This window comes from Streptomyces sp. NPDC003032, assembly GCF_053591415.1.
This window is the reverse complement of sequence record NZ_JBSFTT010000046.1, coordinates 1-48,514: the sequence shown is the minus strand read 5'-3', so window position 1 is coordinate 48,514 and position 48,514 is coordinate 1. Positions and strand designations below refer to the sequence as shown.

The window sequence follows — 48,514 nt, the reverse complement described above, 5'->3', positions numbered from 1 at the left end:
ATCTCGACCCGGTCGATCTGCACGCCCCAGCCGATGGCCGGGCTGTCGATCATCAGCTCCAGGCCCTGGTTGAGCTTCTCGCGGTTGGAGAGCAGGTCGTCGAGGTCGCTCTTGCCGATGATGGAGCGCAGGGACGTCTGCGCCATCTGCGAGACGGCGAAGCGGTAGTCCTCCACCTGCACGACGGCCTCGGCGGCGTCGACGACCTTGAAGTAGATGACCGCGTCGACCCGGACCGTGACGTTGTCGCGCGTGATGCCGTCCTGCGCGGGCACCGGCATCGTCACGATCTGCATGTTGACCTTACGGAGCCGGTCCACGAAGGGCACGATCATGGTGAACCCCGGGCCGCGCACCGCGCGCTGCAGCTTCCCGAGCCGCAGCACCACACCCCGCTCGTACTGCTTGACGACGCGCGCCGCCGCCAGCACATAGACCGCTCCGGCAGACCCCGCGGTCACTCCCGCCGCCACCAGCTCCTCGACCATGCCGGCCCCCCAGGATCCGAAGTGGGCGTGTTGGGCGTCCACTTCGAAGGTAGCTCGCCCCCTGGAAGAGGGCGAGCCCCCGCCCGGAAGCCGGGCGGGGGCTCATCCTGCTGTGACTTATGTACGCGGTCCTCAGTAGACGCTGACGCTGTACGCGCGCAGCGCCTCGGTGACCGGCTGGAAGAAGGTCGTGCCGCCGGACGAGCAGTTGCCGCTGCCGCCGGAGGTCAGACCGAGCGCCGTGGTGCCGGAGTACAGCGGGCCGCCGCTGTCGCCGGGCTCGGCGCAGACCGTGGTCCTGATCATGCCGTAGACGACGTCGCCGCCGCCGTAGTTGACGGTCTGGTTCAGCGCGGTGACCCGGCCGCTGTGCGTGCCGGTGGTGGAGCCGCGCCGGGTGACGTTCTGCCCGACCGTGGGATCGGCGGCGCGCGTGATGTCCTGGCTGCCCACGGTGCCGGACTTGGTGATCGAGTCGTTGGTGTAACGGACGATGCCGTAGTCGTTCGTCGGGAAGCTGGATCCCGACGTGGTGCCGAGCACGGTGGTCCTCGCCGCGTTGGCCCACCACGTCGTCGCGCCGTCGGTGCAGTGACCGGCGGTCAGGAAGAAGTAGGTGCCCGCGCTGTTGCGCACGTTGAAGCCGAGCGAACAGCGCCAGTTGCTCGCGTAGATGGCGTCGCCGCCGGATATGTACTTCTGGAACTTGCCCGGGGTGCGCTGGATCTTCAGCGCGTCCGCGTTGGACCCGGCGGCCGCCTTTATCTCGGCGATCTCGGCCTTGGAGACCGTGCTGTCGGCGGTGACGACGACCTGCTTGGTCTTCGGGTCGACGCCCCAGGCGGTGCCCGCGACATCGGCGTCGAGCACGGCGTCACTGGCCTGTTCGAGCTGCGAGGCGCTGAAGGCCGCCATGCCGTCCTGCGCGTTGGCCGCGGGCACGGCGAGCGCTCCGGCGGCGACGAGCCCGGTGGCCACGGCGAGCAGACGGGTACGTCTCGCCGTACCGGCGTGGGGGATGGTGCGCTTGATCCTCACGTTGTTCCCTCCCGAGGGAAGTCAGTGGGTCCGCGTGGGTTGAGGACCCGTGAGGCGCAGCCAAAGAGCAGGCCCGGATTCCGGATACGCCGTGCCCCTGACAAGCGCTGCTCGGGAGTATTGGGGGGCGAGGACCGGCCGCACAAGGGCTCCTTTCGGCCGTCGACCGGCCGTCGTTCCGTCTCCCCCTGACGCCGCGTCAGCGGCCGATGAGGTTCCGCTCTCCCGCCGCGATCCCCGTGACCAGGGTGTTGCCGGGCGGCGGGAAGGGGCAGATGAAGTGGTCGGCGAAGGCGCACGGGGGCAGCAGCGCGCGGTTGAAGTCGACCGTGGTGCGCCCTTCGGCGTCGGGCGCGGCGGGCCGCAGGAACCGGAAGCGGTAGCTGGACGTGCCGCTGGTGGCGTCCGCGAAAACGGCCCAGAGCGAGCCATCGGCCTCGACGCTCACCTGGAGGGTGTGCTCGACTCCCCCGAGGCGGAAGGAGAGCGCACCGCCGAGGCCGAGGCCGCGCTCCTTGCCGTCCGCGTTGCCGACCGTGACGGTGCGGTCCTCGCCGTACGGCGTGAAGCGTCCGGGCACGGCCCAGCGCGCGTCGTACGAGGTGGCGTCGATGCCCTTGAAGGCGTGGCGCGTGGCGGCGTCCGGGTCGAAGTCGCGTACCGCCCAGAGCCCTTCGCGCCGGATGACGACGAGCCTGCGCTCGCCGTGCGCGACGCGGGCGGCGGCCGGGCCGCTGTCGGCGCCCAGCCGGGCCTCGCCGGTCAGGGGCTGTCCGTCGACGGTCAGACCGTCCTCGGCGCGGGCGGTCAGGACGACCGCGTCGGGGGTCTCGGCCCACCGTCCCGGGATGTCCGGGATCGAACCATCCGGATGGTCCGCGAGCCAGTGCGTGCCGGTGAGAGCGAGCGGCCCGTAGGGGGCGGCGACCGTCTCGGTGCGCTGTTCGTGCCAGTGCTTCCACTCCCGTACGGCGTCGGCGGCGGCGTTCTCGGAGGCCTCGGCATGCTCGGCGTTCTCGGTGCTCATGGTGATCAACCCTTCCATACGGGCTCGCGCAGCCCGAGGTGGGAGCGCAGCGTCGCGCCCTCGTATTCCGTGCGGTACGCGCCGCGCTCCTGGAGCAGGGGCACCACCTTCTCGACGAAGTCGTCGAGACCGCCGGGCGTGAGGTGCGGGACGAGGATGAAGCCGTCGGCGGCGTCGGTGCGTACGAACTCCGCCAGCTCCTCGGCGACCGACCGGGGCGTGCCGATGAAGGACTGGCGGGCGGTGGTCTCGATGACGGTCTGGCGGATGGAGAGCCCCTTGGCCTCCGACAGGGCCCGCCACTTCGCGGCGACGGCGAGGGGGTCGGCGATCTTCACGCGGCCCTGGGCCAGGTCGGAGGCGGGGTCCGGGTCGATGTCGGGCAGCGGCCCGTCCGGATCGTACGAGGAGAGGTCCACGCCCCACACCTGCTCCAGGGCGAGGATCGCGTTCTGCGGGGAGACCTGCTTGCGGCGGATCTCGGCGGCCTTCTCCTGGGCCTCGGCCGCGGTGTCGCCGAGGACGCAGGTGACCCCGGGCATGATCAACAGGTCGTCGGCGTCCCGCTCGTACTTCGCGAGCCGCCCCTTCACATCGGCGTAGAAGGCGCGGCCCGCCTCCAGTGTGCCGTGCCGGGTGAAGATCACGTCGGCGGCCGACGCGGCGAACTCCCGTCCCTCGGGCGAGTCCCCCGCCTGGATCACGACGGGGTGCCCCTGCGGGGAGCGCGGGGCGGTGAACTCGCCCTCGATGGTGAAGTGCTCCCCGTGGTGTACGAAGGGACGCGGCCGGCCCTGCGGCGTCCAGGAGTCCCACAGCTCACGCGCCGTCGCCAGGAACTCGGCGGCCCGGGTGTACCGGTCGGCCCGGTCGAGGTAGCCGCCGCGCCGGAAGTTCTCGCCCGTGAAGGCGTCCGAGGTGGTGACGATGTTCCAGGCGGCGCGGCCCGCGCTGAGGTGGTCGAGCGAGGCGAATCTGCGGGCCAGTTCGAAGGGCTCGTTGAAGGTCGCGTTGACGGTGCCCGCGAGGCCGAGCCGCTCGGTGACGGCGGCCAGCGCGGCCAGGACGGTGAGCGACTCGGGCCTTCCGACGACGTCCAGGTCGTGGATGCGCCCCTTGTGCTCGCGCAGGCGCAGCCCTTCGGCGAGGAAGAAGAAGTCGAACAGGCCGCGCTCGGCCGTGCGGGCCAGGTGCGCGAAGGAGGAGAAGTCGATGTGGGAGCGGGAGTCCGGGTCGGACCAGACGGTGGTGCTGTTGACGCCCGGGAAGTGGGCGGCGAGATGGATCCGCTTGTGTCGCTGTGTCATGACGGCTCCCCCGCGAGCGCGGCGTAACGGTTGGCCGGGCGGGCGAGCCCCAGGTGTTCCCGGAGCGTGCTGCCCGGATAGAAGGTGCGGAACAGGCCGCGGTGCTGGAGCAGCGCGACGGTTCCGTTGACGAGCCGCTCCAGGTCGCGGCGCGGCTCGACGGGCGTGAGGTGGAAGCCGTCGACGGCGCCCGCGCGGTACCAGTCGGCGATCAGCTCGGCCAGGTCGACGGGCCCGCCGCGGTACGCGGGGCCCTCGGCGGTCGGCAGCGGCCCTCCCCCATGGCCCGGCTCGGCGGCGCACTCACCGCCGCCGAGGTCGACGACGAGGGCGACGAGCACCCGCAGCGTGTCCGGGTCGCGCCCGAACCGGCCGGCGAGGCCCCGAAGTTCGGCCCGCGCGGCGTCGGCCTGGAGAGCGGAGGCGACGCGCACCAGGGCGACGTCCGCATGCCGGGCGGCGGTCTCACGGGCGGGTGGGGCGGTGGCGTCGACGACTCTCACGGGGTGGCCCTGCGGGGGCCGCGGCACGATGGAGGGGCCCCGCACCGAGAAGGCGCTCCCGGCGAAGTCGACGTGGTGCAGCTTGTCCCGGTCGATGAAGCGGCCGCTCGGCACGTCCCGGATCTCCGCGTCGTCCTCCCAGCTGTCCCACAGCCGGGCGGCCACGTCGGCGACCTCGCCGGCCTCGCGCCACAGCTCCTCGCGGGGCGCGGCGTGGCGCCGCCCGAAGAGCCGGGCCTCGGCCTCGGTCGCCGACACGTCGATGGCCCAGCCGGCCCTGCCCCGGCTGACCCAGTCGAGGGTGGCCACGGCGGCCTGCACGTGGAACGGTTCGGTGTGCGTGGTCGTGACGGTCGGCACGAGCCCGACGCGGCCGGTGCCGGGCGCGACCCTTGCGGCCACGGCGAGCGCGTCGGGCCCGGACCGGGCGAAGGAGTCGCCGAGCGTCACGAAGTCCAGGGCCCCGCGCTCGGCCAGCTGCGCCAGCTCGGTGTAGGGGGCGGCTCCGTGGACGCCGGGCAGGTCGATGGCGGCGGCGAGGTGGAGAGAGCGGCGGCCGGTGGGTGCGGTCATCGGGAGCAGGGGCCTTTCTCTGGGAACGGATGCCGGACGGCTTCCAGAGGGCCTGGCGTTCATCGCGCGGCTCCCAGGAGGTCGAGTACGGCACGCGCGGTGGCGTCGTTCTGCCGGAAGGAGGGGCTGTTGGTGCGTGGCCGGGTGAAGGCGCCGGCGCCGCGCGCGTCGGTGTGCGGGCCGAGCGCGAAGCGGCGCGGGTGCGGCACGCCCGCGCGGTCGAGGACGCGCCCGTCGGCGGGGTCGACGGCGAGCAGTCCCGCTCCGGTTTCCGCGGCCCCTTCGGCGTACAGGGCGCGCAGCAGCGGGTCGCGGGTGCGGGCGAGCGTGGGCTGCGGCAGCCGCGCCTCGACGAGGGCGCGGGCCTCGGTGACCTGCCCCGGCAGCGTGGGGCTCTGCGCGCGGAACGCGCCGCCCTCGGCGGCCACTTGCAGCTCCGCGCCGAGGAAGCGCACCACGCCCGCGTGCGAGAGGGCGAGCAGCTGCCGCAGCCGGGGCCCCGGCGGCCCGGACGCGAGGGAGCTGAAGAACCCGTGCCACCACGTCCCCATGTCGCCGAGCCGCGTCAGCTGCCCGTAGACGGAGAGGAGTCCGAGGAAGACCGCGAGGTCGGGGCTGTGCTCCGGACCGTGCCGGCGTGCGAGGTCGGCGGCGATGTGGCCGCGCAGGCCGTCCTGGAGCGCTTCGTACGAGGTGTGGCGCACCCCGGCCAGCGGGTGGTCGAGCGCGGTGAGGTCGAGCCGGTCGGCGGGGTCGGGCACGGCGGAGGCGACGAGGGTGTCCAGCTCCGGGCTGCCGGGCGCGCAGACCTCGTACTTCTCGTCGAAGTCCGTCCAGGCGGTGCCGGTGCGCTCGGGGTGCGCGGTGAAGAGGCGGTGGTAGTGGGCGAAGCCCAGCTCCTTCTCGATGAGCGGCCACACGTCCCGCCGGAAGTCGAATCCGCCGGTCCTGGTGAGGAGTCCGTCGATCTCGCCGGGCCCCAAGTAGCGCGGCAGGGGCGGGCGTACGCCCGTCCAGTCGTAGCCGATCTTGGAGTGGTAGGGGACGCCGCGCCGCGAGCCGACGTACAGCACGGGCTCGCGCCCCGAGGGCAGATACCGCTCCCCGTCGTACCGTCCGCCGCGCCCCTCGGTGAGCAGCACCATCAGGTCGACGAAGGCGAGTCCGAAGCCGCGCACGATGACAGGTTCGCCGGGGGCGAGCCGCGTGAGGTCGATGTCGGCGGTGAAGTCGGGCGGCAGGTGCACGAGCCCGTTCCGTTCGGCGTAAGCCGCCAACGCGGCCTGCTCGTCGTCGAGTTCGGCGTCCTGGTGACCCTGGGCGAGGACGACGGCGTCGGCGGCGAGCGGTGCGTCGACGCCCTCCAGCCACACCTCCTGGCGGCCCGTGCGCTCCCCGGTGACGCGCAGCGCCCTGCGCCGGTGGTGGTGGACGACGGCACCGGGCGGCATCCCGGCCACGGCCTTCTCGTACACCCAGCGCAGATACCGGCTCTGCTCTCGGCGGCTGACGAAGGTGCGTCCGTCGAGCCCGGACCACTCGTCGAGGGAGGGGCCCGGCAGGACGGGCCCCGCGACCTCCACCGTCTCGTCGGTGAACATCGTGACGTCCTTGGCCTGCGAGTTCATCCACAGCAGCGGCGACTGGTCGTGCCGCCAGACGCGGCCGCCGCCCGGCGGATAGGGGTCCACGAGATGTACGTCGATCCCCGGTCCGCCGTAGAGGGACGGCGCGTTGGCGGCGATGCGCTCCAGGATGCCGGTGCCGCGCGGCCCGGCCCCGACGATCACCAGCGAGTGCCTCATCGGGCACGCTCCGAGCCGCGGGCGTAGTGCCGCTCGACGTAGCACTGGCCGACTCCGAGCACCGAGGTGACCACGACGTGCCAGATGGTGGCGACCATGAGCAGCGGGATGACCTGGCAGGTGCGGTGGTGGACGAGCTGCACGGAGTGGAGCAGGTCCTGCAGCCAGAGCGTGAGCCCGAGGCCGCGCAGCACGGACGCCGTGGTCGTCCACTGCCCGGTGCGGGGCCGGGTCACGATGCGTGGCGTGGAGGCGGGGGGCGCCGACGGTTCTTCGGGAGGAGGGGCGGTCGCGACTTTGGCGACGGTGCCGGAAGAGGACATGCGGAAGGCTCCGTGGATGCGGAAGATCGAGCACGGTGGCGCCTTCACACGGAACACGGAACGCGGACCGAGCCCCTCAGCACGATCCGCCTCCGAGATTACGGGGCGGTTCACGCGCGCTGTCAAGGCTGTCCAGGATGTGAGCGTTACGTCTCACGGCAGTTGACGCGGATACGGATGCCTGTTCCACTTGCCCCATGCATCCGCAGCAGTGGCTGGTCACGCGCTCCCACATCGACTTCGGTCGAGTGTGGTCGGCGTCTTGTTGATGTCCTCCTGAGCCGACCCCCTGCGCCCCACGCACCACCCGAGCCCGCTTCGCGTGTGCTGAGCCCACTCCGCACACGCTGAGCCCGCTCGGCGCGCCCGGGTCGGCCCCCGCGCTCTCAGCGCTTCCACCTCAACGCCCGTGCCACCGAGCGCCGTTGACGCCCTCACCTTCACACGCGAACCTCACCGCTCCGCCGCCTGCCGCGAGCGATGACACCCCTCCCCTCGTACGTCCGCTTCACCCTGCCCTGCCGAGCTGGAGACCGTCACGCCATGAGCACGCCCCCGCATCGCCGCCCCGTCACGCGTTCCCACCGCATCCCGGCGGCCTTCGCGGTGCGGCCCCCACGGGAACGAACGCCGAGATCCCCACCACCGACGTGGTCTCCTCGGTCAAGAAGGACTAGGCGGCCGCATCCTGAAGAAGTGGGGCACGCGGGGCTCGGCGATCGACAAGTCCCGGATCCGCCCGCCGGAGATCAAGGACTGACAGACGTCATCTACGGCTGTCTAGGCTCCGCAGTCGCAGCAGGAGCAGCACTCGCAGCAGCCGCAGTCACAGTTGCAGTCACAGTTGTTGCAGCAGCCCTCCCGCTTCTTGCGGGACCAGGGACCTTCGTACTCGTCGGCGCAGCACATCTTGCAGGTGCAGCACAGCCCGATGGCGACGGCGCACCCCGCCCAGAAGCCGCGCTTGCCGGGCTTCGGCGGCTGGGGCTCGAACACGGGTCCACCACCGAAGCCGCCGGGCCCACCCGGACCACCCGCCCCGCCCGGACCACCGGGCGCACCGCCTCCATACGGATTGCCACCTCCGTACGGATTGCCACCTCCGTACGGATTGCCACCTCCGTAGGGATTCTGCGACCCGTACGGCCCACTGCCGGAGTTCCCGTACGGCCCGCCCTGATGATTCGTCACCTCATGTGCCCCATGCCCGCAGGACGCGCTCCCGAAGGCACGGTCGACCGACCGGCGCAGCTCATGCGCGAGCAGCATGTGGGCCAGCTTGCCGTCGGTGAATTCGGCGTCGCGCAGCGCGAGGCGTATGCCGTGCAGCGCGTCGTCGGCGAGGCGGCGCGCCTCTGCCAGTGACGTGCCGGTGGCGGTGAGCGGATTCCACGCACCCGACGCCGCGTCGGCTTCCCTGTCCTCGACCGCGTCGAGCAGGTGCGCGAGGCGTCCGAAGAGCCGTCCCGCCTCGGCGAGCGGCTCCGCGTTGCCCGGCCGGCCGGCGAGCACCGCGGTGTGCGCGAAGGCCGCGGCGGTCGCGGTCTCGGTCGGCTCGGTGACCGCGAGCAGCGAGGTGCCGGGGCCCGCCAAGGCCTCGACACCCGCCTGCCGTTCGACGGCGTCGACCAGGACCGCCGTGTCGAACCCGACCTCGGAGCCGGTCCGCGCGCCCGCCTTGTCCCAGCTCCTGGCCACGCGCCGCGCGGCGAGAGCCACCGGCCTGCGCGCCAGGATCCCGTCACCGTCGACGACATGGTCACGGACCTTGGCCGAGGCGAGCACCAGCGAGACGGCGGCGGCGAGCCGCGCGCCCTCGCCCCGCGCGACGGAGGCCGTCCGCATCCCGCGCAAGGGGCAGGGCCCGGCGGTACGCCGCCCGCCCGCCGACCGCTCGGTCTGAGCCTCCGTCAGAACGGAGATGATGAGCCCGTCGTAGTTGGTGACGACGCGGGCGAACTGCCCGTGGTCACCACGGAGTGCGAGGCAGAGCCCGCACAGGTGCGCCATCCACTGCGCCTTGAGTCCCTCACCGAGGCGATGGCTGCAGGGCCTGACGATTCCGAACAAGACGACTCCCCCGAGCGGCCCGAAGCTGATCAACCCCGGCATCGTAGCCAGGACCGTTCACCCGTACGTACCCGCCGTCACCCATACGCCGTCAACCATCATATTTCACTGTCCGTCAGCCTACGTACACAGTACGAGCCTTGAAGTACCGCGCGCGTCGGCGTGTTGGCTGTGCACCAGTACCGTCACGAAAACCCCGCGCGGCGACTATCCACTTGGCGCACCATCCGCATCATGGACGAGCATAGGGGTGCGGATGCAGGGAAACCGCTGCGAGAGGAGGCGTCCATGGGATCGGTGCGCAAGGCGAGTGCCTGGCTTGGCCTCGTCGACGACAACAACGACGAGCGTTACTACGACGACGGCTACGAAGACGACCGCGACGAGGGGCCCCGGCCGGAGCCCTGGGTCACCGACCCGCGCGCGCGGGTGGCGGCCGAGAGGGCCGAGGACCAGGAGCGCCGGATCGGGACCGTGACTCCGGACAGCTTCCGGGACGCGCGCCACATCGGGGAGCTCTTCCGGGACGGTGTCCCGGTCATCATGAACCTCACGTCCATGGAGCCCACCGACGCCAAGCGCGTGGTCGACTTCGCGGCCGGTCTCACCTTCGGTCTGCGCGGTTCGATCGAGCGCGTGGCGACGCGGGTCTTCCTGCTCACCCCCGCCGACACGCACATCGTCAGCGGCGAGGCCGCCGGCCGCCCGTCGGACGGGTTCTTCAACCAGAGTTAGGGGCAAGGCCGCTCACCGCGGCCCGGCCGGGTCACCGGAAGGCATCGAGACCGGTGAGCGCCTTGCCCAGCACCAGCTGGTGCATCTCGACGGTGCCCTCGTAGGTGAGCACCGACTCCAGGTTCGTCGCGTGCCGCATGACGGGGTACTCCAGCGAGATCCCGTTGGCGCCCAGGATCGTCCTCGACGTGCGGCAGATCTCGATCGCCTCTCGTACGTTGTTGAGCTTGCCGAAACTGACCTGCTCGGGACGGAGCCTGCCCGCGTCCAGACGCCGTCCCAGGTGGTGGGCGAGCAGGATGCCCTTGTGCAGCTCGACCGCCATGTCGGCGAGCTTGGCCTGGGTGAGCTGGAAGCCGCCGATGGGCCGGCCGAACTGCTCGCGGGTCTTCGCGTACTCCACCGCCGCCTCGAAGGACGAGCGGGCGGCGCCCATCGCACCCCAGACGATGCCGTAGCGCGCGTGGGACAGACAGCTGAGCGGGCCCTTCAGGCCGACGACCTCCGGCAGGACGGCGTCGGCGGGCAGCCGCACCTCGTCCATCACCAGCTCACTGGTGACGCTGGCCCGCAGCGACCACTTGTGCCTGATCTCGGGCGCCGAGAAGCCGGGGCTGTCCGTCGGCACGACGAACCCCCTGATCCCCTCGTCGGTCCGGGCCCAGACGACGGCGACCCCGGCCACCGACCCGTTCGTGATCCACATCTTGCGCCCGCTGAGCAGCCAGTCGGCGCCGTCCTTCTTCGCGTACGTCCGCATGGAGGCCGGGTCGGAGCCGTGGTCGGGCTCGGTCAGACCGAAGCAGCCGATGATCTCGCCCGCGGCCATCCCCGGCAGCCACCGCTGCTTGTGCTCCTCGGAGCCGAAGCGGTGGATGGCGTACATGGCGAGGGAGCCCTGCACGGAGACCAGCGAACGGATGCCGGAGTCGGCGGCCTCCAGCTCCAGGCAGGCGAGCCCGTACTGGACGGCGCTCGCGCCCGCGCAGCCGTAGCCCTCCAACGACATGCCGAGCGCTCCCAGGGAGCCGAGCTCCCGGGCCAGCTCGCGGATGCCGGGCAGCTCACCCTTCTCGTACCAGTCGGCGATGTGCGGCAGGACCCGGTCGGCGGCCCAGGAGCGGACGGTGTCGCGGATCGCGAGGTCCTCGGGGGCGAGGAGGTCGTCGATGCCGAGAGGGTCGGCGGGGTCGAAGGGCGGCAGAGGGGTGCGGGCGCTTGCGGACATGCGGGCCTCCGGCGGCACAAAACTAGCGCTGGTAGTTAGCTACGGCTCGCGCTGACGTTACGACGCAGTGTCCCGCACGTCCAGAGAGCGGATCCGCGCCATCCCCACCCCCGCAGCCCACGCCACCCGCCGAGAACACCCCGCCACCCCTCTCACCCGACGGGCCTTCCGCCCTGAAAGGGCGGGCGGGTGGGAATGTCCCCCCGGCCGGAGGCCGTCGCCGAGCTCAGTGAAGAGACTCCACGCCCACCCCGGCGGGGTCCCGAGGCGCCGGAATCGCCTGCTCGGCGCGCGCCACGGACGCCCCGCACTCCATGCCACGGGGCAACCTCAGCGCCGCGACCGCCCCGAGCAGCAGCAGCCCCGCGCTGACCAGCAGGGTCACATGCAGCCCATGCACGAAGGAATCCCGCGCCGCGGCCCGCAGGGCCGCACCCGTGTCCCCGCCGAGCCGCGCAGCGACCTCGTACGCCTCACCCAGCGAGTGACTCGCCGCCGCGCTGTCCGCGGCCGGAACGCCCCGCACGGAGGAGAGCCCCGGCGCGTACGCCGCGTTCATGACCGTGCCGAGCAGCGCGATACCGATGCCCGCGCCCAGCTGGTAGGAGGTCTCGCCGATCGCCGCGGCGCCGCCCGCCTCGGACTGCGGAGCCTCGCTCAGCATCGATTCGTACGCCCCGAAGAGCGTGGTCTCCAGGCCGAAGCCGAGCAGGACGAAGCCGGTGAGCAGCAGGCCGTCGTTGGCGTGGCCGCCCATGCCGGTGAGGACGACCACGGCGGCCGCGGTGAGGCAGAAGCCGGCGCAGACCATCCGCCGCGGCCCGAAGCGGTGCAGCAGCCTCGATCCGGCGAGGCCCGCGGCCATCGCGGCGATGGTGAGCGGCAGCAGCCGCAGCCCGGTCTCCAGCGGGGACAGGCCGAGGACCAGTTGCAGATACTGCGCGGCGATCAGTTCCAGGCCGACGAGGGCGAGCATGGCCAGCACGATGCAGCCGACGGACGTGCTGAACGCGGGCCGCGCGAACATCGACAGATCGACGAGTGGATGCGTGCGCCGCCGCTGCCTGCGGACGAAGCCGGCGAGCAGGGCGCCGCCCACGGCCAGTGAGAGGAGGGTCGTGGCGCCGAGCGGCGACTCGCCACCGCCGAGCCGCTTCACGCCGAGCACGAGACCGAAGAGACCGCCCGCGGCCATCAGCGCGCCGACCACGTCCCACGGACCGTGGCGGTCCCCGGTCGACTCGGGCAGCAGCCAGCGCCCGATCGGCAGGCTGACCAGCATCAGCGGGATGTTTATGAGGAAGACCGAGCCCCACCAGAAGTGTTCCAGGAGGAACCCGCCGAGCAGCGGCCCGACGGCCGCGCCGACGGCGGCCACCGCGCTCCAGACGCCGATGGCGACGGCCCGCTCGCGCCGGTCGGGGAAGACCTGGCGCAGGATCGACAGCGTCGCGGGCATGATCATCGCGCCGCCGACGCCGAGCAGCGCCCGGGCGGCGATCAGGACCTGCGCGCTGTCGGCGAGGGCCGCTATCGCGGAGGCGACGCCGAAGAGGGCGTATCCGAGCAGGAGGACGCGTCTGCGGCCGACGCGGTCGCCGAGCGTGCCGAAGAGGATGAGGAGCGAGGCGCAGACCAGTGGATAGATGTCGACGATCCACAGCAGTTCGATCGCGCCGGGTCTCAGGTCCTCGGTGACCGCGGGCACGGCTACGTGCAGGACGGTGGCGTCGACGGCGACCAGCAGCAGGCTGACGCAGAGGACGACGAGCACGAGCCAGCGATTGGCCCCGGCACCGGCCCCGGATCCCCGACGGCCCTGCGGTGCTGCGGCCGTGGTCGTCCCGGACATGTGCGTACCTCCCAGTGATCCCTCGCATCGGCGGCCTGCGGGATGGGGACTCCCCGCTCCGGCGGCGCGGACTATGGCGAGTGAGCCGTCAGAGTACGCGAGTTCACGCGAGGGGCGCGTGGCGGACCTCTCACGGTTGCACGGACGCGGTGTGGCGTGCGCCACGCCTCCTCTCCCTGGACCACGCCCCGGGCGGGCGCCCGGTTCCCCCCACGGCCGATAATCGAGCCCGTGACCGATCTCGATCAAGGCCCTTCGCCGGCCCCGGCGGGCCATGCGCTGCGCCGTGCCGCGCCCGCTCTCCTCGTGTACGCCGGGGTGCGCGCGCTGGGCCTCGCGGTGCTCGCGGTGTGGGGCGCGGCGGCGGACAGGAGCCCGCACACGCTGCTGACCGCCCGCTGGGACTCGCTCTGGTACACCCGCGTCGCCGAGCACGGCTACGGCTGGGAGGTGACGCTGCCGGACGGCAGCGTGCACTCGAACCTCGCGTTCTTCCCGCTCCTTCCCTGGCTGGAGCGGCTCGTCTCGGCGGTCAGCCCCTTGTCGTACGCCGACGCGGGCCTGGTGGTGAGCTGGCTCGCCTCACTCTTCGCCGCCGCGGGGATCTTCGCGATCGCCGACCGTCTGTACGGGCGCCGGGCCGGGATCTGCGCGGCCGCGCTCTGGGCGGTGCTGCCGGTCGGCGTCGTGCAGTCGATGGCGTACAGCGAGTCCCTGTTCACGGCGCTGGCCGCCTGGTCGCTGTACATGGTGCTGAGGGGGCGCTGGATCTGGGCGGGCGTGCTCGCCTCCTGCGCGGGGCTGACCCGGCCGGTGGGCGCGGCGGTGGTCGCCGCGATCTGGGTGGCGGCGGGCGTCCGGATGTACCGGGAGCGGCGGGCCGACAGGCGCGCGATCCTCGGGATGGTCCTGGCCCCGCTCGGCGCCGCGGGCTATGTGCTGTGGGTCGGCCACCGCACCGGAGGGGGCCTCTTCGGCTATCTCGACGTCCAGGCGGGCTGGGGCAACGGCTTCGACTTCGGCTACGCCTTCGCACGTTTCATCGGTGAGAAGTTCACTTCTGTCCCCGGCGCCCTCGCGGGCATCGGGCTCCTCGTCGGCGTCGCGCTGGTGGTCTGGCTGTATGTCATCGGCGTACGGCGCGGGCAGCCGCTGCCGCTGCTCGTCTACTGCGGCGTCGTCGTCGCGCTCGCGCTCTGCGCGGCGGGCTACTTCGGCTCGAAGCCGCGCCTCCTGCTGCCCGCCTTCCCGCTTCTGCTGCCCATCGCGGTGGCGCTGGCCCGGCTGCGTACGTCCAGGTCGGCGCTGGTTCTGGGGGGTGTGGCGGTGGCGAGCGCGGTGTACGGGGCGTTCTGGCTGCACGGCTCGGGCCCGCCGTGATCCCGTCATGATCATTTCCGGACCCCGCGCTGATCGGGCGCGACCGATCGGTAGTCGCGCGCGATCGCACGTGATCGTGCGTGATCGTGCGTGATCGGCGGGGAAATTCGGCACCAGCTCCCGGTGAACGAATTCATAAGGGCCATAAAAAGACATCGTAAACGATCAACGAATTGAGTAAGGGAGTCGCGTCCGAATAAGGAATTCCCGGAATAAACACCGCCCTGAGATCAATCCCACATCACATCGTCATCACAAAGCCACTGATTCGGCCTAGTGCCAGACTCACTCGCTGTAACGTCGATTGGGTGCGTACCGAACGAAACCTCACCCGTCTTGACCGGGTCTTCGCCCGGCTGGACCGTGAGCCGGAACGACCGGCCCACCTCGATGTGCCGAGGATGAGCCGGCACCGGGTCGTGCTCTTCAGCGCGACCCTGGCGTTCTACCTGGCCATCGTCGTCGCCGTGCTGACCACCTCGTGGCTGGTGCGCTTCGACTGGCAGGTCATGTTCTTCCGGCCCTACCAGCAGTGGCCGGAGATCCACGCCTTCCTCGACTACTGGGTCGTCCTCGGCCAGCGCGGCCCGACCGCCGTCATGGTCGCGGCCTGGCTCGGCTGGCGCTCCTGGCGGCAGCACACGCTGCGCCCGCTGCTGATGTTCGGCGCCGCCCTGCTCCTGCTCAACGTGACGGTCGGCGCGGCCAAGCTCGGCATGGGCCGCCTCGGCCCGCACTACGCCACCGCGATCGGCTCGAACGAGATGTGGCTCGGCGGCGATATATTCCCCTCGGGCCACACCGCCAACGCCGTCGTGACCTGGGGAATCCTGGCCTATCTGGCCTCCACCCCGCGCACCCGCCGCTATCTGTCGGCCCTGTCGGCCGTGGTCTCCCTGAGCGTCGGGCTCACCACCGTCTACCTCGGTACGCACTGGCTGAGCGACGTCTTCCTCGGCTGGGCCGCGGGGCTGCTCATCCTGCTGGCGCTGCCCTGGTTCGAGTCGCTGATCGCCCGCGTCGAGGCCGTGATCTTCGGCGTCCGCGAGGCCTGGCGCACCCGCCGCACGGGTACCGCGCCGGTGCCCGGACCCGCCGGGGCCCCCGTCGGCACCCCCGCGATGGTGCCGCAGCGCCCCGCCGCGCAGGAGCCGGCGCCCGCCCGTGAGCCGGTCGGCGCCGCCCGCGCCGGCCGCCCCCCGGCCTACCTCGCGCCGGGCCCGCACACGGCCCGCTCCGAGCGGACCCCGGTCACCCCGGCCGGCAGCCGCCGTCCGCCGCACTCCGACCGCGTGCCGCGCGGCGCCGCGTCCGCCCGCCCGGTGGCGGGCGGCTGACCCCACCGGCAGCGGGGGCCGGTACGCACAGCCCATCCCCCGCATGGCGAAGGCCCCGGTTTTCCGTACAGGAGCCGGGGCCTTCGTCGTATGCGGGTGTCGGTGTCGCGTCGTACGCGGGTGTCGCGGCGGCGCTCAGCCCTTCCAGGAGCGCGTCACGACGCCTTCCTCGACCTCGAAGTTGAGCCGCCCCGCGAGGTACTCCATGGTGATGATCGTCCCCGGTGGCAGCGATCTGACGGTGGACCAGCCGTGCTCGCGCGCCTGCTGCGCGGCGGCCTCGGCCGCCAGGCCCACGTAACGGTCCGGGCTGTCCTGGGGCTCTGCGGGAGGGGTCGGAATGTGTGCCATGGCCGCCACGTTAGGCGGCGCGGCACCGCCGGGGAAGGCCGGAGCCGGACACCATGCGTCACGGATACCCCTCCGGTCACGCTTCTGTCACAGGATCACGACGTGCGTTTCGTTCGAACTCCGTCACACGTACGGGCGGTTCCGTGCCCGTGACGGTGTAATTCGCGGATGCCTTCGGGGCGGCACGAAGCCGTCTCGGCGGCCCCCTGAATAGTGCCTCCCTAATAGCCTCGGCGGCCCTTTACGAACCCTCCGCATTTCGGAATCCCGGGCCCTACGCCCGGAAGTGACGGCGCATAGGGAATTCATGGTTCCGGCACAGCGCCCGGGGCGCCGCCCGGGCGCCGCCCGGCCGGCAGCGGCGTACGCCCCCTGTCGGAGTCGGCGCCGACGCGAGCATCATGGCCGTCGCGAGCATCACATGGCGTGGCATCACACGGCGTGAGCTTCGAGCAGGCTTCGGACGGCCCGAGACGCGACGGCGAAGGGGCAGGCGATGGGGACCGAGACGGTGCGGGCGAGCGAGGAGCCGGTGCGGGAGCGGCGGCCGGGCCGGGTGATCGTGGCCTGGCTGACCACCACGGACCACAAGAAGATCGGCCACCTCTACCTCATCACGTCGTTCGTCTTCTTCCTCGCCGCCGGTCTGATGGCCCTGATGATGCGGGCCGAACTGGCCCGCCCGGGCTTGCAGCTGATGAACAACGAGCAGTTCAACCAGGCCTTCACCATGCACGGCACGATCATGCTGCTGCTCTTCGCGACGCCGACGTTCGCGGGCTTCGCCAACGAGATCATGCCGCTGCAGATCGGCTCGCCGGACGTCGCCTTCCCCCGGCTGAACATGCTCTCGTACTGGCTCTTCCTCTTCGGCGGCCTGATGGTGCTCGGCTCGCTGCTCGTGCCGAGCGGCCCCGCCGCCTTCGGCTGGTTCGCGTACGCCCCGCTCAACAGCATGGAACGGTCGCCCGGCATCGGCGCCGACCTGTGGATCATGGGGCTCGCGCTCTCGGGGTTCGGCACGATCCTCGGCGCGGTGAACTTCCTGACGACCATCATCGGGATGCGCGCGCCCGGCATGACGATGTTCCGGATGCCCGTCTTCACCTGGAACGTACTGTTCACCTCGATCCTGGTGCTGCTCGCGTTCCCCGTGCTCGCCGCCGCGCTGCTCGTCCTGGAGGCCGACCGGCGTCTCAACTCGGTCGTCTTCGCCTCGGAGAACGGGGGCGCGCTGCTGTGGCAGCACCTCTTCTGGTTCTTCGGGCATCCCGAGGTCTACATCATCGCGCTGCCGTTCTTCGGCATCATCACGGAGATCATCCCGGTCTTCAGCCGCAAACCGACCTTCGGCTATCTGACGCTGGTCGGCGCGACGATGGCCATCACCGGTCTGTCCGTGGTCGTCTGGGCGCACCACATGTTCGCGACGGGCGCGGTGCTGCTGCCCTTCTTCTCGTTCATGTCATTCCTCATCGCGGTCCCGACGGGCGTGAAGTTCTTCAACTGGACCGGCACGATGCTCAGAGGCTCGCTGTCCTTCGAGACGCCCATGCTGTGGGCGGTCGGGTTCCTGATGAGCTTCCTGTTCGGCGGTCTCACCGGCGTCATCCTCGCCTCGCCGCCGCTCGACTTCCACGTCACCGACACGTACTTCGTCGTCGCGCACTTCCACTACGTCGTCTTCGGCACCGTCGTCTTCGCGACCTTCGGCGGCTTCTTCTTCTGGTGGCCGAAGCTGACCGGCAAGATGCTCGACGAACGGCTCGGCAAGATCCAGTTCTGGACGCTCTTCGTGGGCTTCCACACCACGTTCCTCGTCCAGCACTGGCTGGGCGCCGAGGGCATGCCGCGCCGCTACGCCGACTACCTGGCGGCGGACGGCTTCACGGTCCTCAACACCGTCTCGACCATCGGGGCGTTCCTGCTGGGCCTCTCCACCCTGCCCTTCCTCTACAACGTCTGGAAGACCGCCAAGTACGGCCGGAAGGTCGAGGTCGACGACCCCTGGGGGTTCGGCCGCTCCCTGGAGTGGGCGACGTCCTGCCCGCCGCCCCGGCACAACTTCGTCACGCTGCCGAAGATCCGCTCCGAGTCCCCGGCGTTCGACCTGCACCACCCGCGGTACGCCGCGTTCACGGCGTGGGACTCGGACCGGCCCCCCGAGGATCCGCAGACGGAGCACCCCGGTCCAGGGCCCGGCTCAGGAGGTCCCGGGAGTTCCTGATCCGGTCGGTGAGTCCGGCGGGCTCCACGACCTCGAACTCCGGGGTGCCGTCGGTGGGGGCGATCCGCTGGGCGGCCTCCTCCAGCGGCCGAGGAGCCGGACCACGGCCTGTGCGGCGTACGAGACGTACGAGGCCAGGTCGTCGGCCGGCGGGGTAGCCGAGCTCACGCAGCCGGTCCACGTCGCGGCGGACCGTGCGAGCGGTGACGCCGAGCCGGCCGGCGAGGTCCGCGCCGGACCGCCCCCACTGCCTTAAGGGCGTGGGAGGTGCCCCCTGCGGTGGGCCTGCAGCAGGGAGAGCAGGCGGAGCAGTCGTGCCGAGGTCTCCAACATGAACGCGATTGTGCCCCGGGTTCAGGACAGCCACGGTCCGCGATGTCAGCTCCGGGTGCCGGACCCCTCCCCGGGCTTCTCTCTGGGCTCCGTCTCGCGGACGCTGACGGACAGGTCGTTGTCGACGGTGTAGTACGGGCCCGCCTCGACCACCCCGTACGCCGTCTCGCAGCGCACCGCCGGGTACGTGAAGATCGCCTTCTTGTCCGGGACGTCGTCCAGGATCCGCGCCAGGCGCACCCTCGGCCCGCCCTCGCCCGCCGGGCACAGCCACAGGTCCCAGGGCCCGGGCCCGCCGTCCGCGAGCGCGCCATGACGCAGACGGAAGGTGAACTCCGGTCCGTCCGCGGTGACGTCGGCCCGGTGGACGGTGTCCGGTTCGGCGCGCCGGACGGCCTCGACGTACGCGCCGTCGCTCAGCGAGGTGCCGTAGAGCCGGCCCCGCACGGTCAGGGACGCGTCCGTTATCCCGATCTCGCCCGCCTCGGCGTGCGGCGCCCGCAGCCAGCTGCGCACCGAGAGGTTGCCCTGCTTCGTGGCGTACGGGATGCGCACCGCGACATGGCCGCGGCTGCCGCTCGGCGCGCGGTCGACCAGTGAGCGCAGGTCGTTCACGCCCGGCATCAAGCGGCGCGGCTCACCGCCCGCGATCTGCGCGTACGCGTTCCAGCGGCCCTCGGCGAGCTCGACGCTGCTGGGCAGCGCGGCCCGCAGCCGCCCGTCGGCCGACGGGGAGAGCGGCAGCCGGACGTGGTCCTCGGCGGAGTCGGCGTCGCGGCGGCGCAGCAGCAGATAGGCCGCGCTCCTCTCCTCGAACCCTCCGGGCTCCGTCACGTCGAAGGTGAGCCCTCCGGCGGAGTCGGCGACGCAGTCGGCGCGCGGTGCCGTGGACGTCTCCTGGTCGTCCCCGGGGTGCGACGCGGCGTGCGAGGTGGCCAAGGCCGTCATGCGGTCGATCCCTTCGTCTGTACGCGTCCCAGGTCGCGCACCGCGTACGCGCCCCCGAGGAGGGCGCCGCGCGTGCGGTGCAGGGAGCCGCGCATCCGGCCCCCGAACGAGCTGCCGCGGGTGAGCATCCCGGAGAACATCGCGTCGTAGCGCTCGGCGATGTGTTGCGGGTCGAAGCGCTCGGAGTCCTGGAGCGCCGCGCCCGCCATCCGCTGCCGGAGCGAGTCGTTGTTGATCAGTTCGAGCAGTCCGCCCGCGATGGCGTCGGGGTTGCCGGGCTCGACGAGGCGCCCGTCGACCCCGTTGTCGATGATCTCGCCCGGACCGTGCGGGCAGTCGGTGGCGACGACGGGCAGGCCGCAGCGCATCGCCTCGACGATCGTCATGCCGAAGGACTCCAGGCTGGAGGTGACGGCGGCAATGGAGCCCTTGGCCCACTCCGGTTCGATGGGGTGGGCGGGGCCCATGAGGAAGACGTGGTTGTAGAGACCGAGTTCGTCGATCAGGGCGCGCAGCTTCTCCTTCTGCTTGCCGCCGCCGTAGATCCGCAGCCGCCAGTCGGGACGCTCGCGCCGCACCCTGTCGAAGGCCCTGATCAGCAGGTCGTACCGCTTGACCGGGGCGAGCCGCCCGGCCGCGACGACCCACTTGTGGGTGCCGTCGGCGGGTGCGATGCCGGGCGCGGGCACGGGGTTCGGCACGGCCTGCACATGGACGCCGGGCAGCCGCATCTTGCGGGTGTAGGCGCGGGCGTCGGCCTCGGTCGTCGTGGTCAGGATGTCCAGGCGGGGGTAGACACTGCGCAGCTGGCGGCGGAGTTCCTTGGAGTGGCTGTCCAGCGTGAGGTGCTCCTGGCCCACGCGCAGAGGGCCGCGCGCGGTCTGGCGGGCGATATGCACATTGAGGCCGGGCCGGGTGCCGACGACGACGTCCGCGTCGAGGGCCGCGAGGTGCGCGGCGATGCGCCGGTCGGTGAGCGCGTTGTACTGGTGATAGCGGCCCTCGCCGCTGGGGAACGTCCGGGCGGGCCGCAGATACTCGGGGTCCTCGCCCTCGTAGCCCGGGCTGTCCTTGCGCATGTCCACGAGGTGGCTCAGGCGGACGCGCTGGTCAGGCGCGAACACCGGCTCGTCGCGGTGCCGGAAGACGGAGACGATCTCGACGTCATGCTGCTGGGCCAGCGTGTTCGCCAAGTTGTACGTCGTCCGGATCGTCCCTCCGATCCCGTACGCATTGTGAATGAGGAAAGAGATGTGCATGCGTCCCCGTATTCCGCGTTTCCATGCGGACAGTCCCCCTCGCCCGCCTACCGCAGGGTTAGACGGCAATTCCTGGCCAAGGGTTGGGTGCCAACACCATCTTGTCTTGAAACAGATACGTGATCGATAGCCAAGGGGGGAACTATCCGGCGACCTCGCGCATCAAGGCCGGTAGGCGAGCTGAGGAACATCGAAACAGTTCTCGCCCATGTCCCCTCCTTGCGTGACCCAGCCTTTCCCGTCCCGCCAGCGGGCGACCGACACACACGTCCTGCGTTTCCCTGGCGGCTCGGCGCGGCGCTCGAAGGCGACGGGCAGAAGCAGTCCGCGCGCAGAGTACGGCTCATTCCTGTTCATGAATCCGTCCACGCACGCGCGCGTGACCTCGCCCCCGGCCTCTCCCCCGCTCACGCAGGACCTCGCGGCGTCGGTGAACCACATGGCGGCGGCCCACCCCTCCAGCTGCCACTGGGAGAGCGCCTTCCCTTTCATGGCGGCGCGGAACTCCCGTACGGCGGGGTGCCCGGTGTCCTCGTAATTCCTGCTCGATCCGGTGGCCCACAGGGCGTTGCGGCAGCGCGGCGCGTTCTTGTAGTCGTCACCGACGGTCGAGTTCCAGTTCTGCACATTGCTCACCTTGGCGGTGACCTCCGCCCCGACGTCGTCCATCGCCTCGCACAGCCGGGCGTTGCCGTGCGTGTCCATCGCGTCGAAGACCAGGTCGGCGCCCTGCTCCTTCAGGTCGGCGGCCGCCGCGCGGAAGTTGGGCAGCGCGAAGTCGACCTGCTCGGTGACCACCTTGTAGCCCTCCGCCTTCAGGCCGCGCGTGACGAGACGGGCGTACGCGGCGGACGCGGCCTGGTTGTACGAGACGACGGCGGCGGTCCGCGCCCCCTGCTCCCGCTTGAAGTAGCGGTAGACCTCGGTGCCGCCGTACAGCTTGCCGTCCCAGCCCGTCTTGCCGTTCCGCGGTGCGAGGCTGCCGTAGATGCCGTACAGATGCGGATACGTCTCGTACGCGGAGCCGATGGGCTGTCCGCCGACGTCGGGCACGCGCGCGCGGGAGACCCGGGAGGCGCCCGCGTAGTCCAGGGAGGTGGTCGCCACGAGCGCGACCACCTTGTGCTGCTCGACGAGTTCGCGCACGCAGTCGTTGTTGCCGACACCGCTGCCGCCGTCGTCACAGGTGCGCACCTCCACCTCGCGTCCCTGGATGCCGCCGCGCGCGTTCAGCCGGTCGAAGTATGCCTTGGCCCCGTCGCGCGGCCCGGTGAACGCGGCGCCGCCGACGGGGCTGGTCGCGCTGGTGATGATGCCGACCCTGACCGGCGCTCCCCCGGCGGGCGCGGGGGCCGTGCCGCGCCGCTCGAAGTCGCTCTCGGGCAGCCGGGACCCACAGGCCGCGCTCGTCACGCTCGCCGCCAGGAGCACGGCGGCGAGCAGAACGTCAGCAGCCCGGACCGGGCGACGCATTCCCGCTCAGCTTCACCAGCGCGCAGAGGGTCTTGACGGACACCTTCCAGGTGTCGTCCTCGTTGACGGCCGTCCCGGAGGCGTCGGGCAGCGCGGTGGCGCCCTTCAGGGTCAGCGCGTACGTGACATCGGCCTCGTCGGCCGCGGCGAACTCGACGTCGCCGACCTCCGCCGCGACCTGCTTGCCGCGCTCGTCGCCGCTGAAGCCCTCCAGGACGGCGCGCATCTTGGCGCCGTTCTCCAGGACGGCTTCCTTGTCCTTCAGCGAGACCTCGGGATCGAAGAACTTCTCCCAGTTCTCGCGGACCTCCTTCTCCGCGGCCGCCGGGTCGGCGGGCGCGGTGGCGCCGTCCCGCGCGGGCTCGGACGGATCGGAAGGCTCGGACGACTTCTCCACGGACGGCTCGGGCGGCGTGCCGCCGTCCCCGCCTCCGCTGTCGTCACCGCAGGCGACGGCGGCCGGAACGATCAACAGGACGGCGGCGGCCGCCAACGCCGCGCCGCGCACTCTTCCCCGAACCATCTGGCTCACCACCGGGTGTCGGTCCGGACCGTCACGGCCCGAAGCTTTCAGGGTCGGCTTCCAGAGGGCATAGTGCAAGCGATCGGCTGACATGGACAGAGCGCCGACGTGACCGATGACATGTCCCAGGGGGCCTCGATGCGGGCGGCTCAGACAGCTCGGACAGCCAACCCGGCCCGGCCGCGCGCCGCGCGTCCCGTCCTGTGGGCGGCCTTCGCGGCGCTCGCCGGCGGCGCGGTGCTCTGCGTACTCGGCTGGTACGGCATCTCCGGGGAGCGCTTCGCCGAGCGGCAGTTGCCCTATCTCGCCTCGTGCACGGTGCCGGGCGCGGCGCTGATCGTCGCGGGCGCGGTACTGCTCACGCACGGCAGAAGCGCCCTCGCGGCGGCGCGCGTGGAGGAGTTGTACGGACTCCTGGTGGCGACGGAGCCCGCCGGGTCCCCGGAGCGGGACCAGGCGCCCGTGGCGACGAGCGGCGAACTCCTCATGGTGCCCGGCGGCACGCTGTGGCACCGCGCGGACTGCCCCCTGGTCGCGGGCAAACCGGAGGCGGTCCCGGCGGACGCCACGATCCTGTCGCAGGGCGCCCTCGCCCCTTGCCCGATCTGCGAACCACAGCGCCAGTCGGGCCAGTCCAATACACCCGAAGCCCCACCGGACAACCTTCCCGACGAGCCGTCCCCGGAGCGCTGACCCGGTGGCGGCGTCCCTGAGCTACGACCTCACGCTGGCCGGGCTCTCGGTCGGCGGCGCCGCCGCGCTCACCGGCATCGGCCTGATCGTCACGTACCGCGCGACCGGCGTCCTCAACTTCGCGCACGGCGCGATCGCCATGGTCTGCGCCTACGTCCTGCGCCAACTGACAGCCGAATGGCACTGGCCGCTCCCGCTGGCCGCCGCGCTCACGCTGCTCGTCGTGGCGCCCGGCATCGGCCTCCTCCTGGACCGCGCGGTCTTCCGCCCGTTGGCGGTCCTGGGATGGGGGTCCCCCCAGGCGTCCAGCTCTGGGGGAGATCCGGCGCAGACGCTGGTCGCCTCCATCGGCGTCTTCGTCCTCCTCGTCGGCGGAGCGGCCCTCCTCTGGGGCCCGGGCGCCCGCGACGACGCGCCCACGCTGCTCTCCGCCGACCCATGGGTCCCGCTGGGCGCGGCCATCGCCCTGGCCGCCGCCGTAGGGGCGGTCACCCGCTGGACCCGCTTCGGCGGCGACCTGCGCGCGGTGGTCGACAACCGCGGGCTCGCCGCGCTCTCCGGCGTCGACGCGGACCGGGTGGCGGCGGTGGGCTGGGCGTTCGGCTCCTTCACTGCTGGCCTGACCGGCGTACTCCTCGCGCCTTACGTACGTCTGGACCCGTACGGCATGCCGCTGCTGGTGATGGAGGTGGTGGCGGTCGCCGTGGCGGCCGGGATGCGCAGCCTGCCCGTCGCCGCCACGGTGGCGCTCGGCCTCGGCGTGGCGCAGAGCCAGCTGACGCGCCTGCACCCGTCGGGCTGGCGGGAGCAGCTCATCCAGACCGCCGGGGCGAACCTCTTCGTCGTGGCCCTCCTCGTCGCGGCGCTGATCCTGCCGGGCATCGGCTCCCGGGCCGCGCTGCCCCGCACGGCGACGGCCCGCGTGCCGACCCCGCCCGCGGCCTGGATAGTGGCGGCGGTCCTCTTCCTCCTGCCCCTCGGCTTCGCGGGCACGGACCTGACGACCTCGGTCCAGGTGCCGGCGCTCGCGGTGATCCTCCTGTCCCTCGTGATCGTCACGGGCCGCGGCGGGCAGATCTCCCTGGGCCAGGCGGCGTACGCGGGACTGGGCGCCCTCTTCACCGCCCTCCTCGCGGCGGGCCGCTTCCCCGGCCTGCCCGAGCTGCCGCACCTTCCGGCGCTGGCCGTGGCGGTCCTCCTCGTCGCACCGCTGGGGCTGCTCACCGGCTGGCCCGCGATCAGCCGCCACGGCCTCGCACTGGCCCTGGCGACGTTCGCGGTCGGCGTGGGCGTCAGCCGCTTCGTCTTCACCCAGCCGTACGCGACATCGGGCCTCACCCTGGACCGCCCCGCCGGGCTCGGGGGCGACCGCGCGTACTACGTCCTCGAACTCGCGCTGCTCACCGGGGCGTTGCTCGTGGTCACCGCGTTGCGCCGAGGCCGTACGGGCCGCGCGCTCGCGGCGATGCGGGACCACGAGGCGGGGGCGGCGGCCGCCGGGGTGCCCGTGCGGGCCCTCAAACTCACGGCGTTCGTCACCGGGGCGGCGCTGGCCGCGCTGGGCGGCGGCATGCTGGCGATGGGACAGCGGGCGTTCGACTCCGGGTCGTACGACCCCGTGCGCGGGCTCCTCTGGTTCGCGGCGGTGGTGGTCCTCGGCTCGGACAGCGTCCTCGGTGCGCTGCTGGCCGCGGCGCTGCTGGTCGGTCTGGACGCGGGGGCGCGGGGCGGGGTGGCGGCGGCGGTGATCGGTGTCCTCGCGGTGCTGATCGGACGCTTCCCGGGGGGCCCGTACGAGGCGCTGCGCGCAGCGATACCGGGCACCCGCCGCGCCCATCTCACATCCCTAGGCAGAGCAGCCCACAAGTCCCTCACCCACGCCCCCCGCACCCCCTCACCCCCAAACACCCCTCTCCCACCCACCCACCCGTTCACCCCGCATCACCCACTGACCGAACAAGAAGAACAGCCAACGGCCGACCACACCCACCCGACCGCCCCGGCTCCAGAGCCGACGACGAAGCGCACCCCCACCCACCGGACCACCCCCCAGCACCGGCCGCCCGAACAAGAACAGCAGACGACAGCCCCCCGCACCGACCCGACTGCCGCCCCCCAGCCAGACCCGACGACAGACAGCCCCACCCACCCAGTAGCCCCGCCGCACCCGCCACCCGAACAAGAACCGGAGACGACAGCCCCCCGCACCCACCCGACGGCTGCCCCCCGGCCAGAGCCGACGCCAGGCAGCCCCACCCATCCGCAGTCGCGCGACCGAGCCGAGGGGACGTGGGGGTATCTGCGAGCGGAGCACCTCGCTTTTCGTGGCCGAGGCGAAGAAAGCGGGCGCCCGCGCCAAGATGGCGAGCACGCAGATACCCCCGCGGCCCCGCCCCCACGACGCACCGTAGGCGCAGGGGGAGTACAAGGCGCAGGAGGCGCAGGAGGCACACCGCACGCTCCCGGCCAAGTACCGACCACCCCCCGCACCCCCCTGACCGCCCACCACCTCACCCTCACCTACGACGGCTTCACCGCCCTGGACGACGTCACCCTCACCGTCCCCCGAGGACACATCACCGCAGTCGTAGGCCCGAACGGCGCCGGCAAGAGCACCCTGTTCCACTGCCTGGCCGGCACCCTCCGCCCCGACACGGGACGCATCACCCTCGGCGCCCGCGACATCACGAGGCTCCCGGCCCACGCCCGCACCCGCATCGGCACGGCCCGCACCTTCCAGCAACTCGCGGTCTTCCCGTCCCTGACGATCGCGGAGAACGTCCAGGTGGGCGCGGAACAGCCCCCCGTACGGGCAAGCCGATCAACCCCGGCGGCGGCGACGGCGACGGCGACCACCCACATCCTCCGCCTCCTCGGCCTGACAGACCTCCGGGACCACCCGGCCACCGACCTCCCCACCGGCACCCTCCGCCGCACCGAACTGGCCCGGGCCCTCGCGAGCAACCCCCACACCCTCCTCCTGGACGAGCCCGCCGCAGGTCTGGACACGGCTGAAGTGACCGCCCTGGCCACCCTGCTCCGCGCCCTCGCCGCCGACGGCATCGCGCTCCTCGTGGTCGAGCACGACCTCGACCTGGTGGCGGGCCTCGCCGACACCGTGCATGTGATGACGGCGGGCCGCGTCATCGCCTCAGGCCCAACGGACCAGGTACTGGCAGAACTTGCAGAACTGGAAGAACTGGCAGAACCGGAAGAAGAAGAGGCGCGCTGAATGAACGGCATCGAGCTACGCGCCGCCCACGCCCACTACGGCCCCCTGGAGGCCCTGCACGGCATCACCCTGGCCGCCCCCGCCGCCACCCTCACCGTCCTGCTCGGCCGCAACGGCTCCGGCCGCACCACGGCCCTGCGCGCCCTCGCCGGCACGATCCCCCTCTCCTCAGGAGCCGTGGTCCGCGACGGAAGGGACATCACACGCCGCCCGGCCCACGAACGAGCGGCCCAGGGCCTGTGCTTCGTACCGGACCGCCGGGCGGTGTTCTCCTCCCTCACCGTCGCGGAGAACCTGGAGCTGTCCCACCCCGAGGGCGACTTCGGCCGCGCCCTGACCGCCTACCCCGAGCTGCGCCCGCTGCTCCCCCGCCGGGCCGGCACCCTCTCGGGCGGCGAGCAGCGCATGGTGGCCCTGTCCCGGGCCCTGCTCTCCCAGGCCGCGGTGGTCCTCGTGGACGAACCGACACAGGGCATGTCATCGTCGGTCGCCGCCCGAACGTACGCACTCTTGAGCGACTTGGCTTCCCCAACGCACTCCGTCACCGTCCCGGGCCCGAAGCGCCGGGCCACCTGCGTCGTCGTGGCGGAACAACGACTGCCGCCCGCCTCGCGCGAACGCGCGAGCCGGACGGCAGTGGTGGTGCACGAACTGCGCCGAGGCGCGGTGGTGTTCAGCGGCGAGGCGGCAGAGCTCAGGCCCGCCCCGGAATGACGAGCTTCGTTCCGACACCGAGCCGGTCGGGACTGCTCCCCACGACGCCCTGGTTGGCCTTGTAGAGGGCCTGCCAGCCCCCCTTGACCCCGTACCGCCGGGCGATCGAGCTCAACGTCTCCCCGGGCTCGACCACATGCACACGCCGGTCGAACCGCTCGATCCGCACCTTCTTGGAGCAGGTGGGCCAGGCCTTCCAGCCCTGAGTGCTCAGCACCTTCTCGGCGACCTTGATCTGTTCTTCCTTGGTGGCGAGATCGGCGCGCGGCGCGTACTTGAGCCCGCCGTGCTCCACCCAGGTCGGCTGCCAGAACTGCAGCCCTCCGTAGTAGCCGTTGCCCGTGTTCGCATCCCATCGCCCGTTGCTCTCGCACTGGGCGAGGCAGTGCCACGGCCCCTTGTCCGTGGGACAGTCGTACTTCTCGGCCGGGGGCGGGGCACCCCGCGCCGGCGACGGGGCCGCGGACGCGGCGGCCGGTGGCAGCACCACAGCGGCCAGAACCGCGCCCACGACCACAGCCAGGGACCTGAGACGCCACATCGGCGCAACGCGCACCGAGGCACACGTCACATATGGCGAATATGACGAAATCCTATGATTCATCGGGCCACGCTAGGCATCCGCACCGCAGGCCCGAGCCATGCCGCGCCGCCGCGGCCGCGACCCCACCCGGACGGCGGCTCAGACCCTGAGCCGCTGCCCCGGCACGATCGCATGCGGATCGCCGCCGACAACCACCCGGTTGGCGGCGTACAACTGCTGCCAACTGATTCCGTGCCGGGCCGCGATGCCGCTGAGGGTGTCACCCGCCCGGACGGTGTAGTTCCCGGAAGCGCCCCGCGAGGCCCCCCGGTCGGCATGACCGGACACGGTGCCGGGCTGCCGCTCAACGGGCTTCGGCGCGGGCTTGACGGCCTTGGGCGCGGGCTTCACCGCCTTGGGCACCGGCGCCGCCGCGGACGGCGCACTGCCGTACGCCCCCGCCCGCGCCGCGCAGGTGGGCCACGCGCCCCATCCCTGGGCGCGCTGGACCTTGGTGGCGACAGCGATCTGCTGTGCCTTGGACGCCTTGTCGGCGGTGGGCGCGTAGGCCCCTCCGCCGTACGCGCGCCAGGTGCTGGCGGAGAACTGGAGCCCGCCGTAGTAGCCGTTGCCCGTGTTGATGCGCCAGTTGCCGCCGCTCTCGCACCGTGCGATGCGGTCCCATACTCCGCCGTCTGCCGCGGCGGCCTGGCCGGTCGCGGCGAGCAGCCCCAGCGGGGCGAACAGCGCGGCCCCTCCGATCACTGCTGTCGTGCGAATGCGCTTGGGACGTGCGGACATGAAAATCCCTCTCGAAGGACTCGGGGTCCCCCTGACCGTACGGCCCCTCGCGCGTCCGGCGTCCGAGGTCCGGCCGACCCGCCCGCCGGTGTGTCGGCTCTGGAACCGACCGTGCGACCGGTGGACGTACCCGAGCGGTGCTCGCTGCACACGGCGGTGGAATCTAGGAGCCCGCTCGCCCCGATAACAACCAACTCGTTGTCATTCCAGGCCAGTTGCGTGTTACCGAGGGTAGCAGCGAGTTTCGGCCACCCACTTCATTCCCCGATATCGGCATTTGTCGACCGCCCGAGCCGGTGATCTGTGACTCACCTCACCGCCCCAACTTCCCTGCACCACACACCTGTTGGCGCGGAGTGACAGATTCCGGCAGCGGACTCACCCTCCGCTGCGGATGGTGCGATTCCGTTCGCTTCCATCCGTGACTTGCGCCACTGATCGGCCGTTGTCTTCTTATGAGCCGGGCACCTCCCGGCCCGCCACACCCACCACAAGCACCCCACGTGACAATCCCGAGGAGCCACCCGTGCCGCGCATGCTCGACGTCAGCGACGACGTACGCGCCGAGATCGGCGACGAAGAAGCCGACCGGCTGCTCGCCGGAGAGAACACCCCGGGCAGCTACGACTGCACGTCCTGCCGTACCCCGGGCGACTCCGAGCAGGAACGCACCAGCACGGTCCTGTTCGTCGGCGACGAGACCGCCGTACTCGCCTTCGCCCACGCCACCTGCCTGCCCTCCCAGATCGTCACGGTCTCCGAGGAGCAGCTGCAGGGCGCCGTGCGGTCCATCACCGGCGAGGACGCCGCGGGGGCCGACGAGGCCATGTCCGGCCCGGCCGTGCTCGGCGTGACCAGCGGCCTGGTCCTGATCGAGGGCGAGCTGCGCCCCGCGCTCGTCGTCGAGCCCACCGGGCCCATCTCCCGCCCCGGCGCCGCCCCGGGCGGCGGCGACGAGTTCCTGCCGCTCCTGGTCGAGCAGGGCTTCATGCCGACGACGTCCCTCGGCGGCGTACCGCCCATGCTGCACGGCTGGTCGGTGCTGCTCGCCATGGGCCAGCTGCACGCCGTCCTGCAGCCCGGCGTCAACGGCGGCTCCCCCGTCGCCTGGTGGCAGGCCCACCAGCCGCTCCACGTCACCGACGCCTGGCGCGCCGCGGCGAACAAGACGCAGAGCGTGCTGCTCTTCGCCGCGCCCGCCGGCGCCATCGGCCGGCAGCCGCGCGAGGACCTGCTGCGGGACGCGCTCGACAGGACGGCGGCCCACGGACAGCTCGTCGCCTGCACGATGCCGCTCGCCGGCACCTGACCCGCTACCCGCCAGGCGCCCACGCGACCGCCCCCCGAGCCACGAATGCGCCGGTCACGCTCCTGCCGACCCCGGAAAGCGGCGCGGCCCCCGCATCCGTCGGGCGACGGTTTCGTTGGCACAGACGTGCACACATACGACCCCTCCCGCCACCGGCCGACGTACCAGAACCCGATCCCGTCCATGCGCTCCGCGCCGGACACCACGGGCGAGCACTCGGCCACGCCGATCTACGACGCGCTGTACTCGGAGTACCGCAGGTCCTTCCGTGCCCTGCCGGGTGACCGCACCGGCGAGGAGAATATGGGGTTCACGGCGTTCGCCACCGGGCCGTACGACATGCGGCACCGCGGCGACGGGCGGTACGACCCGCGTCACGACACGCGCCAGAACTCCTTCGGCCAGCTCCACATGGCCCGCTACGGCCAGCAGGACCACCAGGCCATGGGCAACCCCTACCTCACGGCCCTGCCGCCGGGCCCGCGCCGCGAGCACTGAGCAGCGCGATGCCCGGCCCCCGAAACCGGGGGCCGGGCATTCACGTACGTACGTACCTGTCGGCGGCTACTTCTTGCGGCCGCGCTTCTCACGCACCCGCACCGAGATGTGGATCGGCGTCCCGTCGAAGCCGAACTCCTCGCGCAGACGGCGCTCCAGGAAGCGGCGGTAGCCCGCCTCGATGAAGCCCGACGCGAAGAAGACGAAGCGCGGCGGCTTCGTACCCGCCTGTGTGCCGAAGAGGATGCGGGGCTGCTTGCCGCCGCGGACCGGGTGCGGATGGGAGGCGACGATCTCGCCGAGGAACGCGTTCAGCCGGCCCGTCGGTACGCGCGTCTCCCAGCCCGCCAGGGCCGTCTCGATCGCCGGGACGAGCCTCTCCATGTGCCGGCCGGTGGCCGCCGAGACGTTGACGCGCGGCGCCCAGGCCACCTGGGCCAGCTCGGTCTCGATCTCCCGCTCCAGGTAGTAGCGGCGCTCCTCGTCGAGGGTGTCCCACTTGTTGTACGCGACGACGATCGCGCGGCCCGCCTCGACGGCGCTGGTCACGATCCGCTGGTCCTGCACGGAGATGGTCTCGGAGGCGTCGATGAGGATCACCGCGACCTCCGCCTTCTCGACGGCGGCGGCGGTGCGCAGCGAGGCGTAGTAGTCGGCGCCCTGCTGGAGGTGGACGCGCTTGCGGATGCCCGCCGTGTCGACGAACTTCCAGACGACGCCGCCCAGCTCGATGAGCTCGTCGACCGGGTCACGGGTGGTGCCCGCCATCTCGTTGACGACTACGCGGTCCTCGTTGGCCACCTTGTTGAGCAGCGAGGACTTGCCGACGTTCGGCCGGCCGATGAGCGCGATGCGGCGGGGGCCGCCGACGGCCGTGCCGAAGGTCTGCTCGGGCGCCTCGGGCAGCGCGTCGAGGACGGCGTCCAGCATGTCGCCGGTGCCGCGGCCGTGCAGCGCGGAGACGGGGTGCGGCTCGCCGAGGCCGAGCGCCCACAGGGCGGTGGCGTCGGCCTCGCCGGAGGGGCCGTCGACCTTGTTGGCGCACAGGACGACGGGCTTGCCGGCCTTGCGCAGGAGACGCACGACCGCCTCGTCGGTGTCGGTGGCGCCGACCGTGGCGTCGACGACGAAGACCACGGCGTCCGCGGCCTCGATGGCGTACTCCGCCTGGGCGGCGACGGACGCGTCGATGCCGAGCACGTCCTGCTCCCAGCCGCCGGTGTCGACGAGCTTGAAGCGGCGGCCCGCCCACTCGGCCTCGTACGTGACACGGTCGCGGGTCACGCCGGGGCGGTCCTCCACGACGGCCTCACGGCGGCCGATGATGCGGTTCACCAGCGTCGACTTGCCGACGTTGGGGCGGCCGATGACGGCGAGGACGGGGAGCGGGCCGTGGCCCGCCTCCTCGATGGCGCCCTCGACGTCCTCGATGTCGAAGCCCTCTTCGGCGGCGAGCTCCATGAACTGCGCGTACTCGGCGTCGCCGAGCGCCCCGTGGTCGTGCTCGGCGGAGCCGTCGCCCTCGGGCTGGGTCTGGTCGCTCATGAAGTCCGTACCTCGTCGTTCATCGTGGTGATCGGTGCGCCGGCCTTTCGACGGCCGGGGCACTACTTGATAAGTCTCGACTTGATAAGTCTCGCTCAGCGCCCGGTCAGGCGCCTGGCGTTTTCCAGGTGGGCGGAGAGCCGCTGCTGGATGCGCACGGTCGCCTCGTCGAGGGCCTTGCGCGTACGCCGTCCGCTGCCGTCGCCCGCTTCGAACGGGTCGCCGAAGACGACGTCGACCCGGCTGCGCAGCGGGGGCAGCTGCTTTATCAACCGTCCGGGCCTCTCGGTGCTTCCCAGTACCGCGACCGGCACGATCGGGGCGCCGGACCTGACGGCGAAGTACGCGAGCCCGGCGCGCAGCGACGCGAAGTCGCCCTCGCCCCGGGTGCCCTCCGGGAAGATCCCGAGGACGCCGCCCTGCTCCAGGACCCCGAGGGCCCGGGTGATCGCCGTCCGGTCGGCGACCGAGCGGTCGACCTTGACCTGGCCGATGGCGTCCAGGAAGGGGCCGAGCGGGCCGACGAACGCTTCCTTCTTGATCAGGAAGTGCGTCGGCCGGGGCGCGACGCCCATGACCATCGGGCCGTCCACGTTGTGCGAGTGGTTGACGGCCAGGATCACGGGGCCGCGCGCGGGCACCCGCCACGAGCCCAGGACGCGCGGCTTGAACAGGCCGTACATGAGGCCGACGCCGATGCGGCGGCCGACCTCCGCGCCGCGCTCGGAGGCTCCCCGCTCACAAGCACCTTGGGTCACTTGGCGGCCCGCTTCTCCTCGACGAGGGTGACGACGCACTCGATGACCTGCTGGAGTGTGAGCTGGGTGGTGTCGACCTCGACGGCGTCGTCGGCCTTGGCCAGCGGGGACGTCTTGCGGCTGGAGTCGGCCGCGTCCCGCTTGATCAGGGCTTCCTGCGTCGCCTTGACGTCGGCGCCCTTGAGCTCGCCGGAGCGGCGGGCGGCGCGCGCCTCGGGAGAGGCGGTGAGGAAGATCTTCAGGTCGGCGTCGGGCAGCACGGTCGTGCCGATGTCGCGGCCCTCGACGACGATGCCCCGCTCGGCCGACCGGGCGATGGTGCGCTGCAGCTCGGTGATGCGGGTGCGCACCTCGGGGACGGCGCTGACCGCGCTGACCTTGGAGGTGACGTCATTGGTGCGGATGGGGCCCGCGACGTCGGTGCCGTCGACCGTTATGGTCGGGGCGGCCGGGTCGGTGCCGGAGACGATCTCGGGCTTGCCCGCCACGGCGGCGATCGCGGTCGGGTCGGTGAGGTCGATGCCGTTGTGCACCATCCACCAGGTGATCGCCCGGTACTGGGCGCCGGTGTCCAGGTAGCTGAGGCCGAGCTGGGCGGCGACGGCCTTCGAGGTGCTCGACTTGCCCGTGCCGGAGGGCCCGTCGATGGCGACGATCACTGCTGCCGGGGCGGCGGTTGCTGCGGTTTCCACGGGGGGCGGGCACCTTTCGCGGTACACGGGGCGGGGTGGCGGGGCGCGAACACGCCCCGCACAAGGTTACTGGCTCGCGCACCCTGCCCCGACAGCCCCTTCGCACGGCCGTCCGGCGCCCGGACCGGGGCGCCTCCGGATCGGCCGATCGGGCTACTGCCGGATCGACCAGCCCCGCTCCCGCAGCGCCGCGCTGAGCACGGGCGCGGCCTTCGGTTCGACCATGAGCTGCACGAGTCCCGCCTGCTGGCCGGTCGCGTGCTCGATGCGTACGTCCTCGATGTTCACGCCCGCGCGGTCCGCGTCGGCGAAGATGCGGGCGAGCTGGCCCGGCTGGTCGTTGATGAGCACCGCGACGATCTCGTACGCCAGGGGGGCCGACCCGTGTTTGCCCGGCACCCGGGTCTGGCCGGCGTTGCCGCGCCGCAGCATGCTCTCGACGCCCGCCGCGCCCTCGGTCCGCCGCTCCTCGTCGGTGGACTGGAGCGCGCGCAGCGCCGTCACCGTCTCGTCCAGGTCGCCCGCGACCTGCGCCAGCAGGTCGGCGACCGGGCCGGGGTTGGCGGACAGGATGTCGATCCACATCCGGGGGTCGGACGCGGCGATCCGGGTGACGTCGCGGACGCCCTGGCCGCAGAGGCGCACCGCGGACTCCTCGGCGTGCTCCAGGCGGGCCGCGACCATGCTGGAGACCAGGTGCGGCATGTGGGAGACGAGGGCGACCGCGCGGTCGTGGGCGTCGGCGTCCATGACGACGGGGACGGCGCGGCAGAGCGCGACCAGCTCCAGGGCGAGGTTGAGCACCTCGGTGTCGGTGTCGCGGGTCGGGGTGAGCACCCAGGGCCGGCCCTCGAAGAGGTCGGCGGTGGCGGCGAGCGGGCCGCTGCGCTCGCGTCCGGACATGGGGTGCGTGCCGATGTACGGGGTGAGGTCCAGGCCCAGCGCCTCAAGCTCGCGGCGGGGGCCGCCCTTGACGCTGGCCACGTCGAGGTAGGCGCGGGCGGCGCCGCGCCGCATGACGTCGGCCAGCGTGGCGGCGACGTGCGCGGGCGGCACGGCGACGACGCACAGGTCGACAAGTCCCTCAGGGGATTCGTCGGTACCGGCGCCGAGCGCGGCGGCGGTGCGGGCCTGTGCCTGGTCGTGGTCGGCGAGGTGGACGGTGACGCCGCGGGAGGCGAGGGCCAGGGCGGCGGAGGTGCCGATCAGACCGGTGCCGATGACGAGGGCGGTTCTCACTGGGCGATGTCCTTGCGGAGTGCGGCGGCGGCGCCGAGGTAGACGTGCGCGACCTCGGAGCGGGGGCGGTCGGTCTCGATGTGCGCGAGGACGCGGACGACGCGGGGCATGGCGCCCGCTATGTCCAGTTCCTGGGCGCAGATCAGCGGTACGTCGGCGAGGCCGGCGCCGAGCCCGCGCGCGGCGGCCGCCGGGAAGTCGGAGTGCAGATCGGGCGTGGCCGTGAACCAGATGCTGATCAGGTCGTCCCCGGTCAGTCCGTTCCGCTCAAGGACGGCGGTGAGCAGCGCCCTGACCTGCTCGCCCATGTGCCCGGCCTCGTCCCGCTCCAGTTGGACGGCGCCCCGGACCGCTCGTACCGCCACAGTGCTGCTCCTCGCTCGCGTACGTACGACTGTCGTCCGGCAAGGGTAGTCAGCGCCCGGCACGGCGGCGCGGGGCGCCCGTCTGCCGAGACGGGGCGGGGAAGGCCGGGGCCGGAGCGGCTCAGGCGTCCCAGAGCGTCCCGAACTCCAGCAGTTCGTCGCGGTGCTCGATCCGCTCGGCCCAGTCGGCGGGCCACGCGTCGGCGCCGAGGCGCGCGCCCGCGAAGGCGCCCGCGAGGCAGGCGATCGAGTCCGAGTCGCCCGAGGTGCAGGCGGCGCGGCGCAGCGCGGTGACGGGCTCGTCCACGAACATCAGGAAGCAGAGCAGGCCGGTGGCGAGCGCCTCTTCCGCTGTCCAGCCCTCGCCGGTGGCCAGGCAGGGGTCGGTCTCGGGGTTGGCGTGCCTCAGGGCGGCTGCCAGGCGCTCCAGGACGGCCAGGCACTCGTCCCAGCCGTGGGCGATGAACCGCTCGGGCGAGGCGGCCTCGCCCCGCCTCCACAGTCCGCCGAGCCAGCGCTCGTGGTACGTCGTCCGGTTCTCGTACGCGTAGGAGCGCAGCAGTCCGATGAGCCCCATCGGTTCGGCGCCCTCGGCCAGCAGCCGTACGGCGTGCGCGGTGAGGTCGGAGGCGGCGAGGGCCGTCGGGTGGCCGTGGGTGAGCGCGGACTGCAGCTGCGCCGCGCCCGCACGCTGCTCGTCGCTCAGGCCGGGAACGAGCCCGAGGGGCGCGACCCGCATGTTGGCGCCGCACCCCTTGGAGTGCACCTGACTGGCCTCCTCCCAGGGCTTGCCGTTCTTGAGGAGGCCGCAGGCTTTCAGGCAGGTGTTCCCGGGCGCGCGGTTGTTCTCCGGCGACTGGTACCACTCCACGAACTCCTCGCGCAGGGGCCGCTCCAGCCGCTTCGGCCCGAGTGCGCCCCGGCCCGTGGCGGTGCGCAGGCCCCTGGCCAGCGCGAGGGTCATCTGCGTGTCGTCCGTGACGAAGGCCGGCTTCGGCAGCTCCATGCCCCGCCAGGGACCGCACTTGGCGAGGATCGACGGCACGTCGTTGAACTCGGTCGGGAAGCCGAGCGCGTCCCCCAGGGCGAGACCCAGCAGGGATCCGGTGGCGGCGCGCTTCATGAGGGCTGTCCTTCCGAGGTGGGGCGCAGAAGAGGCGGGTGGAGGGCGGTGGCGGTGCCCGCCCGGAAGAGCGTCGCGGGCTTGCCGCGCCCGCCGGTCAGCCGCGCGGCGCCGGGGATCGCCTCGACGAGCCCCGCGGTGCCGACGACCTTGCGCCGGAAGTTGGCGGGGTCCAGCTCGGCGCCCCACACCGCCTCGTAGACCTGCCGCAGCTCGCCGAGTGTGAACTCGGGCGCGCAGAAGGCGGTGGCGAGCCCGGTGTACTCCAGCTTGGCGCAGACGCGTTCATGGGCGTCGGCGAGGATCCGGTCGTGGTCGAAGGCGAGCGGGCGGTACGTCGCCGGGCTGTAGGGCAGCCAGGCCGCGCGGGCGGCGTCGCCTCCCCCGCGCGCCTGAGGCGGGTCGGCGACGAGCGCCGCGAACGCCACGGAGACGACCCGCATGCGCGGATCGCGGTCCGGCTCGCTGTAGGTGCGCACCTGCTCCAGGTGGAGCCCGCTGACGTCCGCGAGCCCGGTCTCCTCGGCCAGCTCACGCTGCGCCGCGCTCTCGGCGGACTCGTCGGGCAGCACGAACCCGCCGGGCAGCGCCCAGCGTCCCGCGTACGGCTCCTGGCCGCGCTCGACGAGCAGCACGTGCAGCGCGCCCTCGCGGATGGTGAACACCGCCAGGTCGACGGTGACGGCGAACGGTTCGTAGGCGTGCTTGTCGTAACCCCGCATGCACAACCACCCCCCTCTCTTTATGGTCTCGATGACTATAAAGAGAGGGGGGTGGTCCACGCAAGGGGTCCCGCCGGGCCCAACGGCCTACAGGTCGACTTCCTTCATCAGCATGCCGACCTCCGTGTTGGACAGCCGCCGCAGCCACCCGGACTTCTGGTCGCCCAGGGTGATCGGCCCGAAGGCGACCCGCACCAGCTTGTCGACGGGGAAGCCCGCCTCGGCCAGCATGCGCCGCACGATGTGCTTGCGGCCCTCGTGCAGCGTGACCTCGACGAGGTAGTTCTTGCCGGTCTGCTCGACGACGCGGAAGTGGTCCGCCTTCGCGTACCCGTCCTCCAGCTGGATGCCGTCCTTGAGCTGCTTGCCCAGGTCACGCGGGATCGGGCCCACGATGTGCGCGAGGTAGACCTTCTTCACGCCGTACTTGGGATGGGTCAGGCGGTGCGCCAGCTCGCCGTGGTTGGTGAGCAGGATGACACCCTCGGTCTCGGTGTCGAGCCGCCCCACGTGGAAGAGCCGCGTCTCGCGGTTGGTCACGTAGTCGCCGAGGCACTGGCGGCCCTCGGTGTCCTCCATGGTGGAGACGACACCGGCGGGCTTGTTCAGCGCGAAGAACTGGTACGACTGCGTGGCCACGGTCAGGCCGTCGACCTTGATCTCGTCGTTCTCGGGGTCGACGCGCATGCCCTGCTCCAGGACGATCTCGCCGTTGACCTCGACGCGGGCCTCGTCGACCAGCTCCTCACAGGCACGGCGCGAGCCGTAGCCCGCACGGGCGAGGATCTTCTGCAGGCGCTCGCCCTCCTGCTCGGCGCCCGGGAAGGTCTTGGGCGGGCTGACCTTCGGCTTGCCCGCGTACCGCTCGCGGTTGCGCTCCTCCTGCCGGGCGTCGAACTCACGCGAGGTCGCGGGGGTGCCACGGCGGCTGCCGCGGGCCCCACTGCCCTGGGAGGTGCGGGGGCCGCCCTTGGCGCCGCCGCGCGCCGCAGCGCCCCGGCCCTTCCTCGCCTGGGCCCCGAAGACCGCGTCCGAGCCGCCTACGTCGTAGCGACGCTCCTCGGGGCGCGGCTTGCTCGGCCGGCTCGGCTTGTCGTCGCGCCGGTCGTCACGCCTGCTGTCGCCACGCTTGTCGTCTCGCCTGCTGTCGCCACGCTTGTCGTCTCGCTTGTCGTCGCGGCCGTTACCGGCGGCACCCCGGTAATCGCCGCGGCCACCGCTGCTGCCACGGCCGCCGCTGTTGCCACCACGGCTCCCGCCGTTGTTTCCGCTGCTGTTCCTGCCGTTGCTGCTTCGCATCAAAAGTTCCGTCTAGTCGGCTGTGTCCTGGGTGTACTCGTACCCCGGCGCATCGGGTGCGTCCGGGTCGAACGACGGAACGCCTTCCTGCGTCTCGGCCTCGATCGCGTCCGCCTCTGGGAGGAAGGGCGCGAGCTCCGGAAGCTCGTCCAGGCCGCGCAGGCCCATCCGCTCCAGAAAGTAGTTCGTCGTCCTGTACAGGATCGCACCTGTTTCGGGTTCCGCGCCCGCCTCCTCCACCAGACCCCGCTGGAGGAGGGTGCGCATCACGCCGTCGCAGTTCACCCCGCGCACCGCGGAGACCCTCGAACGGCTGACCGGCTGGCGGTACGCGACCACGGCGAGGGTCTCCAGGGCCGCCTGGGTGAGCCTCGCCAGCTGACCGTCGAGGACGAAGCCCTCCACGGCCGCGGCGTACTCGGGCCGCGTGTAGAACCGCCAGCCGCCCGCGACGAGCCGCAGCTCGAAGCCCCGCTTCTGCACGGTGTACTCGTCGGCCAGCTCGCGCAGCGCGTCGGCGACCTCGCGCCTGGTCCGCCCTAGGATCTTCGCCAGATGCTCCTCGGTCGCCGGCTCGTCGACGACCATCAGGACGGCCTCCAGCGCGGGCCGCAGCTCCAGCTCCGCGACGGCACCGGCAAGCTGCCCCACGGGGCTGTGCGCGCTCACGCCTTCTCCTCCATCGGCTCGGGGGCCCGGTCGAACTCGTCGGTCACCATCGGCTCCCCGGCGCTGTCGCCGCCGGTCCAGCGCACGGTCAGCTCGCCGAGGGGGTCCTCCTGGTCCAGGGCGACGACCTTCTCGCGGTACAGCTCCAGGAGGGCGAGGAAGCGCGCGACGACGGTGAGGGTGTCCCCCGCGTCCTCCACGAGCACCCGGAAGCCGATCTCCCCCCGCTCCCGCAGCCGGGCGACGACGAGGCCGGCCTGCTCCCGCACGGAGACCAGCGGGGCATGGATGTGGTCGACGTACACCTGCGGCTTCGCGCGGGGCCGCATCGCCTTCACCGCGAGCTTGGCGAACCCTTCGGCCCCGATGCTGATGACGACTTCCGGCAGCAGCTCGGCGTGGTGCGGTTCGAGCCCCACGGTCCGCGGATAGCGCCGCGCCTCCTCGTCGAGCCGCCCGCTGAAGATGTCCGCGATCTGTCTGTACGCGCGGTACTGCAGCAGCCGCGCGAAGAGCAGGTCCCGCGCTTCGAGCAGCGCCAGGTCGGCCTCGTCCTCGACCTCGGCGGTGGGCAGCAGCCGCGCCGCCTTCAGATCGAGGAGCGTGGCGGCGACCACCAGGAACTCGGTCGTCTGGTCGAGATCCCAGTCGGACCCCATGGCGCGGATGTGCGCCATGAACTCGTCGGTCACCTTGGACAGGGCGACCTCGGTGACGTCCAGCTTGTGCTTGGCGATCAGCTGGAGCAGCAGATCGAAGGGCCCTTCGAAGTTCGCGAGCCGCACCTTGAACCGTCCGTCACCGGGTTCCTCCGGCTCGGCGGCAGCCGCCCCGGGCCCGCGCCCCAAGGTGCGGCGGCGAGCAACGGGGGGCGGTGCGGAATCGTCGTTCAGGGGCATCGGCGGGAAGGCTACCCCTTACCGCCCACGCAACCGTCGTACGAGAATGCTCGCGTCCCCCCGCGACTCCAGATCGGCGAGGACGACGGCGACGGCCTCCCGCACGATCCGCCCGCGGTCGACCGCGAGCCCATGCTCTCCGCGCAGCACGAGCCGCGCGTGTTCGAGGTCCATCAGCTCCTCGGCGGAGACGTAGACGGTGATCTTCTCGTCGTGCCGCTCGCGCCCGCTGGGCCGCCGGTTCGCGGCCCGGGCCCGCCGCCGCGCCTGCGCGGTCGAGGAGCCGGACTTGCCGCCGCCCTGGGCGGCCGAACCTTCCTGCGCCGCTGACGAGCGGCGTCCGGAGCCCTTCTCGGCGTCGCCCGCGGAACGGCTGCGGGACTCGCCGGAGCCGGACTCCGCGTCCGTGGCCGCGTGTTCGGCGGGCTCACCGCCGTCGCCCTGCGCGGTGTCGTCGGCGGAGGCCGCAGTCTCGTCGCTCTCGCCCGCCGGAGCGGGGACGCGCGCCTCGCCGTTGGCCGGGCGCCGCGGGGTGGACGACTGGAGGGCCATCCCCCCTGTCGTACGGAACAGTTCGTCGGCCCCGGGCAGACTCACTCGGCGTGACACCGGGCGAGCACCTCCCTGGCGAGCTGACGATAGGCGGCCGCGCCGACCGAGTTGGAGGCGTACGTGGTGATCGGCTCACCGGCGACCGTGGTCTCCGGGAAGCGGACCGTGCGCCCGATGACCGTGTGGTAGACGTGGTCGTCGAAGGCCTCGACCACGCGCGCGAGCACCTCTCGGCTGTGCACCGTGCGGGAGTCGTACATGGTCGCGAGGATGCCGTCGAGTTCCAGGTCGGGGTTGAGCCGCTCCTGGACCTTCTCGATGGTCTCCGTCAGCAGGGCCACACCGCGCAGCGCGAAGAACTCGCACTCCAGCGGCACGATCACCTTGTGGGCCGCCGTCAGGGCGTTCACGGTGAGCAGGCCGAGCGAGGGCTGGCAGTCGATCACGATGTAGTCGTAGTCCTGCATCAGCGGCTTGAGCGCCCGCTGCAGCGTCGACTCGCGCGCGACCTCGCTCACCAGCTGAACCTCGGCGGCCGACAGGTCGATGTTGCTGGGCAGCAGGTCCATGTTGGGGACCGCCGTCTTCAGGAGCACCTCGTCCGCGGACATGCCGCGCTCCATGAGGAGGTTGTAGACCGTCAGGTCCAGCTCCATCGGATTCACACCGAGGCCGACCGAGAGGGCGCCCTGCGGGTCGAAGTCGACGAGCAGGACCCGGCGCCCGTACTCCGCGAGGGCGGCGCCCAGGTTGATGGTCGACGTCGTCTTGCCGACGCCGCCCTTCTGGTTGCACATCGCGATGATCTTGGCCGGACCGTGGTCGGTCAGCGGGCCGGGGATCGGGAAGTACGGCAGCGGGCGTCCCGTGGGGCCGATGCGCTCGCGGCGCTGGCGGGCCGCGTCCGGCGCGAGCGTGGCCGCGTACTCCGGATCGGGCTCGTACTCGGCGTCGGGGTCGTAGAAGTGCCCCTGGGGCAGTTCCTCGTAGTCGGCGAGGTGGGTGTGGGTGTTATCGCCACTCCGGTCGCCGGCCATGGCGTTCACGTGATGGCCATCCATGCTCTGGGGTGCTGACTGTGTCGGCTGGGGGCTCTGCCTGGCTTCGAAGGTGCGGACAGCGACGGAGCCGACAGCCTCGAGCCCGACGGGTCCTTGGCCCCGCACAGACATTCCTGGTTGACCACCCCCGGGAGCAAATGTCGACTCATTCACAAGTCGTCTTACCTCCTTGGTGACCAGGAAACTTCTCGATAGGTCAGCGTGGCACCATGCCGACGGTTGGCGACTCTATGGCGTGTCACCGCTCCGCAGCAACACAATCCGCCGGACCGGGCCCGATGTGTCGGCAAAGGAACACCTCGATGTCAAGGGCATGAGGGTTGCCAACGGCACGTATCCGGGGTGGGCGAAACGGCTAAAGGGTTACGTTCAAGGCGAGTTGAACGGGTCCACACTGATACGCATACGGCCGGACCCCTCTCAAGGTCCGGCCGCGGGCGTGAGATTGACGACTCTCGTTGACGAAAGTGTCCGAGACTGACCGGAGTCAGTCACCTGGGTCAGCCGAGGAGCGACTCCAGCTCGACGTGGTCGAGACCGTGGGACTCGGCGACCTCCTTGTAAACGACCTTGCCGTCATGGGTGTTGAGACCCAGGGCCAGCGCCGGGTCGCGGCGCAGGGCCTCGACCCAGCCACGGTTCGCCAGCTCGACGATGTACGGCATCGTCGCGTTGGTCAGCGCGTAGGTGGAGGTGTTGGGCACCGCGCCGGGCATGTTGGCGACACAGTAGAAGACCGAGTTGTGGACCGGGAAGGTCGGCTCGGCGTGCGTGGTGGCGTGCGAGTCCTCGAAGCAGCCGCCCTGGTCGATCGCGATGTCGACAAGAACACTTCCCGGCTTCATGCGCGAGACGAGCTCGTTGGTGACCAGCTTCGGGGCCTTGGCACCCGGGATGAGGACGGCGCCGATGACGAGGTCGGCGTCCAGACAGGCCTTCTCCAGCTCGAAGGCGTTGGAGACGACGGTCTGGATCTTCGTACCGAAGATCTTGTCGGCTTCCTTGAGCTTGTTGATGTCCTTGTCGAGCAGGGTCACGTGGAAGCCCATGCCGATGGCGATCTGCGCGGCGTTCCAGCCGGAGACGCCGCCGCCGATGACGACGGCCTTGCCCGCGGCCACGCCCGGGACGCCGCCCGGCAGGACGCCGCGGCCGCCGTTGGCGGCCATCAGGTGGTAGGCGCCGACCTGCGGGGCGAGGCGGCCCGCGACCTCGGACATCGGGGCGAGCAGCGGGAGCGCGCGGCCCGCGGTCTCGACGGTCTCGTACGCGATGGCGGTCGTGCCCGACTCCAGGAGCGCGTCCGTGCACTCCTTGGACGCGGCCAGGTGCAGGTACGTGAAGAGGGTCTGGTCCTTGCGGAGGCGGTGGTACTCCTCCGCGATGGGCTCCTTGACCTTCAGGAGCAGGTCCGCGGCGGCCCAGACCTCGTCGGCGGTGTCCAGGATCCGGGCACCGGCCGAGACGTACTCGGCGTCCGTGATCGAGGAGCCGACGCCGGCGTTCCGCTCGATGACGACCTGGTGGCCGTGGCGCACCAGCTCGTGCACACCGGCGGGGGTGATGGCCACCCGGAACTCGTTGTTCTTGACCTCGCGGGGGATGCCGACCTTCATCGTCGATCACGGTCCTTGGCTCAGGGGATGTTTCGGGCAATACGTCCCAGACCGGTGCACATAAGGGCGCAACGGGGGGCACCACGGTTGTACGCGGCGGAGCCAGTCTAATGAAGGATTTCTCGCTGTCTAGCCTTTCAATGCTTCAATGCTCTGCGGATGCACTACGGATTTCGTAGGTGGAAGGCGCTGCTCCACCGTTCGTTTCAAGCCTCGGGGCCTCCGGGTACTCCGTTCCCAGCATGCGCTCGGCCGCCGCCCTGTGCAGCCGGGCGGCCGCCGGGTCGCCGAGCCGCTCCAGCGTGTCGGCGAGGCGCACCTGCAACGCCGCCTGCAGGCGTACGTCGTTGGCGTGCCGCGCCCACTCGACGGCTTCCTGACAGGTACGCAGCGATTCCTCGGGCCTGCCCGCGTACTCCTGCACGCGCGCCATCTCGCTCAACGCCCTTGCCTGGGCGGCCACATCGCCGTTCTTGCGGTGCCCGGCGACCGCCGAGCTCCAGTTGCGCAGCGCCTCGCCGTAACGGCCCGCGTAGGTGCACACCGTGCCGATGCGGCCGTAGAGCCGGGCGGCGTCGGCGCGCTCGTCGCGGGCCAGCCGCTGGGCGAGGGCCCTGCCGTACCAGTCGGTGGCCCGTGACCAGTCCCCCAGCTGCTGGTAGGCGCCGCCTACGGATTCCATCGCACGCCCGGTGGCGTACGGATCCGCAGCCGCGCGGCCCGCGTCCAGCGCGGCCCGATAGCGCGCGAGGGCCTCCGGCGTCCGCCCTGTCCGGGCGTCCAGGTCCGCGAGGTTCAGCAGCGCGGCGGCCTTCTCGCGGGGCAGGTCCTGCCGCTCGGCCACGTCCAGGACCAGCCGGTGGATGCCGTAGAGGTCGGGGGCCGCCTCCTCGGCACCGCGGTGCGCGATCAGGGCCCGCGTCAGGGCGGCCATCAGGCGCCGCGCGAGGGTGTCCAGCTCCCCGTCGGCCACCGCGAGGCGGGCCGCGGCGAGCAGCGCGGGCCGGCGGACGGAGAGCCACTCGGCGGCGGCGCCGGGGCCGTCGAAGCGCAGGGCGCGCGGCAGCCCCGACAGCTCCTTGCGGGCGCCGGAGGCCTCCGGCTCGGTGATCGCCCGGCAGGACTGGAGCAGCCGTACGGTCCGCTCCAGCATCCGGGCGCGGGCCAGCTGGAGCTCCGCCGGGCGGTCCTGGGTCTCGGTGAGGGACCGCAGCAGGGGCACGAGGCAGCCCGGCACCTCGTACTGCGGGAGCGGCGAGTCCACGCGCCGGACGAGTCCGAGCGCGGCGAAGTCGTCCAGCGCGGCCTTGGCCCCGGAGACGGAGCAGCCCGCGAGCGCGGAGGCGGTGTGCGGGTCGACGTGTCCGCACGGGGCGAGGGAGAGCAGGCGCAGCACCCGCGCGGAGGGCCCGGACAGCGACGCGTACGTGTGCCGGAAGACCCGCGCGAGCGGCGGGCCCTCGTCGGGCAGGTCGTGCACCCGCTTGGCCAGATCGGCGACGGCCGCCTTGGGCCGCACGGAGAGCCAGCCCCCGGCGAGGACGAGGGCCGCCGGGTGGGCCGCGCACGCCTCGACCAGGGATTCCGCGGAGCCCGGGTCCACCTTGATGCGCACGGGTCCCGCGGCGCGGGCCAGCAGCTCCACCGCGGCCGTCTTGTCGAGGCCGCCGAGGGTGCACGGGCGTACGTCGGGGATGCCGGTGAGGGGGCCTTGGGAGACGGCGACGACCAGGCAGTCGGGGGTGTCCGGAAGCAGCGGGTCGACCTGTTCGGCGTCGGCCGCGTCGTCGAGGAGCAGCAGGGCCCTGCGCTCCTTCAGGGCGTCCCTGAGCCGCTCGGAGAGGTCGTCCTCGCAGGCGCCGGGCGGTGCGGGGACGGCGAGGGCGTCGAGGAGTTCGCGGGCGGTGCGTTCCGTCGGCACCCGTTCGCCGTCGGGGTCCGTGAGGCGGGCCCGCAGCACTCCGTCGGGGTAGTCGCCGGCGAGCTGTCGTACGAGCTCCTCGGCGAGTGAGGTGCGGCCGGAGCCGGGGCGGCCCGCGACGAGCAGGACACGGGCGCGGGGCGCTTTGCGGCCGGACAGGGTGTCGAGTCCCGCCCGGGCGATGTCCACGCGGAGTTCCTTCAACTCGCGGGCCCGGCCGACGAACTGATCACTGGTCGGCTCACCGGCGGCACCGGCCGGGGACGGTACCGCGCCACCCGCCGCCGTACCGTCCGTGTCGACCGCCTGATCCGTCACGGGCCACGCTCCCGTCCGCCTGCGCACGAACCCGCCAGGACTTCGGGCGGGACGCTTTCAGAGCCTAGTTCAGGCCCTGCTACGCCTCCGGACACGCGCCGCGCACAAGTCCCCCGATCGGATCAGCGGATCGTCATACCGGTAGGGCCGACCGTGCGGCGACCCCGGGTCCTAGGCCTCGAAGGGACGCGCGGGCCAGGGCGCCTCGGCCGGGCGCAGTGCGTCGACACCGTCGCCCTTCAGGGCCGCGTACAGCGAAAGGACGCCTACGACCAGGCAGTTGTTGTGCAGCTCGCCGGCGAGCACCCCGCGGACCAGCTCGTCGAGCGGGACGCGGGTCAGCTCCATGTCGGCCTCCTCCTCGAAGACCTCGAAGCGCTCCCCCTCGGCCTCGGCGAGATCGCGGGCGAGGAAGACGCGCACGGCCTCGTCGCAGCCGCCGGGGGTGGTGTAGACGTCGGTGAGGACGCGCCAGTCCTCGGCCTTGACGTGCGCCTCCTCGTAGAGCTCGCGCTGCGCGGCGTGCAGGGGGTTCTCGCCGGGGACGTCGAGCAGCCCGGCGGGGATCTCCCAGAGCTTCTGGCGGACCGGGTGGCGGTACTGGCGGATGACCAGGACGCGGCCCTCGCCGTCGAGCGCGAGGACGGCCACCGAGCCGGGGTGGACCTGGTAGTCGCGGTGGACGACGGACCCGTCGGGCATGACCACGTCGTCGGTGCGCACGGAGGTCTTGTTCCCGACGAAAGGCGTCTCCGTCGCTGTGACCTGCCACTCCTCGGCGGTGTCCTTGATCGTCATGTCGCGCTGTCCTCCCACACGTGCAAACGAAAACCGGGGCACGCGCCCCAAAAGGCGCGCACCCCGGCAACCGTATCGCTCTGGTGCTACTTACCCGACTTGGTGCCCGTCCCGCGCGCGCTCTCCTGACGCTCGACGGCCGCCTTCACCAGGCCCGCGAAGAGCGGGTGCGGACGCGTCGGGCGGGAGCGCAGCTCCGGGTGCGCCTGGGTGGCGACCAGGTAGGGGTGCACCTCGCGCGGGTACTCGACGTACTCGACGAGCTTGCCGTCCGGGGAGGTGCCGGAGAACTGGATGCCCGCCTTCTTCTCCAGGTCGGCGCGGTAGGAGTTGTTCACCTCGTAGCGGTGGCGGTGACGCTCCTCGACGTACTCCTTGCCGTCGTACACCTCGCGGGCGATGGAGCCCTCGGCCAGCTTGGCCGGGTACATGCCAAGGCGCATCGTGCCGCCCATGTCGCCCTCGCCCGCGACGATGTCGAGCTGCTCGGCCATGGTGGAGATCACCGGGTGGGCGGTGGCGGCGTCGAACTCGGTGGAGTTGGCGTCCGGGATGTCCGCGAGGTTGCGGGCGGCCTCGATGACGATGCACTGGAGGCCGAGGCAGATGCCGAGCAGCGGCACCTTGTTCTCACGGGCGTACTGGATGGCGCCGACCTTGCCGTCGACGCCGCGCTCGCCGAAGCCGCCGGGGATCAGGATCGCGTCGACGTCGCCGAGCTGCTTCTTGGCGCCGGCCGGGGTCTTGCAGTCGTCGGAGGTGACCCACTTGACCTTGACGCGGGCCTTGTTCGCGAAGCCGCCGGCGCGCATCGCCTCGGTCACCGACAGGTACGCGTCGGGCAGGTCGATGTACTTGCCCACCAGCGCGACGGTGACCTCGTGCTTCGGGTTGTGCACCCGGTCCAGCAGGTCGTCCCACTGGGTCCAGTCGACGTCGCGGAAGGGCAGGTCGAGCTTGCGCACGACGTAGGCGTCGAGGCCCTCGGTGTGCAGCACCTTCGGGATGTCGTAGATCGACTTGGCGTCGATGGCGGCGACCACGGCGTCCTCGTCGACGTCGCACATCAGCGAGATCTTGCGCTTGATGGCGGTCGGCACCTCGCGGTCGGCGCGCAGCACGATGGCGTCCGGCTGGATACCGATGTTGCGCAGGGCGGCGACGGAGTGCTGGGTCGGCTTGGTCTTCAGCTCGCCGGAGGGGCCGATGTAGGGCAGCAGCGAGATGTGCACGACGAAGACGTTGTCGCGGCCGACCTCGTGGCGGACCTGGCGGACGGTCTCCAGGAACGGCAGCGACTCGATGTCGCCGACCGTGCCGCCGACCTCGGTGATCACGACGTCGACGTCGTCGGCGGCCATGCGGCGGATGCGGTGCTTGATCTCGTTGGTGATGTGCGGGATGACCTGGACGGTGTCGCCGAGGTACTCGCCGCGCCGCTCCTTGGCGATCACCTGCGAGTAGACCTGGCCGGTGGTGACGTTCGCCGAGCCGTCGAGGTCGACGTCGAGGAAGCGCTCGTAGTGGCCGATGTCCAGGTCGGTCTCCGCGCCGTCGTTGGTGACGAACACCTCACCGTGCTGGAAGGGGTTCATCGTGCCCGGGTCGACGTTCAGGTACGGATCGAGCTTCTGCATCGTGACGCGCAGACCCCTGGCCTTGAGCAGCGCGCCAAGGCTGGAGGCCGTCAGCCCCTTCCCGAGGGAGGAGGCGACACCCCCGGTGACGAAGATGTGCTTGGTCGTCGCGGCTGTGCTGTTTCGGAAAGCAGCGGTCTGCATGGCCAAGAGGGGGCTCCCGTGGTCGCGGTGTGGAAGGTGCGTACCGGCGGCCTCACCGGGAATTCGGGGGAGGCGCCGTCGCTGCGGTTCGGGGGTTCTATGACCACCGGCTCACGGGCTACCAGGGTATCAGCGCCCGAAGGAGCCCGCCTCCGGCCACGCTCCGCCATCGGACGCACACGTCACTGTCACGGAATGCGCACGTCCCCCGGCCGGAGCGCGCGCCCCCCGAACCGCGGGGACACCAGGAGACACCCCCTCTCACCTGCCGCTCACCCGTTCGGCCGCGCCTCGTTGCCGGGAGGGGCGCGCAGATCACCAACGTGCGTCGTATCCTGCTCAAACACTCGCTGCCGAGCCCCATCCGGCACACGGCACCACCCCGCCTTGCACCCGGAACAAGCGCTCGGCAACGATCACTTGACCGCTGACCAGTAAGTAAGCGCCCCGCGGGGCGAACGTGGCCGTTCGACTGGAGATGCACGTGGCCGGGCGCATCGAGGACTACGCACTCATCGGAGACATGCAGACCGCAGCCCTGGTCTGCCGGGACGGCACAGTCGATTGGCTGTGCCTTCCCCGCTTCGACTCCCACGCCGTTTTCGC

At 71.9% G+C, this 48,514-nt stretch carries 42 protein-coding genes and 2 pseudogenes; 10 read left to right on the top strand and 34 right to left on the bottom strand.

All coding sequences use genetic code 11. The features are described 5' to 3' along the window. The 8 genes and pseudogenes from ACWDZ7_RS37505 to ACWDZ7_RS37470 all read right to left on the bottom strand — a co-directional run. A partial coding sequence (locus ACWDZ7_RS37505) for an SPFH domain-containing protein (RefSeq protein WP_451803228.1) occupies nucleotides 1-488 on the bottom strand: 488 nt, incomplete at its 3' end. 132 nt (nucleotides 489-620) lie between these two features. Beyond that, entirely contained in the window at nucleotides 621-1,526 is a 906-nt protein-coding gene (locus ACWDZ7_RS37500; RefSeq protein ID WP_451803225.1) for a S1 family peptidase, read from the bottom strand. A 199-nt stretch (nucleotides 1,527-1,725) separates the two neighbouring features. Beyond that, nucleotides 1,726-2,553 (bottom strand): DUF1684 domain-containing protein, encoded by an 828-nt coding sequence (locus ACWDZ7_RS37495; protein ID WP_451803224.1) that lies wholly within the window; start codon nucleotides 2,551-2,553, stop codon nucleotides 1,726-1,728. A 5-nt stretch (nucleotides 2,554-2,558) separates the two neighbouring features. Beyond that, on the bottom strand, nucleotides 2,559-3,860 hold the full coding sequence (locus tag ACWDZ7_RS37490) for an NtaA/DmoA family FMN-dependent monooxygenase (RefSeq protein ID WP_451803223.1): 1,302 nt from the start codon (nucleotides 3,858-3,860) through the stop codon (nucleotides 2,559-2,561). After that, nucleotides 3,857-4,936, bottom strand: a complete 1,080-nt coding sequence (locus tag ACWDZ7_RS37485; RefSeq protein WP_451803222.1) for an LLM class flavin-dependent oxidoreductase — start codon at nucleotides 4,934-4,936, stop codon at nucleotides 3,857-3,859. Before ACWDZ7_RS37485 ends, ACWDZ7_RS37490 begins: the two co-directional genes overlap by 4 nt. 59 nt (nucleotides 4,937-4,995) lie before the next feature. Continuing rightward, nucleotides 4,996-6,741 carry an FAD/NAD(P)-binding protein gene (locus ACWDZ7_RS37480; protein ID WP_451803221.1) on the bottom strand — a complete coding sequence of 582 codons (1,746 nt, stop codon included), beginning with the start codon at nucleotides 6,739-6,741 and terminating at the stop codon, nucleotides 4,996-4,998. After that, a pseudogene (locus ACWDZ7_RS37475) lies at nucleotides 6,738-6,905 on the bottom strand (amino acid ABC transporter permease); the annotation flags it as partial. The gene ACWDZ7_RS37480 and the pseudogene ACWDZ7_RS37475, both read right to left, overlap by 4 nt. Nucleotides 6,906-7,844: 939 nt before the next feature. Next, nucleotides 7,845-9,134 (bottom strand): DUF5685 family protein, encoded by a 1,290-nt coding sequence (locus ACWDZ7_RS37470; protein WP_451803220.1) that lies wholly within the window; start codon nucleotides 9,132-9,134, stop codon nucleotides 7,845-7,847. 288 nt (nucleotides 9,135-9,422) lie between these two features. Between ACWDZ7_RS37470 and ACWDZ7_RS37465 the strand changes: the two genes are divergently transcribed. Continuing rightward, nucleotides 9,423-9,869 (top strand): cell division protein SepF, encoded by a 447-nt coding sequence (locus ACWDZ7_RS37465; RefSeq protein WP_451803219.1) that lies wholly within the window; start codon nucleotides 9,423-9,425, stop codon nucleotides 9,867-9,869. Between the two features lie 31 nt (nucleotides 9,870-9,900). Here the strand turns inward: ACWDZ7_RS37465 and ACWDZ7_RS37460 are convergent, their stop codons facing one another. Both ACWDZ7_RS37460 and ACWDZ7_RS37455 read right to left on the bottom strand, forming a co-directional pair. Continuing rightward, nucleotides 9,901-11,097, bottom strand: coding sequence for an acyl-CoA dehydrogenase family protein (locus tag ACWDZ7_RS37460; protein WP_451803218.1), 1,197 nt, complete (start codon nucleotides 11,095-11,097; stop codon nucleotides 9,901-9,903). Nucleotides 11,098-11,323: 226 nt separating this feature from the next. Then, entirely contained in the window at nucleotides 11,324-12,949 is a 1,626-nt protein-coding gene (locus ACWDZ7_RS37455) for an MFS transporter (RefSeq protein ID WP_451803217.1), read from the bottom strand. Between the two features lie 231 nt (nucleotides 12,950-13,180). Between ACWDZ7_RS37455 and ACWDZ7_RS37450 the strand changes: the two genes are divergently transcribed. Both ACWDZ7_RS37450 and ACWDZ7_RS37445 read left to right on the top strand, forming a co-directional pair. Beyond that, entirely contained in the window at nucleotides 13,181-14,329 is a 1,149-nt protein-coding gene (locus ACWDZ7_RS37450; RefSeq protein ID WP_451803216.1) for a glycosyltransferase family 39 protein, read from the top strand. A gap of 308 nt (nucleotides 14,330-14,637) precedes the next feature. Further along, nucleotides 14,638-15,666, top strand: coding sequence for a phosphatase PAP2 family protein (locus tag ACWDZ7_RS37445; protein WP_451803215.1), 1,029 nt, complete (start codon nucleotides 14,638-14,640; stop codon nucleotides 15,664-15,666). Between the two features lie 135 nt (nucleotides 15,667-15,801). Here ACWDZ7_RS37445 and ACWDZ7_RS37440 read toward each other — a convergent pair whose 3' ends face one another. Continuing rightward, on the bottom strand, nucleotides 15,802-16,017 hold the full coding sequence (locus ACWDZ7_RS37440; RefSeq protein ID WP_451803214.1) for an I78 family peptidase inhibitor: 216 nt from the start codon (nucleotides 16,015-16,017) through the stop codon (nucleotides 15,802-15,804). Between the two features lie 496 nt (nucleotides 16,018-16,513). Here ACWDZ7_RS37440 and ctaD point away from each other — a divergent pair, with 496 nt between their 5' ends. Next, nucleotides 16,514-18,244 (top strand): aa3-type cytochrome oxidase subunit I, encoded by a 1,731-nt coding sequence (ctaD, locus tag ACWDZ7_RS37435; protein ID WP_451803213.1) that lies wholly within the window; start codon nucleotides 16,514-16,516, stop codon nucleotides 18,242-18,244. Nucleotides 18,245-18,377: 133 nt separating this feature from the next. Here ctaD and ACWDZ7_RS37430 read toward each other — a convergent pair. The 5 genes and pseudogenes from ACWDZ7_RS37430 to ACWDZ7_RS37410 form a co-directional block, all read right to left on the bottom strand. Next, nucleotides 18,378-18,577, bottom strand: a pseudogene (locus tag ACWDZ7_RS37430) (helix-turn-helix domain-containing protein); the annotation flags it as partial. Between the two features lie 45 nt (nucleotides 18,578-18,622). After that, a complete protein-coding gene (locus ACWDZ7_RS37425) occupies nucleotides 18,623-19,525 on the bottom strand; it encodes a hypothetical protein (protein WP_451803212.1) in 903 nt (300 codons plus the stop codon). Then, nucleotides 19,522-20,784: a glycosyltransferase family 4 protein gene (locus ACWDZ7_RS37420; RefSeq protein WP_451803211.1), complete on the bottom strand. Its 1,263-nt coding sequence runs from the start codon at nucleotides 20,782-20,784 to the stop codon at nucleotides 19,522-19,524. Before ACWDZ7_RS37420 ends, ACWDZ7_RS37425 begins: the two co-directional genes overlap by 4 nt. A 162-nt stretch (nucleotides 20,785-20,946) precedes the next feature. After that, on the bottom strand, nucleotides 20,947-22,257 hold the full coding sequence (locus ACWDZ7_RS37415) for an ABC transporter substrate-binding protein (protein ID WP_451803210.1): 1,311 nt from the start codon (nucleotides 22,255-22,257) through the stop codon (nucleotides 20,947-20,949). Further along, nucleotides 22,232-22,780 carry a hypothetical protein gene (locus tag ACWDZ7_RS37410; protein WP_451803209.1) on the bottom strand — a complete coding sequence of 183 codons (549 nt, stop codon included), beginning with the start codon at nucleotides 22,778-22,780 and terminating at the stop codon, nucleotides 22,232-22,234. Before ACWDZ7_RS37410 ends, ACWDZ7_RS37415 begins: the two co-directional genes overlap by 26 nt. Before the next feature lie 138 nt (nucleotides 22,781-22,918). Here ACWDZ7_RS37410 and ACWDZ7_RS37405 point away from each other — a divergent pair, with 138 nt between their 5' ends. From ACWDZ7_RS37405 to ACWDZ7_RS37395, 3 genes are read left to right on the top strand one after another with little or no spacing between them, the layout of a single operon-like run. Beyond that, the gene (locus ACWDZ7_RS37405; protein ID WP_451803227.1) at nucleotides 22,919-23,473 is read left to right on the top strand and encodes a hypothetical protein; all 555 of its coding nucleotides are present in this window, start codon (nucleotides 22,919-22,921) and stop codon (nucleotides 23,471-23,473) included. Nucleotides 23,474-23,477: 4 nt separating this feature from the next. Then, on the top strand, nucleotides 23,478-26,705 hold the full coding sequence (locus ACWDZ7_RS37400) for an ABC transporter permease subunit (RefSeq protein WP_451803208.1): 3,228 nt from the start codon (nucleotides 23,478-23,480) through the stop codon (nucleotides 26,703-26,705). Continuing rightward, complete coding sequence (locus tag ACWDZ7_RS37395) at nucleotides 26,706-27,419, top strand: ABC transporter ATP-binding protein (RefSeq protein WP_451803207.1); 714 nt, start codon at nucleotides 26,706-26,708, stop codon at nucleotides 27,417-27,419. It abuts the gene before it with no gap. Here ACWDZ7_RS37395 and ACWDZ7_RS37390 read toward each other — a convergent pair. Beyond that, the gene (locus tag ACWDZ7_RS37390; RefSeq protein ID WP_451803206.1) at nucleotides 27,400-27,930 is read right to left on the bottom strand and encodes a LysM peptidoglycan-binding domain-containing protein; all 531 of its coding nucleotides are present in this window, start codon (nucleotides 27,928-27,930) and stop codon (nucleotides 27,400-27,402) included. The genes ACWDZ7_RS37395 and ACWDZ7_RS37390 overlap by 20 nt on opposite strands. 171 nt (nucleotides 27,931-28,101) lie before the next feature. After that, a complete protein-coding gene (locus ACWDZ7_RS37385) occupies nucleotides 28,102-28,743 on the bottom strand; it encodes a transglycosylase family protein (protein WP_451803205.1) in 642 nt (213 codons plus the stop codon). 526 nt (nucleotides 28,744-29,269) lie between these two features. Between ACWDZ7_RS37385 and ACWDZ7_RS37380 the strand changes: the two genes are divergently transcribed. Continuing rightward, nucleotides 29,270-30,052 carry a hypothetical protein gene (locus tag ACWDZ7_RS37380; protein ID WP_451803204.1) on the top strand — a complete coding sequence of 261 codons (783 nt, stop codon included), beginning with the start codon at nucleotides 29,270-29,272 and terminating at the stop codon, nucleotides 30,050-30,052. A gap of 126 nt (nucleotides 30,053-30,178) precedes the next feature. Beyond that, nucleotides 30,179-30,550, top strand: a complete 372-nt coding sequence (locus tag ACWDZ7_RS37375; RefSeq protein ID WP_451803203.1) for a hypothetical protein — start codon at nucleotides 30,179-30,181, stop codon at nucleotides 30,548-30,550. A gap of 66 nt (nucleotides 30,551-30,616) precedes the next feature. Here ACWDZ7_RS37375 and der read toward each other — a convergent pair whose 3' ends face one another. From der to ACWDZ7_RS37295, 16 genes are all read right to left on the bottom strand, one after another. Continuing rightward, nucleotides 30,617-32,095: a ribosome biogenesis GTPase Der gene (gene der / locus ACWDZ7_RS37370; protein WP_451803202.1), complete on the bottom strand. Its 1,479-nt coding sequence runs from the start codon at nucleotides 32,093-32,095 to the stop codon at nucleotides 30,617-30,619. A 95-nt stretch (nucleotides 32,096-32,190) separates the two neighbouring features. After that, nucleotides 32,191-32,892: a lysophospholipid acyltransferase family protein gene (locus ACWDZ7_RS37365; RefSeq protein ID WP_451803201.1), complete on the bottom strand. Its 702-nt coding sequence runs from the start codon at nucleotides 32,890-32,892 to the stop codon at nucleotides 32,191-32,193. After that, entirely contained in the window at nucleotides 32,850-33,545 is a 696-nt protein-coding gene (cmk, locus tag ACWDZ7_RS37360) for a (d)CMP kinase (RefSeq protein WP_451803200.1), read from the bottom strand. Before cmk ends, ACWDZ7_RS37365 begins: the two co-directional genes overlap by 43 nt. Before the next feature lie 153 nt (nucleotides 33,546-33,698). Next, nucleotides 33,699-34,784, bottom strand: a complete 1,086-nt coding sequence (locus ACWDZ7_RS37355; RefSeq protein WP_451803199.1) for a prephenate dehydrogenase — start codon at nucleotides 34,782-34,784, stop codon at nucleotides 33,699-33,701. After that, nucleotides 34,781-35,149, bottom strand: coding sequence for a chorismate mutase (gene aroH, locus ACWDZ7_RS37350; RefSeq protein ID WP_451803198.1), 369 nt, complete (start codon nucleotides 35,147-35,149; stop codon nucleotides 34,781-34,783). Before aroH ends, ACWDZ7_RS37355 begins: the two co-directional genes overlap by 4 nt. Nucleotides 35,150-35,270: 121 nt before the next feature. Continuing rightward, nucleotides 35,271-36,272, bottom strand: coding sequence for an ADP-ribosylglycohydrolase family protein (locus ACWDZ7_RS37345; protein ID WP_451803197.1), 1,002 nt, complete (start codon nucleotides 36,270-36,272; stop codon nucleotides 35,271-35,273). Next, complete coding sequence (locus ACWDZ7_RS37340; protein WP_451803196.1) at nucleotides 36,269-36,994, bottom strand: NUDIX hydrolase; 726 nt, start codon at nucleotides 36,992-36,994, stop codon at nucleotides 36,269-36,271. Before ACWDZ7_RS37340 ends, ACWDZ7_RS37345 begins: the two co-directional genes overlap by 4 nt. Nucleotides 36,995-37,081: 87 nt before the next feature. Beyond that, nucleotides 37,082-38,293, bottom strand: a complete 1,212-nt coding sequence (locus ACWDZ7_RS37335; protein WP_451803195.1) for a pseudouridine synthase — start codon at nucleotides 38,291-38,293, stop codon at nucleotides 37,082-37,084. A gap of 12 nt (nucleotides 38,294-38,305) precedes the next feature. Continuing rightward, on the bottom strand, nucleotides 38,306-38,962 hold the full coding sequence (gene scpB, locus ACWDZ7_RS37330; protein WP_451803194.1) for an SMC-Scp complex subunit ScpB: 657 nt from the start codon (nucleotides 38,960-38,962) through the stop codon (nucleotides 38,306-38,308). Beyond that, nucleotides 38,959-39,861 (bottom strand): segregation and condensation protein A, encoded by a 903-nt coding sequence (locus tag ACWDZ7_RS37325; RefSeq protein ID WP_451803193.1) that lies wholly within the window; start codon nucleotides 39,859-39,861, stop codon nucleotides 38,959-38,961. Before ACWDZ7_RS37325 ends, scpB begins: the two co-directional genes overlap by 4 nt. Nucleotides 39,862-39,879: 18 nt before the next feature. Then, nucleotides 39,880-40,470: a hypothetical protein gene (locus ACWDZ7_RS37320; RefSeq protein WP_451517874.1), complete on the bottom strand. Its 591-nt coding sequence runs from the start codon at nucleotides 40,468-40,470 to the stop codon at nucleotides 39,880-39,882. Then, nucleotides 40,455-41,585: a ParA family protein gene (locus ACWDZ7_RS37315; protein WP_451517873.1), complete on the bottom strand. Its 1,131-nt coding sequence runs from the start codon at nucleotides 41,583-41,585 to the stop codon at nucleotides 40,455-40,457. The genes ACWDZ7_RS37320 and ACWDZ7_RS37315 overlap by 16 nt, the downstream gene beginning before the upstream one ends. Before the next feature lie 389 nt (nucleotides 41,586-41,974). Continuing rightward, complete coding sequence (gene ald, locus ACWDZ7_RS37310) at nucleotides 41,975-43,090, bottom strand: alanine dehydrogenase (protein ID WP_451517872.1); 1,116 nt, start codon at nucleotides 43,088-43,090, stop codon at nucleotides 41,975-41,977. Between the two features lie 145 nt (nucleotides 43,091-43,235). After that, nucleotides 43,236-45,329 carry a tetratricopeptide repeat protein gene (locus ACWDZ7_RS37305; protein ID WP_451803192.1) on the bottom strand — a complete coding sequence of 698 codons (2,094 nt, stop codon included), beginning with the start codon at nucleotides 45,327-45,329 and terminating at the stop codon, nucleotides 43,236-43,238. A gap of 171 nt (nucleotides 45,330-45,500) precedes the next feature. Next, a complete protein-coding gene (locus ACWDZ7_RS37300; RefSeq protein ID WP_451803191.1) occupies nucleotides 45,501-46,127 on the bottom strand; it encodes an NUDIX domain-containing protein in 627 nt (208 codons plus the stop codon). Nucleotides 46,128-46,213: 86 nt separating this feature from the next. Beyond that, nucleotides 46,214-47,908, bottom strand: coding sequence for a CTP synthase (locus ACWDZ7_RS37295; protein ID WP_451803190.1), 1,695 nt, complete (start codon nucleotides 47,906-47,908; stop codon nucleotides 46,214-46,216). Between the two features lie 460 nt (nucleotides 47,909-48,368). Here ACWDZ7_RS37295 and ACWDZ7_RS37290 point away from each other — a divergent pair. Next, nucleotides 48,369-48,514 (top strand): trehalase-like domain-containing protein (locus tag ACWDZ7_RS37290; RefSeq protein ID WP_451803226.1); only part of this gene is annotated, 146 nt, incomplete at its 3' end.

Coding starts and splice junctions, on each gene's coding strand:
- ACWDZ7_RS37495 (WP_451803224.1), bottom strand. CDS start 2,553: ATGAGCACCGAGAACGCCGAGCATGCCGAGGCCTCCGAGAACGCCGCC.
- ACWDZ7_RS37490 (WP_451803223.1), bottom strand. CDS start 3,860: ATGACACAGCGACACAAGCGGATCCATCTCGCCGCCCACTTCCCGGGC.
- ACWDZ7_RS37485 (WP_451803222.1), bottom strand. CDS start 4,936: ATGACCGCACCCACCGGCCGCCGCTCTCTCCACCTCGCCGCCGCCATC.
- ACWDZ7_RS37480 (WP_451803221.1), bottom strand. CDS start 6,741: ATGAGGCACTCGCTGGTGATCGTCGGGGCCGGGCCGCGCGGCACCGGC.
- ACWDZ7_RS37465 (WP_451803219.1), top strand. CDS start 9,423: ATGGGATCGGTGCGCAAGGCGAGTGCCTGGCTTGGCCTCGTCGACGAC.
- ACWDZ7_RS37460 (WP_451803218.1), bottom strand. CDS start 11,097: ATGTCCGCAAGCGCCCGCACCCCTCTGCCGCCCTTCGACCCCGCCGAC.
- ACWDZ7_RS37455 (WP_451803217.1), bottom strand. CDS start 12,949: ATGTCCGGGACGACCACGGCCGCAGCACCGCAGGGCCGTCGGGGATCC.
- ACWDZ7_RS37440 (WP_451803214.1), bottom strand. CDS start 16,017: ATGGCACACATTCCGACCCCTCCCGCAGAGCCCCAGGACAGCCCGGAC.
- ctaD (WP_451803213.1), top strand. CDS start 16,514: ATGGGGACCGAGACGGTGCGGGCGAGCGAGGAGCCGGTGCGGGAGCGG.
- ACWDZ7_RS37425 (WP_451803212.1), bottom strand. CDS start 19,525: ATGACGGCCTTGGCCACCTCGCACGCCGCGTCGCACCCCGGGGACGAC.
- ACWDZ7_RS37420 (WP_451803211.1), bottom strand. CDS start 20,784: ATGCACATCTCTTTCCTCATTCACAATGCGTACGGGATCGGAGGGACG.
- ACWDZ7_RS37415 (WP_451803210.1), bottom strand. CDS start 22,257: ATGCGTCGCCCGGTCCGGGCTGCTGACGTTCTGCTCGCCGCCGTGCTC.
- ACWDZ7_RS37410 (WP_451803209.1), bottom strand. CDS start 22,780: ATGGTTCGGGGAAGAGTGCGCGGCGCGGCGTTGGCGGCCGCCGCCGTC.
- ACWDZ7_RS37405 (WP_451803227.1), top strand. CDS start 22,919: ATGCGGGCGGCTCAGACAGCTCGGACAGCCAACCCGGCCCGGCCGCGC.
- ACWDZ7_RS37395 (WP_451803207.1), top strand. CDS start 26,706: ATGAACGGCATCGAGCTACGCGCCGCCCACGCCCACTACGGCCCCCTG.
- ACWDZ7_RS37385 (WP_451803205.1), bottom strand. CDS start 28,743: ATGTCCGCACGTCCCAAGCGCATTCGCACGACAGCAGTGATCGGAGGG.
- der (WP_451803202.1), bottom strand. CDS start 32,095: ATGAGCGACCAGACCCAGCCCGAGGGCGACGGCTCCGCCGAGCACGAC.
- ACWDZ7_RS37345 (WP_451803197.1), bottom strand. CDS start 36,272: ATGAAGCGCGCCGCCACCGGATCCCTGCTGGGTCTCGCCCTGGGGGAC.
- ACWDZ7_RS37340 (WP_451803196.1), bottom strand. CDS start 36,994: ATGCGGGGTTACGACAAGCACGCCTACGAACCGTTCGCCGTCACCGTC.
- ACWDZ7_RS37335 (WP_451803195.1), bottom strand. CDS start 38,293: ATGCGAAGCAGCAACGGCAGGAACAGCAGCGGAAACAACGGCGGGAGC.
- ACWDZ7_RS37325 (WP_451803193.1), bottom strand. CDS start 39,861: ATGCCCCTGAACGACGATTCCGCACCGCCCCCCGTTGCTCGCCGCCGC.
- ACWDZ7_RS37315 (WP_451517873.1), bottom strand. CDS start 41,585: ATGTCTGTGCGGGGCCAAGGACCCGTCGGGCTCGAGGCTGTCGGCTCC.
- ald (WP_451517872.1), bottom strand. CDS start 43,090: ATGAAGGTCGGCATCCCCCGCGAGGTCAAGAACAACGAGTTCCGGGTG.
- ACWDZ7_RS37300 (WP_451803191.1), bottom strand. CDS start 46,127: ATGACGATCAAGGACACCGCCGAGGAGTGGCAGGTCACAGCGACGGAG.
- ACWDZ7_RS37295 (WP_451803190.1), bottom strand. CDS start 47,908: ATGCAGACCGCTGCTTTCCGAAACAGCACAGCCGCGACGACCAAGCAC.